The 55,890-nt window shown below is 65.3% G+C and carries 52 protein-coding genes (2 of these 52 running past the window's edge); 28 read left to right on the top strand and 24 right to left on the bottom strand.

What is annotated here, in order from left to right:
- On the top strand, positions 1–362 hold the 3' portion of the coding sequence (locus AC6H0N_RS14690) for a DNA-3-methyladenine glycosylase I (RefSeq protein WP_497574873.1). The gene continues 223 nt to the left of window position 1, outside the view; 362 of the gene's 585 nt are visible here — the last part of the coding sequence; the start codon falls outside the window, past its left edge; its stop codon occupies positions 360–362.
- Positions 359–949: an acyl carrier protein phosphodiesterase gene (locus AC6H0N_RS14685; RefSeq protein WP_497574872.1), complete on the top strand. Its 591-nt coding sequence runs from the start codon at positions 359–361 to the stop codon at positions 947–949. The genes AC6H0N_RS14690 and AC6H0N_RS14685 overlap by 4 nt, the downstream gene beginning before the upstream one ends.
- Here AC6H0N_RS14685 and AC6H0N_RS14680 read toward each other — a convergent pair.
- The gene (locus AC6H0N_RS14680; protein WP_497574871.1) at positions 942–1,274 is read right to left on the bottom strand and encodes a hypothetical protein; all 333 of its coding nucleotides are present in this window, start codon (positions 1,272–1,274) and stop codon (positions 942–944) included. The genes AC6H0N_RS14685 and AC6H0N_RS14680 overlap by 8 nt on opposite strands.
- Positions 1,275–1,515: 241 nt before the next feature.
- Here AC6H0N_RS14680 and AC6H0N_RS14675 point away from each other — a divergent pair, with 241 nt between their 5' ends.
- From AC6H0N_RS14675 to AC6H0N_RS14660, 4 genes are read left to right on the top strand one after another with little or no spacing between them, the layout of a single operon-like run.
- On the top strand, positions 1,516–2,280 hold the full coding sequence (locus tag AC6H0N_RS14675) for a helix-turn-helix domain-containing protein (RefSeq protein ID WP_497574870.1): 765 nt from the start codon (positions 1,516–1,518) through the stop codon (positions 2,278–2,280).
- A gap of 30 nt (positions 2,281–2,310) precedes the next feature.
- Positions 2,311–4,467: a bifunctional acyl-ACP--phospholipid O-acyltransferase/long-chain-fatty-acid--ACP ligase gene (gene aas / locus AC6H0N_RS14670; protein WP_497574869.1), complete on the top strand. Its 2,157-nt coding sequence runs from the start codon at positions 2,311–2,313 to the stop codon at positions 4,465–4,467.
- Positions 4,464–5,723, top strand: coding sequence for an amidohydrolase family protein (locus AC6H0N_RS14665; RefSeq protein WP_497574868.1), 1,260 nt, complete (start codon positions 4,464–4,466; stop codon positions 5,721–5,723). Before aas ends, AC6H0N_RS14665 begins: the two co-directional genes overlap by 4 nt.
- Positions 5,720–7,597 carry an MFS transporter gene (locus AC6H0N_RS14660; RefSeq protein WP_497574867.1) on the top strand — a complete coding sequence of 626 codons (1,878 nt, stop codon included), beginning with the start codon at positions 5,720–5,722 and terminating at the stop codon, positions 7,595–7,597. Before AC6H0N_RS14665 ends, AC6H0N_RS14660 begins: the two co-directional genes overlap by 4 nt.
- A gap of 64 nt (positions 7,598–7,661) precedes the next feature.
- On the opposite strand, the gene AC6H0N_RS14655 is transcribed toward AC6H0N_RS14660, so the two are convergent.
- From AC6H0N_RS14655 to AC6H0N_RS14645, 3 genes are all read right to left on the bottom strand, one after another.
- Positions 7,662–7,796, bottom strand: a complete 135-nt coding sequence (locus AC6H0N_RS14655) for an entericidin A/B family lipoprotein (RefSeq protein ID WP_497574866.1) — start codon at positions 7,794–7,796, stop codon at positions 7,662–7,664.
- Between the two features lie 497 nt (positions 7,797–8,293).
- The gene (locus AC6H0N_RS14650; RefSeq protein ID WP_497574865.1) at positions 8,294–8,626 is read right to left on the bottom strand and encodes a hypothetical protein; all 333 of its coding nucleotides are present in this window, start codon (positions 8,624–8,626) and stop codon (positions 8,294–8,296) included.
- A gap of 371 nt (positions 8,627–8,997) precedes the next feature.
- Positions 8,998–9,132 (bottom strand): entericidin A/B family lipoprotein, encoded by a 135-nt coding sequence (locus AC6H0N_RS14645; RefSeq protein ID WP_497574864.1) that lies wholly within the window; start codon positions 9,130–9,132, stop codon positions 8,998–9,000.
- A gap of 316 nt (positions 9,133–9,448) precedes the next feature.
- Between AC6H0N_RS14645 and AC6H0N_RS14640 the strand changes: the two genes are divergently transcribed.
- On the top strand, positions 9,449–10,018 hold the full coding sequence (locus tag AC6H0N_RS14640) for an FkbM family methyltransferase (RefSeq protein WP_497574863.1): 570 nt from the start codon (positions 9,449–9,451) through the stop codon (positions 10,016–10,018).
- Between the two features lie 373 nt (positions 10,019–10,391).
- Positions 10,392–10,550 (top strand): DUF3309 family protein, encoded by a 159-nt coding sequence (locus AC6H0N_RS14635; protein WP_497574862.1) that lies wholly within the window; start codon positions 10,392–10,394, stop codon positions 10,548–10,550.
- Between the two features lie 59 nt (positions 10,551–10,609).
- Here AC6H0N_RS14635 and AC6H0N_RS14630 read toward each other — a convergent pair whose 3' ends face one another.
- The 5 genes from AC6H0N_RS14630 to AC6H0N_RS14610 form a co-directional block, all read right to left on the bottom strand.
- On the bottom strand, positions 10,610–10,993 hold the full coding sequence (locus AC6H0N_RS14630; RefSeq protein ID WP_497574861.1) for a hypothetical protein: 384 nt from the start codon (positions 10,991–10,993) through the stop codon (positions 10,610–10,612).
- A gap of 137 nt (positions 10,994–11,130) precedes the next feature.
- The gene (locus tag AC6H0N_RS14625) at positions 11,131–11,466 is read right to left on the bottom strand and encodes an antibiotic biosynthesis monooxygenase family protein (RefSeq protein WP_497574860.1); all 336 of its coding nucleotides are present in this window, start codon (positions 11,464–11,466) and stop codon (positions 11,131–11,133) included.
- Between the two features lie 67 nt (positions 11,467–11,533).
- Positions 11,534–12,160: a LutC/YkgG family protein gene (locus AC6H0N_RS14620; protein ID WP_497574859.1), complete on the bottom strand. Its 627-nt coding sequence runs from the start codon at positions 12,158–12,160 to the stop codon at positions 11,534–11,536.
- Positions 12,157–13,563 carry a LutB/LldF family L-lactate oxidation iron-sulfur protein gene (locus AC6H0N_RS14615; RefSeq protein ID WP_497574858.1) on the bottom strand — a complete coding sequence of 469 codons (1,407 nt, stop codon included), beginning with the start codon at positions 13,561–13,563 and terminating at the stop codon, positions 12,157–12,159. Before AC6H0N_RS14615 ends, AC6H0N_RS14620 begins: the two co-directional genes overlap by 4 nt.
- A complete protein-coding gene (locus AC6H0N_RS14610) occupies positions 13,563–14,351 on the bottom strand; it encodes a (Fe-S)-binding protein (RefSeq protein WP_497574857.1) in 789 nt (262 codons plus the stop codon). Before AC6H0N_RS14610 ends, AC6H0N_RS14615 begins: the two co-directional genes overlap by 1 nt.
- 279 nt (positions 14,352–14,630) lie before the next feature.
- Here AC6H0N_RS14610 and AC6H0N_RS14605 point away from each other — a divergent pair, with 279 nt between their 5' ends.
- On the top strand, positions 14,631–17,282 hold the full coding sequence (locus AC6H0N_RS14605) for a chemotaxis protein CheW (RefSeq protein WP_497574856.1): 2,652 nt from the start codon (positions 14,631–14,633) through the stop codon (positions 17,280–17,282).
- A gap of 3 nt (positions 17,283–17,285) precedes the next feature.
- Here the strand turns inward: AC6H0N_RS14605 and AC6H0N_RS14600 are convergent, their stop codons facing one another.
- From AC6H0N_RS14600 to AC6H0N_RS14585, 4 genes are all read right to left on the bottom strand, one after another.
- A complete protein-coding gene (locus tag AC6H0N_RS14600) occupies positions 17,286–18,914 on the bottom strand; it encodes a methyl-accepting chemotaxis protein (protein ID WP_497574855.1) in 1,629 nt (542 codons plus the stop codon).
- 75 nt (positions 18,915–18,989) lie between these two features.
- Entirely contained in the window at positions 18,990–19,505 is a 516-nt protein-coding gene (locus tag AC6H0N_RS14595; protein ID WP_497574854.1) for a thioesterase family protein, read from the bottom strand.
- On the bottom strand, positions 19,502–20,146 hold the full coding sequence (locus tag AC6H0N_RS14590; protein ID WP_497574853.1) for a DUF502 domain-containing protein: 645 nt from the start codon (positions 20,144–20,146) through the stop codon (positions 19,502–19,504). Before AC6H0N_RS14590 ends, AC6H0N_RS14595 begins: the two co-directional genes overlap by 4 nt.
- Positions 20,147–20,309: 163 nt before the next feature.
- A complete protein-coding gene (locus tag AC6H0N_RS14585; RefSeq protein WP_497574852.1) occupies positions 20,310–21,869 on the bottom strand; it encodes an Nramp family divalent metal transporter in 1,560 nt (519 codons plus the stop codon).
- 659 nt (positions 21,870–22,528) lie between these two features.
- Here AC6H0N_RS14585 and AC6H0N_RS14580 point away from each other — a divergent pair.
- The gene (locus AC6H0N_RS14580; protein ID WP_497574851.1) at positions 22,529–24,175 is read left to right on the top strand and encodes a methyl-accepting chemotaxis protein; all 1,647 of its coding nucleotides are present in this window, start codon (positions 22,529–22,531) and stop codon (positions 24,173–24,175) included.
- Between the two features lie 70 nt (positions 24,176–24,245).
- Here AC6H0N_RS14580 and AC6H0N_RS14575 read toward each other — a convergent pair whose 3' ends face one another.
- The 3 genes from AC6H0N_RS14575 to AC6H0N_RS14565 are packed head-to-tail and all read right to left on the bottom strand — an operon-like array spanning position 24,246 to position 29,715.
- The gene (locus AC6H0N_RS14575) at positions 24,246–27,464 is read right to left on the bottom strand and encodes a two-component system response regulator (RefSeq protein ID WP_497574850.1); all 3,219 of its coding nucleotides are present in this window, start codon (positions 27,462–27,464) and stop codon (positions 24,246–24,248) included.
- Between the two features lie 5 nt (positions 27,465–27,469).
- On the bottom strand, positions 27,470–27,874 hold the full coding sequence (locus AC6H0N_RS14570; protein WP_497574849.1) for a response regulator: 405 nt from the start codon (positions 27,872–27,874) through the stop codon (positions 27,470–27,472).
- A gap of 2 nt (positions 27,875–27,876) precedes the next feature.
- Entirely contained in the window at positions 27,877–29,715 is a 1,839-nt protein-coding gene (locus tag AC6H0N_RS14565; protein WP_497574848.1) for a PAS domain-containing sensor histidine kinase, read from the bottom strand.
- Between the two features lie 323 nt (positions 29,716–30,038).
- Between AC6H0N_RS14565 and AC6H0N_RS14560 the strand changes: the two genes are divergently transcribed.
- Positions 30,039–31,247, top strand: a complete 1,209-nt coding sequence (locus AC6H0N_RS14560; protein WP_497574847.1) for a TraB/GumN family protein — start codon at positions 30,039–30,041, stop codon at positions 31,245–31,247.
- A 70-nt stretch (positions 31,248–31,317) separates the two neighbouring features.
- Here the strand turns inward: AC6H0N_RS14560 and AC6H0N_RS14555 are convergent, their stop codons facing one another.
- Positions 31,318–32,973, bottom strand: a complete 1,656-nt coding sequence (locus AC6H0N_RS14555; protein WP_497574846.1) for a methyl-accepting chemotaxis protein — start codon at positions 32,971–32,973, stop codon at positions 31,318–31,320.
- A gap of 249 nt (positions 32,974–33,222) precedes the next feature.
- Here AC6H0N_RS14555 and AC6H0N_RS14550 point away from each other — a divergent pair, with 249 nt between their 5' ends.
- The 4 genes from AC6H0N_RS14550 to AC6H0N_RS14535 all read left to right on the top strand — a co-directional run bounded on the left by AC6H0N_RS14550 (position 33,223) and on the right by AC6H0N_RS14535 (position 40,770).
- On the top strand, positions 33,223–34,221 hold the full coding sequence (locus AC6H0N_RS14550) for an efflux RND transporter periplasmic adaptor subunit (RefSeq protein ID WP_497574845.1): 999 nt from the start codon (positions 33,223–33,225) through the stop codon (positions 34,219–34,221).
- Positions 34,218–37,316 (top strand): efflux RND transporter permease subunit, encoded by a 3,099-nt coding sequence (locus tag AC6H0N_RS14545; RefSeq protein WP_497574844.1) that lies wholly within the window; start codon positions 34,218–34,220, stop codon positions 37,314–37,316. The genes AC6H0N_RS14550 and AC6H0N_RS14545 overlap by 4 nt, the downstream gene beginning before the upstream one ends.
- Before the next feature lie 165 nt (positions 37,317–37,481).
- Complete coding sequence (locus AC6H0N_RS14540) at positions 37,482–39,611, top strand: YgiQ family radical SAM protein (protein WP_497575032.1); 2,130 nt, start codon at positions 37,482–37,484, stop codon at positions 39,609–39,611.
- Positions 39,612–39,708: 97 nt separating this feature from the next.
- Positions 39,709–40,770, top strand: coding sequence for a TlpA family protein disulfide reductase (locus AC6H0N_RS14535; RefSeq protein WP_497574843.1), 1,062 nt, complete (start codon positions 39,709–39,711; stop codon positions 40,768–40,770).
- Positions 40,771–40,943: 173 nt separating this feature from the next.
- Here the strand turns inward: AC6H0N_RS14535 and AC6H0N_RS14530 are convergent, their stop codons facing one another.
- Positions 40,944–41,099, bottom strand: coding sequence for an RSP_7527 family protein (locus AC6H0N_RS14530; RefSeq protein WP_497574842.1), 156 nt, complete (start codon positions 41,097–41,099; stop codon positions 40,944–40,946).
- Between the two features lie 123 nt (positions 41,100–41,222).
- On the opposite strand from AC6H0N_RS14530, the gene gcvA reads away from it, so the two are divergent.
- The 6 genes from gcvA to AC6H0N_RS14500 all read left to right on the top strand — a co-directional run bounded on the left by gcvA (position 41,223) and on the right by AC6H0N_RS14500 (position 46,823).
- A complete protein-coding gene (gene gcvA / locus AC6H0N_RS14525; RefSeq protein WP_497574841.1) occupies positions 41,223–42,182 on the top strand; it encodes a transcriptional regulator GcvA in 960 nt (319 codons plus the stop codon).
- A gap of 84 nt (positions 42,183–42,266) precedes the next feature.
- Complete coding sequence (locus AC6H0N_RS14520) at positions 42,267–42,947, top strand: protein-L-isoaspartate(D-aspartate) O-methyltransferase (protein ID WP_497574840.1); 681 nt, start codon at positions 42,267–42,269, stop codon at positions 42,945–42,947.
- Between the two features lie 177 nt (positions 42,948–43,124).
- A complete protein-coding gene (locus AC6H0N_RS14515) occupies positions 43,125–43,337 on the top strand; it encodes a heavy-metal-associated domain-containing protein (protein WP_497574839.1) in 213 nt (70 codons plus the stop codon).
- On the top strand, positions 43,334–45,784 hold the full coding sequence (locus tag AC6H0N_RS14510; protein ID WP_497574838.1) for a heavy metal translocating P-type ATPase: 2,451 nt from the start codon (positions 43,334–43,336) through the stop codon (positions 45,782–45,784). Before AC6H0N_RS14515 ends, AC6H0N_RS14510 begins: the two co-directional genes overlap by 4 nt.
- A complete protein-coding gene (gene cueR, locus AC6H0N_RS14505; protein WP_497574837.1) occupies positions 45,781–46,197 on the top strand; it encodes a Cu(I)-responsive transcriptional regulator in 417 nt (138 codons plus the stop codon). The genes AC6H0N_RS14510 and cueR overlap by 4 nt, the downstream gene beginning before the upstream one ends.
- Before the next feature lie 2 nt (positions 46,198–46,199).
- Positions 46,200–46,823, top strand: a complete 624-nt coding sequence (locus tag AC6H0N_RS14500; protein ID WP_497574836.1) for a cation efflux transmembrane domain-containing protein — start codon at positions 46,200–46,202, stop codon at positions 46,821–46,823.
- Here AC6H0N_RS14500 and AC6H0N_RS14495 read toward each other — a convergent pair.
- From AC6H0N_RS14495 to AC6H0N_RS14475, 5 genes are read right to left on the bottom strand one after another with little or no spacing between them, the layout of a single operon-like run.
- Positions 46,808–47,098, bottom strand: coding sequence for a copper-binding protein (locus tag AC6H0N_RS14495; protein WP_497574835.1), 291 nt, complete (start codon positions 47,096–47,098; stop codon positions 46,808–46,810). The genes AC6H0N_RS14500 and AC6H0N_RS14495 overlap by 16 nt on opposite strands.
- A 9-nt stretch (positions 47,099–47,107) precedes the next feature.
- Entirely contained in the window at positions 47,108–47,617 is a 510-nt protein-coding gene (locus AC6H0N_RS14490; RefSeq protein WP_497574834.1) for a cupredoxin domain-containing protein, read from the bottom strand.
- Between the two features lie 15 nt (positions 47,618–47,632).
- Positions 47,633–49,018 (bottom strand): multicopper oxidase family protein, encoded by a 1,386-nt coding sequence (locus AC6H0N_RS14485; protein ID WP_497574833.1) that lies wholly within the window; start codon positions 49,016–49,018, stop codon positions 47,633–47,635.
- Positions 49,018–50,304, bottom strand: coding sequence for a TolC family protein (locus tag AC6H0N_RS14480; RefSeq protein ID WP_497574832.1), 1,287 nt, complete (start codon positions 50,302–50,304; stop codon positions 49,018–49,020). Before AC6H0N_RS14480 ends, AC6H0N_RS14485 begins: the two co-directional genes overlap by 1 nt.
- An 18-nt stretch (positions 50,305–50,322) precedes the next feature.
- Entirely contained in the window at positions 50,323–50,778 is a 456-nt protein-coding gene (locus AC6H0N_RS14475; RefSeq protein WP_497574831.1) for a hypothetical protein, read from the bottom strand.
- On the opposite strand from AC6H0N_RS14475, the gene AC6H0N_RS14470 reads away from it, so the two are divergent.
- The 6 genes from AC6H0N_RS14470 to AC6H0N_RS14445 all read left to right on the top strand — a co-directional run bounded on the left by AC6H0N_RS14470 (position 50,777) and on the right by AC6H0N_RS14445 (position 54,878).
- A complete protein-coding gene (locus tag AC6H0N_RS14470; RefSeq protein WP_497574830.1) occupies positions 50,777–51,457 on the top strand; it encodes a heavy metal response regulator transcription factor in 681 nt (226 codons plus the stop codon). The two genes, AC6H0N_RS14475 and AC6H0N_RS14470, sit on opposite strands and share 2 nt — an antisense overlap.
- The gene (locus AC6H0N_RS14465; RefSeq protein ID WP_497574829.1) at positions 51,454–52,866 is read left to right on the top strand and encodes a heavy metal sensor histidine kinase; all 1,413 of its coding nucleotides are present in this window, start codon (positions 51,454–51,456) and stop codon (positions 52,864–52,866) included. The genes AC6H0N_RS14470 and AC6H0N_RS14465 overlap by 4 nt, the downstream gene beginning before the upstream one ends.
- Before the next feature lie 87 nt (positions 52,867–52,953).
- On the top strand, positions 52,954–53,400 hold the full coding sequence (locus AC6H0N_RS14460) for a DUF411 domain-containing protein (RefSeq protein WP_497574828.1): 447 nt from the start codon (positions 52,954–52,956) through the stop codon (positions 53,398–53,400).
- 30 nt (positions 53,401–53,430) lie between these two features.
- Complete coding sequence (locus tag AC6H0N_RS14455; RefSeq protein ID WP_497574827.1) at positions 53,431–53,889, top strand: c-type cytochrome; 459 nt, start codon at positions 53,431–53,433, stop codon at positions 53,887–53,889.
- Between the two features lie 117 nt (positions 53,890–54,006).
- A complete protein-coding gene (rpsD, locus tag AC6H0N_RS14450; RefSeq protein WP_497574826.1) occupies positions 54,007–54,618 on the top strand; it encodes a 30S ribosomal protein S4 in 612 nt (203 codons plus the stop codon).
- Positions 54,619–54,620: 2 nt separating this feature from the next.
- Entirely contained in the window at positions 54,621–54,878 is a 258-nt protein-coding gene (locus AC6H0N_RS14445) for a hypothetical protein (protein ID WP_497574825.1), read from the top strand.
- Positions 54,879–55,157: 279 nt separating this feature from the next.
- Here AC6H0N_RS14445 and AC6H0N_RS14440 read toward each other — a convergent pair whose 3' ends face one another.
- Positions 55,158–55,607, bottom strand: coding sequence for a DUF4168 domain-containing protein (locus AC6H0N_RS14440; protein ID WP_497574824.1), 450 nt, complete (start codon positions 55,605–55,607; stop codon positions 55,158–55,160).
- Between the two features lie 133 nt (positions 55,608–55,740).
- Between AC6H0N_RS14440 and AC6H0N_RS14435 the strand changes: the two genes are divergently transcribed.
- Positions 55,741–55,890, top strand: partial view of a sensor histidine kinase gene (locus tag AC6H0N_RS14435; protein ID WP_497574823.1) — the start only. 1,299 nt of this gene lie beyond the right edge of the window; the window shows 150 of its 1,449 coding nt (coding positions 1–150); its start codon is at positions 55,741–55,743; its stop codon lies off the right edge, out of view.

Here is a 55,890-nt window from a genome sequence, read left to right as displayed (position 1 = left end):
ATGACGACGCGAAGAAGGCCGCTCTGCTGGCCGATGCCGGCATCATCCGCAACCGCGCGAAGGTCGATGCCGCTATCGGCAACGCGCGCGCCTGGCTGGAGATGCGTGATGCCGGTATTGATCCGGTGGACTGGTTGTGGGGATTCGTCGGCGGACAGACCAAACAGAATGCCTGGACGGCCCTGTCCGAGATTCCCGCGTACACGGCGGAGTCCGACGCCATGTCCAAGGCGCTCAAGGCGCGCGGTTTCAAGTTTGTTGGTTCAACCATCTGCTACGCACACATGCAGGCCACCGGCATGGTGAATGACCACGTTGTGGGTTGCTACCGCCACGCCGAGGTCGCGCGACACGCCCCATGAATTTTCTGGCGCACGCCTGGCTGGCGGGAGATTCCGTGCCGGACCGTCTCGGCGGTCTGATCGGTGATTTCGTCAAAGGGCCGCTGCCGGCCGGTTTGCCGCCGGACATTGCTGCGGGGGTGCGGCTGCACCGCAGCATCGACAGCTTCGCCGACACGCACCCCGCTTTCCGCCGCGCCTGCGCCCGTGTGCCGACCGAGCGGCGTCGTGCCGCCGGAATCCTCGTCGACATGTTTTTCGATCACTTTCTGGCGCTCCGCTGGGAAGACTTCAGTGAGCAGCCACTGCCGCTCTTCACCGCCGACTCGTATCAGCTATTGGCGGCGCACCATGCACTGCTGCCACCGCGCCTGCAGCGCATCCTGCCGTGGATGCGCGAGGACGACTGGCTGGCTTCCTACCGCGAGCTTGAATCGGTGGCGCGTGCGCTCGATCGCATGTCCCAAAGGCTGAGCCGGCCCGGGCTGCTCGCCGGGGCCGGCTCGGTGCTGCGCGCAGACCGCGCTGCTTTTGAAGCGGATTTTCTCGCCTTCATGCCCGATGCACGGCAATTTGCCGACGCCCACCGGGCCTTGCGAATTATCTGATGTTGATCACGATCGGCGGGGTGCGCACGACCACGCCCGGCTCGTAGGAGTAATGCACGCGGGGCCGCGGCGAATACATCGGTGCTGGCGGGAAGTAATAGTGATGCACCACGCCGTACGTGTGATGCTTCTGGTACTCAACGTGATGCGACTTGCTGCGGTTGTAGTGGTGGTTGTGTTTGCGCTGGTCGTAATGCTTCTGGTGCTGACGCGGCGGATCGTAACGACGATGCTCGCGATCGGCCATGGCCGGCAGCGAAGCGGCAAACAAGGTGCCGCCAAGCAACAGCGGCAATATCCAGTGGCGGAGTTCAATGGCTTTCATGGGAGCCTCCCGAATCCGGTCTGAGCAGCGGAGTGCCGTCAGACCACGCTGCAAGAGTAGTGATCGACACGTGTCGTGGCTGTAATGCGTGGCTACGGGATGTTTCAGCGGCACCGAAGCCCACGTGCGGTGCGGCTAACACCACCATGGGTATCGCTACCCGATACTTCGCCCAAGCCCCTCGTCATCCGCCAGCGCTCGGCGTAGGCTGCGTCCCGTTCGTCATTTTTCGGGAAGTCGCATGAGCACTACCTCCGATCTGATCGCCGCGCTGAAGGCCGAACTGCGCGCCGCCAACATGAGCTACGCGAGCCTCGCGGCGCAGCTTGGGCTGGCCGAATCCAGCGTCAAGCGCATGTTCTCGCGCGCTGGTGACATGCCGCTGTCGCGCATCGACGAAATCTGCCGCGTGCTCGGCACCGACTTTGCCGAGCTCGCGCGGCGTGTTGCAGATGCGCAACCGCTGCTGCTTGAACTCACCGCCGAGCAGGAGGAAGCCGTAGTGGCCGACCGTCGCCTGCTGCTGGTGGCGACCTGCTGCCTGAGCCAATGGTCGGCCGAGCAGATCGTGGCCACCTACGCCATCGATGAGGCCGAATGCGTGGCCTGCCTCGCGCGGCTGGACCGCCTTGGCATCATCGAACTACGCCCGCTCAACCGTTACCGCCTGCGCGTTGCCAAGGGTTTTCGCTGGCGGCCGAACGGGTCGGTGATGGCCTTCTTCCGCGACGAGGTGGTCGACGACTACTTCGACGCCGGCTTCGACGACGAGAGCGAATTGCTGCTGATGGTGCATGGACAGATTGCGCCGGGCGCTGCCGCCGGCCTGCGCGATCGTCTCGCTCGCGTCGGGCAGGATTTCTCCGCTCAGCATCTGGCTGATCGCAAGCTGGCACCGCAGCAGCGCCGCCCCTACACGCTGGTCGTCGCGCTGCGTTCGTGGCTGATGGCGTCCTTTCGCGACATGTTGCGCGACCCGTCCGGCTGGCCCGGTCGTGCGCGCTGAACACCCGATCACCTTTCCGTGAGGTTTCTGATGCTGCGTTCCCTGATCCGCTCCGTGCTGCGCGTAGTCGCACGGCTGGTGTTCCGTGTGCGTGTTGCCGGCCGCATGCCGGTCGTGCCTTCGCGCCTGCTGGTCGTCGCAAACCACGAGTCCTTTCTCGACGGACTGCTGCTGGGCCTGTTCCTGCCGCTCGATCCGGTGTTCGTGGTGCATACCGGTGTCACCAAGAGCCGCTGGTTTCGACTGGTGTTGATGCTGGTCGACTACCTTTCGGTCGACCCCACCAGCCCGATGGCCATGAAGAAGGTCGTGCGCCTGATCGAATCCGGTCGCCCGGTGGTGATCTTCCCGGAAGGGCGCATCACTACCACCGGCAGCCTGATGAAAACCTATGATGGCCCGGCTTTCGTTGCTGCACGCACGGGCGCCACGGTGCTGCCGGTGCGCATCGACGGCGCCGCGCGCACCTGGTTCTCGCGCATGGGCGGGCGCTTTCCGCGCCATCTGTTCCCGCGCATCGGGCTGCACATCCAGCCTGTCACGCATATCGACATGCCCGAGGCCCCGACGTCGCGCGAGCGCCGTCGCAAGGCAGGGGAGGCCATGCGACGCCTCATGCAGGAGATGATCTTTGCCACCCGCCCCGAGCAGACGCTGTTCGAGGCCTTGCTCGATGCCGCCTCCATCCACGGCCGCTCGCGCCGTCTGGTCGAGGATCTCAAGCAGGAGGAATATTCCTACCGCGATCTGCTCAAGATGTCGCTCGCGCTCGGCCGTCTGGTGGCCCGCCAGACCACTCCGGGCGAAAACGTCGGCGTGCTGCTGCCTAATCTCGCTCCCACGCTGGGGCTGGTGTTCGGCCTCAGCGCGCAGCAGCGCGTGCCGGCCATGCTCAACTACACCGCCGGCACCGACGGCATGCAGGCGGCCTGCACCGCCGCGCAGGTGCGCACCATCCTCACCTCGCGCGCCTTCGTCGAGCAGGCGCGGCTGGCTGACAAACTGGCGGGACTGCAGGGCGTGCGCCTGCTCTACCTCGAAGACCTGCGCGCCGCCATGACGCTGGCCGACAAGCTGTGGCTGATGTTGTGGGCGCTGCCCTTCCCGAAACTCGCCACCCACATCGGCTCGGCTGAAGATCCGGCCGTGGTGCTGTTCACCTCCGGCTCCGAGGGCAAGCCCAAGGGCGTCGTGCTGTCGCACCGCGCGTTGCTCGCCAACATCGCGCAGATCCGTTCGGTGGTCGATTTCTCGGTCGAGGACAAGATCCTCAACGCGCTGCCGCTGTTTCACTCTTTCGGTCTGACTGCGGGGGGCCTGCTGCCCGTGCTGGCCGGTACCCATGTCTTTCTGTATCCGAGCCCGCTGCACTACCGAGTGATTCCCGAGCTGGCCTACGACCGCGGCTGCACCGTGCTGCTGGGTACCTCGACCTTCCTCGCCAACTACGCCAAACACGCTCACCCGTATGACTTCTACCGCCTGCGCTATGTCATCGCCGGTGCCGAAAAGCTCGCCGAGCCGGTGCGCGAGCTGTGGTTCGACAAGTTCGGCCTGCGCATCTTCGAAGGCTATGGCGCCACCGAAACTGCGCCGGTGATCGCAGTGAACACGCCCATGGCCTACCGCCGCGGCACGGTCGGGCAGGTGCTGCCGGGCCTGCATGCGCGGCTCGTGCCGGTGCCGGGAATCGACGACAAGGGCGGCCGCCAGGGCATGCTGCATGTCAGCGGGCCAAACCTCATGAGCGGCTACCTCAAGTTCGACCGGCCCGGCGTCATCCAGCCGCCGGCGTCCGAGCTGGGCGAGGGCTGGTACGAAACCGGTGACATTGTCGAACTCGATGACGACGGCTTCGTGCGCATTGCGGGACGCGTCAAACGCTTCGCCAAGATCGCTGGCGAGATGGTCAGCCTGGAAGTGGTCGAAAAGCTCGCCGCCGTCGCGGCGCCTGCCGCGCAGCACGCCGCCACGGCCGTGAGCGATGCGACCAAGGGCGAGGCGTTGGTGTTGTTCACGACCGACGCCAGCCTCAACCGCGACACACTGCTCGCCGCCGCCAAGACCCAGGGCGTGGCCGAACTCGCCGTACCGCGCCGCATCGAGGTCGTCGAGGCCTTGCCGCTGCTTGGCACCGGCAAGCTCGACTATGTCACGCTCAAGCAGATGGCTGAGGTGGCGGCATGAGCGCGCCGGCATCTCCCCTGCGTCGCCGGCTGCTGCGCGCCGCCCTTGGTGCCGGTGCGCTGGCCGGGGCAGGCGTTACCGTTGGCGTGCTGGCGAAGCCCCATCTGATCAACCCGTGCCTGGCTGGCCTGCCGCCCGAACTCATCGACCATCCATTGCTGACCGATGTGTGGGACGGCATCGACCCCGCCATGGTGTGGGACTGTCACGCCCATCTGGCCGGCACGGGTGATTCCGGCCGCGGCATCGAGATGTCGCCAAAGATGCTCAGCCCGCTCAACCCGATGTTGTTCGTGCAGCGCCTGTTCTACATGAATGCAGGCTGCGCGCACGACGCGCCGGGGCGGGTAGACGAGAGCTACGTCGAGCGCCTGCACAACCTCATGGAAGGCATGCCGCAGGGCTTCCGCATGATGTTGTACGCCTTCGACCGCGTGCATGACGCCGATGGCACGCCGCGCCCGGACCTGTCGGCTTTCCATGTGCCCGACGCCTACGCACGCGAAGTGGCGCAGGCCGAGCCGCAGTGGTTCGAGTGGGTGTGCTCGGTGCACCCGGCGCGACGTGATGCGCTTGCCGCGCTGGAGGCCGCTGCGGCCGGTGGAGCACGCGCGGTGAAGTGGTTGCCGCCCGCGATGGGCATCGATCCAGGGGCGCCTGAATGCGACGACTTCTACCGCACGCTGGCGCGGCTCGACATGCCTTTGATCACGCACGTCGGTGAGGAAAAGGCCGTGGCCGGCATCGCACGGCCGGAGTGGGGCAACCCGCTGCGCCTGCGCCGCGCGCTTGATCTGGGTGTGCGGGTGGTGATGGCGCATTGCGCCAGCCATGGCGAGGACGTCGATACCGACAGGGGGCCGAATGGCCCGCGCGTGCCGAGCTTCGAGTTGTTTGCCCGCATGATGGGTGAAGCGCGCTACGGCGAACTGCTGTTCGGCGACATCTCCGCCACCGTGCAGCGCAACCGCCACATCGACACCGTGCGGGCGCTGATCGAGCGGGAGGAATGGCACCCGCGATTGCTGTTCGGCACGGATTACCCCTTGCCCGGGGTGGTGCCGCTGATCTCTCCGTCAGCATTCGCGCGTGCCGGCATGCTCAACGCCGCCGCCGTGTCGGTGCTCGAATCGGTGCGCGAGCACAATCCGGTGCTGTTCACCTTTGCGCTCAAGCGCCTGCTCGTCAGCAACGGCCGCCGTTTTGCGCCGGCGGTGTTCGAAACACGCCGCTTCTTTGACCGGAGCCCAGCATGAGTTCCCAGTTCAAGCTGCTGCGCGAGCGGCGCTTCCTGCCGTTCTTCGTGACCCAGTTTCTGGGTGCCTTCAATGACAACTTCTACAAGAACGCGCTGGTGGTGCTGGTTACCTTCCAGGCCGCGACACTGAGCGCGCTGTCGGCCGGCGTGCTGGTGAACCTCGCGGCGGGTGTGTTCATCCTTCCGTTCTTTCTGTTCTCGGCCACCGCCGGGCAGTTTGCCGACAAGCTCGAGAAGAGTCGGCTGATCCGGCTTACCAAGCTGCTCGAAGTGGTGATCATGCTGCTTGCGGCGCTGGCCTTCGCCTTCAGTTCGCTGCCGCTGATGCTTGGTGTGCTGTTCCTGATGGGCACGCAATCGGCGCTGTTTGGGCCGGTCAAGTACGCCATCCTGCCGCAGCATCTGCGCGAGGACGAACTGGTCGGCGGCAACGCGCTGGTCGAGGCCGGTACCTTCATCTCGATCCTGATCGGCACAATTGCCGGCGGGCTGCTGATCGCGGTGCCGGGCGGCGCGCTGTGGGTGTCGCTTGGCGTGATCGCCATCGCGCTGGCGGGATATGCCGCCAGCCGGGGTATCCCTGCGGCTCCGGCTGCTGATCCGGGGCTGAAGATCGACTGGAACCCGGTGCGCCAGACTTGGCGCATGATCCGCTTCACGCGCGGCAACCGCGCGGTGTTCCTGTCCATCCTCGGCGTGTCGTGGTTCTGGTTCTACGGGGCGATGTTCTTGTCGCAGTTTCCGGCCTTTGCCTCCGAGCATCTCGGGGGCGACGCCATGGCGGTGACGCTGCTGCTGGCGGTGTTTTCGGTCGGCATCGGAGTTGGCTCGCTGGCCTGCGAGAAAATGTCGGCCGGCAAGGTCGAGATCGGGCTGGTGCCCTTCGGCGCCATCGGTCTCACGCTGTTCGCGCTCGATCTGTGGTGGGCCAGCCCGACGCTCGGCAGCGTGGGCGTCGGCCTGCCAATTGGTGAGGTGCTGGCGTCCGCCACCACCTGGCGAGTGCTGTTCGATCTGGTCATGATCGGGGTGTTCGGCGGCTTCTTCATCGTGCCGCTGTATGCGCTGATCCAGATCCGCTCCGAAGCCTCGCACCGCTCACGCATCATCGCCGGCAACAACATCCTCAACGCGCTGTTCATGGTGGTGGCCGCCGGACTCGGCGCCGGCTTGCTCGCAGCGGGGCTGAGCGTACCGCAACTGTTTCTGGTCACCGCGCTGCTCAACGCCGTCGTAGCGGTTTACATCTTCACGCTGGTGCCGGAATTCCTGCTGCGTTTCATCGTGTGGATGCTGGTGCACAGCGTCTATCGCCTGCATGGCAGGGGGCTGGAGAATGTGCCCGAGCGCGGCGCGGCGGTGCTGGTGGCGAACCACGTCAGCTTTGTCGATGCGCTGATCATCATGGCCGCATGCCGCCGCCCGATCCGCTTCGTGATGTACCACCGCTATTTCCGCTGGCCGGTGCTGTCCTTCGTGTTCCGCGTCGGTCGCGCCATTCCCATCGCCTCGGCGAAGGAAGACCCGGCACTGCTGGAGCGTGCGTATGACGAGATCGCCCGCGCGCTCGAAGCCGGCGAACTGGTCGGCATTTTCCCCGAGGGGCACATCACCGAAACCGGCGAATTGCAGCGCTTCCGCAGCGGCATCGCACGCATCGTCGAGCGCACGCCGGTGCCGGTGGTGCCGATGGCTTTGCGGGGTATGTGGGGTAGCTTCTTCAGCCGAAAACACGGGCCGGCGATGACCAAGCCGTTTTGCAGAAGGCCGTCGTCGCGGGTGGAACTGGTGGTGGGGTCGCCGTTGCCGGCGGAGGTCGCCACGCCCGAGGTGTTGCAGGCGCTTGTTGCTGAACTCAGAGGGGAGTTATAGGGCGTGGCGAGGAGGGGAAGGGCCGGCCACAAGCAGTGCAGCCGGCCCGTGTCTTGCAGATCGACTAGCGGGCAGCGTCCTGAATCTTTTCGCCGCCGCGCTCGATGTCCTTGCCGGCACCTTCCATGGTGTTGCAGCCACCAATCACAAAGGCTGCTGCCAGCAGGGTCAGAGTAAGTTTCCAGGCCATGTTCTTCATGCTTTCTCCTTTCGGGTTGAATGGTCCCGTCTGTCTGAAGCTTTGGGAAGAATCAGCAGGGCCGCAGCGCTAGCCGGGTTCCCGCTGCTGGCGCCGCTCCTGGAGCAACACCAGACGGGCAGACTATAGGAAGGTATTCATGATCTGACTACCCCCATGGGCCGTATCAGCCCTCACCGAGACTGCAGGATCCCAGTATCGGCAATGGATTTCAGGAAGGTCATCAAAATGTTCGGGGATGTAAGAACGCCGCTTGCGCCACGTCTGCCCTATCTCAGCGACTGTGCGAGCCTGAATACTGGGGGTACAGCTCCCGACCGCCATCCACGCCCGTGACAATCGTGCCGGCCTTGCTGCGGCCGGACTACCCGCAGCGACTGAGACAAAGACTGAGCCGGCCCGGGCTGCTTGCCGGGGCCGGCTCGAAAATGCGTGCGAAGTACGCCGCATGGGGATCAGGCTTTCGCAATTCTCCAAGCAGCCTCGGGCTGCGCGAATCAACGCAGGTTGATGACAATCGGCGGTACGCGGAACACCACTGCCGGTTCGTAGTAGTGACGCGGCGCATAACGGGGCGCCGGGGTGTAGTAATGGTGCTGATACACCACGTTGTGCGACGGGCGGTAGTAGTGCTTCTTCACGTGATGATGCGACTTGCCACGCTGGTAGTGATGACGATCCTTGCGGTCGTGATCGTAGTGTCGGTGCTCCTTGCGCGAATGGTCGTGGCGACGGTCGTCGCGATCAGCCATGGCCGGCAGGGAAGCAGCGAACAGCGTGCCGCCCAGCAGCAGCGGCAGGACAAGCTGATGAAGTTTGATGGCTTTCATGGGGACCTCCTCTCATTGGTCCGCACGGCGGGATGTCGTGCAACCACGATGCAAGACTAGAGAGCGGCAAGTATCCGGGCTGTAATGCCTCGCTACGGGATGTTGCCAATGTATCCGGGGTTTGTCGGCGCGGCCGGTAGATCAAGGCGTCGCCGGGGTTGTCTGGCGCGGTTCGGTCAGCTGCGCCCGTCGTCAAGCCGGAGGACGGCCGGGTTGGGCGTTATGGGCCGGAAGGAAGGGTGCCGTTGCCGGCGGAGGTCGCCACGCCCGACGTATTGCGGGCGCTTGTATTGAACCGAGAGGGGCGTCGGGCGTGGCGAAGAGGGAAGGGTCAGCAGCGCTGCTGCTGACCCTTATCGAGCAGAGTGCAATCAGCGAGCTTCTTTCTGAATCTTCTCGCCGCCGCGTTCGATGTCCTTGCCGGCGCCTTCCATGGTGTTGCAGCCACCAATCACAAAGGCTGCTGCCAGCAGGGTCAGAGTAAGTTTCCAGGTCATGTTCTTCATGCTTTCTCCTTTCGGGTTGAATGGTCCCGCTTGTCTGAAGCGTTGGGAAGAATCAGCAGGGCCACAGCGCGAGCCGGGCTCCCGCTGCCGGTGCCGCTCCTGGAGCGATGCCGGACGAGCAGACTATAGGAAGCGGTTTATGCTCTGACCACCCCCGAAAACCACGTCTGCTTGCACCGACACTGCAGAATCCCAATGTTCGCAAGGGCTTTCAGGAAGGTCGTCAAAGTGTTCGGGGATGTAATCACGGACGTATGCCATGCCCTTTCTCGTGGCGGTCGGCGTAATGACCATGACGTGATGAACGGCTTCTCTCTTGCTGAGTTTCGACCCAGATTTCTGTCCGAATATCGTCGTGTTCAATCATGGCCTGTCCGACAAGGAAGAGACCCTGCTGCTGTCCGAAGACATCGTGAACTATGGCGGGTCTTCGGCCGTGTTGCAGGTCGGTAGCGGTTCGCAGGTCAGCATTGAAGTCAAAACCTTGGACGGCGTTGCACAAAAAATGTGTGACGTGCGCTTGATCAAGATCGATGTAGAGGGAATGGAGCTCAATGTTCTCAAGGGCGCTGTTGCGACGATCCGATCAAATCAGCCGGTCATTGCCTTTGAGCAGCATGAAAGTGAATTCGTGGAGGGCGGCGAGACCGCGTCAATCGACTTCCTGAGGAGCCTCGGCTATGAGATGTGCGTTATCGAAACCGACCGCGACAGGCAGACCTGGCTTTCGCGAAGGCTCAGAAACGTATCCGAATTGCTTTTCGGCCGAAAGGACGTTCGAAGTATCGTGATGACGTCCGAAGTCGCCCGCGGAACGTACGACATGATCATTGCCTTGCCGCCGAAGTACGCCGTCAGGTTGAGTGCAGAGCACTCACTCGGCTGACCTTGCGGCGTAGCCTGCGATGCTCCAGACAGCCTCCGGGATAGGATTTTCGGCCAGCGGTGTGTGACTACGGAAGCCCAGCCCTATTGTTTCGCCAGATTTGAACAGCACAGCCTGTGCCAGACGCCGCCTGCACAGCAGTCGTCCGCGTATTTGCAGCTCCGCCCTTTGGTCGGGCCGCCAGCGCTGACATATCTGCATACGTCATTGGCGCGCCGGCGCACAGACTTCCGGTTTTGCATGTGTCATGGTGGGGCCGCACCATCAAGCTCTGATGGCCGTCTCCCGACGCCGCAGCAATGGGCGGCAACGACGGCTTTCGGAGACGCTCGCGGACCCCGGCCCGCGAAGATGTCCTCTCTGGAGACCCGCCATGTCCATAAGCACAATTCTTCTGATCATCCTGATACTGCTCCTCCTCGGCGCCCTTCCGGCCTGGCCGCACAGCCGCGGTTGGGGTTACGGCCCCAGCGGCGGCCTCGGCCTGGTCGTGGTCGTGCTTCTCGTGCTGTTGTTGCTTGGCAAGCTATAGAGGCGAGTTGGCAGTGAGTCAGATGCTGCGCCCAGCACCGGTGGCCCGGGCTGGGTGCGCTAGCGCGTCACACCGCGCTGGCGTTTGATGAACAGGATGATGGCCGCCGGGAAGTGGACCACGCCGAACGCGCCAATAAAGCCGAGCACGCTCTGGATGCCGGCATATTCCGCCGCCGACAGCAGTCCCAACCCCGTGCCGGCTGCCATCAACGTCAGTCGCAGGAATATCTGGTTCCATTCGCCCCGCGTGTGGAAGGGAATGCGGTATTGCGCGTAGGCAGTGACCGCGACTGCGACTGCTGCAAATACGCCAAGTACGACGGTTTCCATATAAGCCCCCTCGTTGCTGTGGGCGTCGGCCGCCGAGCCAAGGGCGGGCCGACTCTTCACGATGGAAGGGTCGGCGCCGCGATTGTTCCCGCGTGCTGTTTGCTGTTTCATTTTCAGTCGCCCGCCGCGGCGGAATCTCAGCCGATCGAGGTGTGTTGAACCGACTTCGTTTGTGGGAAGCCCAGCGGCGGATGCGGTGCGCTTATCCGCCCCACGCAACTGCGTGCAGCAACGCGGCGGCGGTGCGCTCAGCGCGCGGGAAACTGCCGCCCGTTGAGCGGATGGGTAATGGCGTCATCGCCGTAGGTGGCGACAACCTGTGCGACTACTACCCGGTAGCCGTTGAGCCATTGGGCCTGAAGGCGCTTGGCTTCGAGGTGTTTGGGATGTTGCATCAGGGCCTGCAGGGCTTCCATGGATTCCCAGTAATACACATTCGAGACGAGACCCGTTTCGCGGTTCTCCCACGCTTCTTCGCCGAGATAGCCCGGGGTGGATCGGGCGACTTCGGCAATCGCCTGATCCAGTGTGTGGAAGTCGGCGTCGAAGTTGCCGGGGGCAAAAGTGAAGGTCGATGTGTACATGCGGATTGGAAAGGGCCGCCGAATGCACACGGCGGCCCTCAGCCTTGATGAGGTGGGGTGCCGGCCGTCAGCCGACGAGGATGACGTGCACGCGCCGTGGCCCATGCGCGCCGAGCTGAATGGTCTGCTCGACGTCTGCCGTGCGTGACGGCCCGGACACGATATTGGTGGCGCGCGGCATGCCGCGTTCGCGCAGCAGCGTCCAGGCGTCCTCGAAGTGCTCGACGATCTGGCTGCGTTCGAGCACGACGATGTGGTCGTCGGGCACGAAGTTGTGGGTGGTCGGGTTGTCCGGGCCGGACGCGAAGATCAGGCTGCCGGATTCGGCCACGGCCACGAAGCAGGTGGTCACCGACAGGGCTTCTTCGATGCCGGCAGCTTCGTGATGCACCTTCCAGCCGCGCGGCCATTTGAGTTCGCGCAGGGCGCCGCCGACGGCAGCTTTCTTCTTGATGTCGTGGGTGGCGCGGTAGGCCTCGATGGCGGCGACGATCCCTTCGCGGCTGTCGATGCGCATCACGGTGCCGGCGCGACTTTCGAACTTGCGCACGAAGCGCTCGACCGGGTCTTCATCCTGCGCAGGGCGAGTGTGGCTGGGGACGCGGGCGTCGAGTGCGGCGCGGCTGGCGGCACTCAGCGTGCTGCGGTTGAGCGCGTTGCGGATCGAGCCGAGGATGGACTGACGAGCGTTCATTTTTGCCCCCTGCGGGCTTTCCACTGATCGATGAAGGTTTTGCCCGATGGGGCTGGCAGATCGCGCGAGTCGGTCCATCCGCCGGCCAGCGGCAGGCTGTGGATGCGACTGTGCTTGCCGGCCAGTGCCAGCAGCCGCGTGGCGATGCGTTCGCCGAAGCGGTACAGGCCGGGCCGCGTGGCGGCGAAACGCCACAGCTTCAGCGCATGGCGCTGCATGGGCGGTGAGATCTTGCGCTCGTGCTGCATGTGGCGCAGCTCGCGCAGCAGCTCGGGCAGCGGAATCTTGACCGGGCAGACCGAGCCGCAGCGGCCGTTGAGCGTGCACGCGTTGGGCAGGTCGTAGCTGTTGTCGAGGCCCTTGATGAGCGGCGTGAGCACCGAGCCCATCGGGCCGGGGTACACCCAGCCATAGGCGTGGCCGCCGACCGAGCCGTATACCGGGCAGTGGTTCATGCAGGCGCCGCAGCGGATGCAGCGCAGCATCTCGCGGAACTTGCCGGCCAGCATCTTGGAGCGGCCGTTGTCCACCAGTACCACGTGGTATTCCTCGGGGCCGTCGATGTCATCACTACGGCGCGGGCCGGTGGACAGCGTGGTGTAGCTTTCGGTCTCCTGGCCGGTGGCGCTGCGCGCCAGCAGGCGCAGCAATAGCGTGGCGTCGTCAAGCGTGGGGACGACCTTCTCGATGCCGGTGGTGACGATGTGCACCTTGCCCAGCGTTTGCGTGAGATCGCCGTTGCCCTCATTAGTGACGATCAGCGACGAGCCGGTTTCGGCAATGATGAAATTGCCACCGGTGATGCCGATGTCGGCCTGGAAGAACTTGCTGCGCAGCACCTCGCGCGCCTCGTTGACGAGGTCGGGCACGGTGGTCTTGGGCGGAAGCTGGTGCGATGCGGCGAACAGCTCGGTGATCTGCTTTTTGGTCTTGTGCACGGCCGGCGCAATGATGTGTGACGGCGGCTCGCCGGCGAGCTGGATGATGTATTCGCCCAGGTCGGTCTCGACCACTTCCATGCCGTTGTCGATCAGGGCGTCGTTGAGCCCGATCTCTTCCGACACCATCGACTTGCCCTTGCACACCGTCTTGGCTTCGCGACGCTTGCAGATGTCGAGGATGATGCGGCGCGCTTCGGCCGCGTCACGCGCCCAGTGCACATGGCCGCCTGCGGCGGTGACCGCGGCCTCGTACTTTTCGAGGTAGTGGTCGAGGTTTTCGAGAATGTGGTTCTTGAGGTTCTTGGCCTCTTCGCGCAGCTGCTCGAACTCGGGCAGCTCGGCGGCGCGCGCTGCGCGGGTGCCGATGAAACCGTCGCGTGCGCGGTTCATCGCCTGCTGCAGATTGGCATCGTGGATGGCGAAGACGGCGCGTTTGGAGAATTCGCGGGAACGGATTTCCATCAGTCGATCTCCTTCCCGTCGCCGGCGATGCCGGTGCCGTTGGCCACGCCGGCCAGCACCTCGACGGTATGGAAAACGCGCATCGGTGCGTTGATGCGGCGCAGGCGGCCGGCGATGTTCATCAGACAGCCCAGGTCGCCGCCGATCAACACTTCGGCGCCGGTGTCGAGGGCGTTGCGGATCTTGTCGTCGACCATCTTGGTCGAGATCTCCGGGTACTTCACACAGAAGGTGCCGCCGAAACCGCAGCACACCTCGGTGTCGGCCATCTCGCGCAGCGCCAGGCCCTCGACCTTGGCGAGCAGTGCGCGCGGCTGGCCCTTGATGCCCAGGCTGCGCATGCCCGAACAGGAGTCGTGGTAGGTGGCGCTGTGCGGAAAGCGCACGCCGTCGGGTATCGACGCACCGAGCACGTCGTGCAGGAAGGACATGAGCTCGAAGCTCTTGGCTGCGAGGCGCTCGGCGCGAGCCTTCCACGCGGGATCGTCTTCGAACAGCACCGGGTAGTCGTGGCGGATGGTCGCCATGCACGAGCCGGACGGGCCAACCACGTAGTCGTACTGCTCGAAGGTGGTGATGACCTGTTGCGCCAGGGCGCGCGCGGCGTCGAAATCGCCGCTGTTGTAGCCGGGCTGGCCGCAACAGGTCTGTGTGTCAGGCACTTCGACCATACAGCCGGCCTCTTCCAGCAGCTTGGTCGAGGCAAAGCCGATGCTGGGGCGGAAGACATTCATCAGACAGGTAGCGAACAGCCCTACGCGCGGGCGCGGAGCAGAGGGGGCGGACATGGAGAGTCTCCGGTGATGCGGTTTGCGTGACGGCCAGTTTAGCAAGGCGCGTGAATCGGGGAATCCGTGATATTCCGCACCTGAGGCGAAGGCGGTCGGTATGCGCCGAAATGGTGCATGGCAGTTCTTCCAATGCACGCAAACCGGTCGCGCAGCAGCGCTGAAAGCCGCATTCAGGCTGGTTTTGGTAGGCATGGCACTTGCTGAACGTTTGCTTACAACGACGGACACCGTGGTTCGTCGGCGCACCGGGCGACGCCGCCCGCAGGGAGCATCATCATGAAAAGACGCCAGTCTGAGCGTTCCGTGGCCGACCTGGCCTACCTCACCCGCTTCATGAGCGGCCTGCACGAAGATCAGCGCAAACTGCGCGAAATCCAGAGCGTGTACGACAACCTCACGCTGCTCGGCCAATTGCTGTGCGCTGGTACCGACATCACCGGCATGCGCTCCGATTTCAACGACCTGGCAGCCGAGCTGCTCGACCAGCTCGCGCGCGAACTGCGCAAGAAGGCCGTGCGCAGCCTCGGCTCGGACGCGCGTGTGGCCATCGATATCCTGGTGCGCAACCTGTTCGAGCGCACCGCCGACATCGGCTTTCTGGCCACCGACGAAGACGTCTGCGCCTTTGCCGAAGACGTCGGGCGCGACGCCCATGTGGCACGCGACCGCAGCCGCGTCGCGGCGCTGGTCGAGCGCTTTGACGAGTACGTGAAGAAGTACTCCGTCTATCACAACATCATCCTGCTCTCGCCCGACGGCAAGGTGCTGGCACAACTCGACCGCGACAATCCGGTCGGTGCGTCTTCCGATCGTTTGATCCGCGAGGCGCTGAGCACCTCCGAGCCCTACGTCGAGGTGTTCCGCAAGACCGACCTGCTGCCCGACGAGGACTCGCCGCTGATCTACGCCTACCGCGTGATGTCGGCGGACGGCTCGCGGCCGGTCGGCGTGCTGTGTCTGTGCTTCCGCTTCCACGACGAATGCGCGCGCATCTTCGACGGTCTGCTGGCCGAGGACGACTGGACCGTCATCACGCTGCTCGACCGTGACGGTCGGGTGATCTCCAGCAGCGACCCGTACCAGTTTCCGGTCGGTGCGCAGCTTGAATGCTGCGACGGCGACGAGGCGCGCATCGTGCGCTTTGCCGGGCGCGAGTATCTGGCCACCACGCGTGAGTCGCAGGGTTATCAGGGCTACATGGGGCCGGGTTGGGTGGGCCATGCGCTGGCGCCGCTCAACCACGCTTTCGAGATGGCCGTGGCGCACGAGCTTGAAGCCGTGCCGGCCAAGCTGCGCCAGGGCGTGCTCGAAACCACCACGCTGTTCTCGCAGGCGCTGCGTGACATTCCTCTGCGCGCCACGCGCATCCAGCACGAACTCAACCGCGCGGTGTGGAACGGCACGCTGTGGCTCACCCGCGACGCGCATGCGCTCAACGGCTCGTTCGCCAAGGTGCTGCTGTGGGAGATCGGCAGCACCGGCGTGCGCACGCGCAACGTGTTCAGCGAATCGACCACCAACCTGTATGAAACGGTTGTGTCGTCAGTGCTCTACGACTGCGCGTCGCAGGCTTCGCTGGCCATGGACATCATGGATCGCAACCTGTACGAGCGCGCCAATGACTGCCGCTGGTGGGCGCTGACCAGCGCCTTCCGCGAATCGCTGGCAGCCGGGCGTGCCTTCGAGCCGGCCGAGCGCGAGCGCCTGACCGGCATCCTCAAGACCATCAACGGCTTGTACACGGTGTATTCCAACCTGCTGGTGTTCGACGCTCAGGCGCGCATCGTCTCGGTATCCAACCCGGCCTATGCCGACATGGTGGGCGAGACCCTGCACGCCGACTGGGTGCGCGAGACGCTGGCGCTGCCGGATACCCAGAGCTACTGCGTGTCGGACTTCGTGCCGTCGGCGCTGTACGGCGGGCAATCAACCTATGTGTATTCGGCCGCGATCCGCGCGCCGGATGCGGAGGCGCAGGCCGTGGGTGGCATTGCCATCGTGTTCGATTCCACGCCGCAGTTCATTGCCATGCTGCGCGACGCGCTGCCGCGCACCGAGGACGGGCACATCGTCGACGGCGCCATCGCGGTGTTTGCCGAGCGCGACGGGCGCATTGTCGCCAGCACCGACGAGGTGCTGCCGATCGGTTCCAAGCTCGATATCGGGCGTGCCTTCTTCGACCTCCCTGCGGGCGAGGCCTGCGCCAACGTGGTGTCGCATCAGGGGCGCTACTACGCGGTGGGTTCGCGCACGTCGGCCGGCTATCGCGAGTACAAGAGCGCCGAGGATGCGTATCGCAATGACGTTGTCGCGCTGGTGCTGGTGCCGCTGTCCGACCGCGTGGTGTCGGCCGGCAGCCTGGAAAGTGATCGCAGCGCAACGGGGCAGTACATGACGCGCCCGGCCGGCGCTGAAGATGCGCTGGAAATCGCCACCTTCTACATCGGCAGCAGCTGGTACGGCGTGCGCGCCGCACATGTGATCGAGGCGGCGGATCGTTGCAACATCACGCCCGTGCCGGGCATGCCGCCGTGGGTGCGTGGCTGCACCATGTATCAGGGGCGGCCGATAAGCGTGTTCGACCTCACGCCGCTGCTGCCGGGCAAGCCAGGGCTGAAGGGCAAAGGGCAACTGGTGGTGCTGGGCATGCCGGAACAGGATCTGCGTTTCGGCATTCTGGTGGACGAACTGGGGGATATTCCGGAAATTCCGGTCGGGCGCATCGACCCGGTGCCGGCCATGCTTGGCCAATCCGGCGCGTCGATGACCGAGAGCCTGGTGCGCCCCGACCCGGCTGCGCCGGGGCGGGACATCCTGGTGGTGCTGTCGCTCGAAGCCATCATGCGGCGGCTGGCCACCGCCACGGCTTCGCCGCGCGGCAACGGCGACGTGTCCATCCTGCCGCCGCTGCCGTTGGAAGCGGCGTAGAACTCAGACGCGGAAGCGCTGCACCACGCCGATCATGCGATCGGCGGTAGCGTCCAGCTCTTCCGCGCTGGCGGCCGAGGCTTCCATGGTGCTGTTGGTTTCCTCGGCTTGCTGGGCGATTTCCTCGATGCGGCGGGCCACTTCGGCCGAGGCCATGGACTGCTCGCGCAGCGCGGAATCGAGTTCCGACACGATCACGGCGACTTCCTGCGAAATGCCCTGGAGTTTGCCGATGATGTCGCTGGCCTGACCGGCCTCTTCGCTGCTGGCCTGCACGGCAGACACGCCGCGCTCGATGCCGGCCACCGCTTCACGCGTGGAGCCCTGCACTTCGGACACCATGGCGGCGATTTCCTGCGTGGACTGCGCGGTGCGCTCGGACAGCTTGCGCACCTCGTCGGCCACCACGGCAAAGCCACGACCCGCTTCGCCAGCACGTGCGGCTTCGATGGCGGCGTTGAGCGCCAGCAGGTTGGTCTGTTCGGCGATATCGCGGATCACCGCGACGATGCGCGAGATCTTCTCGGACTGCGCTTCGAGGCTGGCGATCTGGCGAGCAGCCTGGCCGACGACGTTATCCACCTGCTTCATGTTGGCCACGAGTCGGCCCATGGTCTCGCGCCCGTCGCGCGCCTGACGGTCGGAGTCGGCCGCCAGCTCGCTGGCGTCGCCAGTGCGTTCGGCGACATGCGAGATCGACACCGTCAGTTCTTCGACGTTGGCGGCAATCGCCGCTGCCGCACCGCTTTGCGCCGACGTGCTGGCCTGCACTTCGGACGCGCTGCGCTTGAGCTCACGCGCCGAGGTGGCAACCTGGTTGGCGGAATCGCGGGTCAGCGAGATGGCCTGACGCAGCGATTTCTGCATGGCCGCGACAGCGTGGATCAGCGCGCCGATCTCGTCGTCGCTGCCGGACGGCAGCGGGGCTTGCAGGTCGCCGTTGGCGATGTGCTCGACGGCTTCAACGGTCTCGCGCAGGCGCCCACCAAGGCGCGAAGCCATGATCAGGGTCAGCACGATGGTCATCAGCACTGCAAGCGCTGCGGCGCCGACACCCCAGGTGAGGGTGCTGACGACTTCGGCTTCGGCGCGCGCTGCGGCAGCATCCGCGTCTTTCTTGTTGAAGGCCACCAGTCCGTCGATGGCGTCGCGCACGCCGTTGGCTTCCTGCACCCACACCGTGCGGCGCAGGTTCTGTGCGCCGTCCATGTCGCCAGCGCGCATGCGCTCACGGGCCTGACCGACGGCTGCGTGATAGGCCTTGGCGCGGGCAACGGCATTGTCGAGCATGGTCTGCTCTTCCGGATCCGATACATGCGAGCGGTACTCGGCGAAGGCCTTGACCAGCTGGTCGTTGAGCGATTCGAGCGAGGCCTCGATCTTGGCTGCGTTTTCGGGCGGATCGGGCAGCAGGTACTCGAGACTGCGTACGCGATAGCGCAGGCGCAGCTGACTGAGCTCGGAGGCGGCCTCGATGCCTGGCAGCGAGTGTTCGGCAATGGCGCGCGTCTCGTCGCTGATGCGCTGTACCTGGAACAGCGTGAAGGCGATGGCAATCGCCAGTACGCCGCCGGTCAGGCCTGCGAACCAGAACAGCTTGGCGCGCATGCCGAGGTTGTCGAATGCATTCATGTCAGTGCTCTCTGAGGTGGCGGTGGAGTCGCCGGTTACTGAGTATCGGCCTGAACGGCGCAGGCTTTAGTGGCTTTAGCGGCGGATTCCCACGCGTCGGCCGACGTATTCGTCCGCAGGCAGGTCGGCGTGTGCCGTGGTCAGACGTTCCAGGCGCGTGGTGATTTCGGCGGGGAAGGGCGTGGAGCGGCGTGCGCTCAGGTCGATGTGCATGCTGATCGACTCGTTGGTGGCAGCCAGCCAGCCTTGCTCGCCGTGCACCATGCGGTGCACCAGGTGGATGCGCTTGTGGTCGTGGTCGACGAGCCGCGTGAGCACCTTGTAGGGCGCATGCGGCAGCAGTTCGCGCTGGTAGGTGAGATGCATCTCGAGCGCGAAGGTCGAGCACTGCGTGCGCGCGATGTAATCGGCGTTCTTGCCCAGCAGGGCGTGAAAGCGATCGGTCGCGCGGTCGAAGATCAGCAGGTAGTAGGCCACGTTCATGTGGCCGTTGTGATCGAGCCACTCGTCGAGCACCTGCCCCTGCGCGGTGAGCAGCGCTTGGGGTGGGAAGTCGTCGAGCGGGGTGATGTCGGCGGCGTGGTCGGTCACTGTTCTGCTTTGGCTGGGGGCGCAACCGCCGGGACGGGCGGCTTCTTGCGCGGGCCGATGCCGGTTACGCCGGCGGTGAGGATGAAGCGCATGGCCTCGTCCATGGTGATATCGAGTGCGCGCACGTTGTCGCGCGGCACCACCACCGTGTAGCCGCCGATCATGTAGCTCATCGGCAGGTACACCAGCACGCTGTCTTCGGCTTCGCCGAAGTTCTTGGGCATGCGGCTGCGGTCGGTCTGCGTGACCAGGCCGACCACTTCCAGGCCGTTCTCCGGCAGTTTTACGGCGACGACCTGACGGAAGTCCTTCTTGCGCATCGGCGAGAAGTATTCGAAGAAGTCGCGGATGGTCGGGTACACGCTGCGAATGATCGGCAGGCGCAGGAACAGTGCCTCGCTCCACGCGAACAGGCGCTGCATGACGTAGGTGTGCATCAGCATGCCGACCACAAAGCACAGCGCGAGCCCGACGGCCACGCCGAGGCCGGGGCGGTAGATGCCTGCGGGCAGCAGCACCTGCAGTTGTTCGCCGAGCAGTTGCTCGGTCGAGGTGGTCAGCCAGTACAGCAGGTAGACGGTCAGCGTGATCGGCAGGAGCGTGATCAGGCCGGTCAGGATGTTCTTGGTGATGACGCCCATTGGGGTCCTCTTCGGAGTCGGGGCCGCGCGTGCGGAACTGCTTACGATTGTGCAACAAATAGCCGCCTTTTCGCGGCCTTGCACGGGTGTCTGCGAAACAAAAAAGCCCCGGAGCAAGCTCCGGGGCCGAATCACGCTGCAGGGCACGAGGCCCGCGGCGGAATTACTTCAGGAACTTGCCGAGCTGCGAGTAGATCGCCAGGCCGGTGGCCAGCGTGAACAGCACCAGCGTGATCCACGAGACGGCACGAACGAGCGCGCTCGGGTAGTAGACCTTGTCGGTCTTCTTGATCACGTTCAGGCAGAACGAATACACGTAATAGAAGATCACCGGCGAGAACAGCAGCGTCATCGCCGAGGCGATCAGCACCAGCATGACCGGACGCTCGAAGCCGTAGATGATGGCCGACGAACCAACCAGCGAGTACATCATGGTCATGCGCCAGATGTTGTACTCGGAGGCCAGCGACTTCTTGGCTTCCGGGCTCGGGTCTTCGATGCCGGACAGGTCCGCGGTCTTGCGGAACAGGTTACGGCAGCAAGCACCGACGACACGCGGCCAGCCGTCGAAGTAGTTGATGGCGGTCGAGTAGCAAGCAGCGAAGGCACCGATGATGAAGACGTACATCATGCCGGGGCCGATGGACTCGGTGAACATGCGTGCCAGCGTGCCCATGACGGCGGCACCCTTGACGTCGGCCGGGTACAGGTACATCGCGGCCAGCATCATGAAGATCGAGGCAATGGCGAACGACACCCAGTGACCGACGGCGAAGTCGATGTTGCCGATCTTGAACCAGCGACGGCAGTACTCCTGCGCGTGCGGCGACAGGCGGTCCATGTGCACCGTCAGGTCTTCCTTGCGCGGGTTGAACGAGTCGAACTTGCCGGCAACACCGTTCTCTTCAAGCGTCTTGCGCAGCATCGGCAGGCCGGCTTTCTTGGCCTTGCCCCACTCGGACGACTGCAGCGCGACGTCCATACCGGTCGGCAGCAGGCCCAGGAAGGCGGCCAGGAACAGCAGCGAGCCCGGCGGCATGTAGCCGAATTCCGGATGCGGTGCGATGAAGAACTTGTAGACCTCAAGGCTCGGCGGGTTCCAGAAGAACACCACCAGCGTGGTCACGACCAGCGCGATGACGAGGAACTTGGTCGCCGTTTCAAGCGCCTTGTACTGGCCCGACAGCACCAGCGCGCAGCTCGAAAGGCCGACAAAGATGCCGTATTGCCACAGGGCGAAGCCCCAGCCCAGGTGCTCGGTGAACAGGAAGTACATCACCGCGGCTGCAGCCACGACACGCGAGGCTTGACCGATCGCACACTGCGCGATGGTGATGAACAGCACGTACCAGATGGCCCATTTGCCCTTGGTGGTGCACATGGCGTCCATCACCGACTTGCCGGTGGCGTTGGTGAAGCGGAACGACATCTGGAAGCCGTAGTACTTGATGATGAAGGCCAGCAGCACCGACCACATCAGCGCATAGCTGAAGGTGGCGCCGGCAACCGGTGCGGTCACCAGGTGACTGGTGCCGATGCCGGTCATCATCAACAGCATGCCGGGACCGAAGTGCTTGAACATGCTCAGAGGGGACATATCCGGCAGTTCGAGTTTCTCGACTTCCGGAATGTGGACGGCTTTGCCGCCGGATTGGCCGGGTGCGGCACTGCCGCCCTGGACGACACCCGCGTCGAGGGTGCCCGTTTGGTTGCTCGATGACATTGGATGACTCTCCTTGCGTCAATGCGACGACCGGTCGCCCGGCCGGGCATTGAATCTGGCGGCCGCATAGGCGCGCCGTTGGTTAACTCTTCCGCGTGCTTCCCGCGTGACGTGACGCGGGAAATCATTTTTTATGTGTTGTTTGGCCCCGGACTCTGGCCGCAAAAGCCGCGTGCCCCGCGCGATTGCGGGTAAGTGGCGGTTGCGGTCGAGGACAGTAGCCGAGCCGGGAGGCCCCGGTTCGCTGTCGCCTCCCGGCGATGTGCAGGCGGGTTCGCCGTCTGCAAGCGGATGCGTGGTCGCCGGGTAGGCGGCACGAATCATCTTTTGCTGGGTGACAGGAGCGAGGCGCCCTGTTCACCGGCGTACCTTGGGCTGTTGTAAGGAACCCGTAAGGCTTAGTGGGCCGAATTGAAACATAAAAGTTCCTTCTGTGTGTATGAAAGTCTTTGTTTACAAAGGAGTGGTTATCCGCCCATAAGCCATGTTTATAAACAATCGACGTTGCGCTGTGCACGAATCCTCAGCACTGAAGCGGGACCGGGCCTTAATTCTGGTTAAAGTTCCTGACATGTCTGCCGTAAGCGATGTTCACGAAGCGTCTGCCCGGCCACATCCGTGAACGAACCGCCGCTTGCAACAACGATTGGGAGAGGATCATGAACGTCGTAAACAACGCTCCGGTGCGCGTAAAGCTGTTGGTGCCGCTTGCGCTGATCACCTTGATGCTGATTGCGATCAGCGTGATTGGTGTGACGCGCCTGGCAACGCTCAACGATCGCGTCGATGCGCTGTCGCAGCGCTACTTGCTGGCGCAGGACAACCTGCTGAACTCGGATCGCGACCTGCAACAGGCGCTGGTGGCAGAACGCAGCATCCTGTCAGTCGAGGCTGACTCGGACTTCTTCGCCAACTTCGAGAAGGACTACGTCGAGAACATTGCCCAGACCGACGAAGGAGTCGCGAAATACGCTGAGCTGATGGCCGACGCCGAGGCCGCTGCGGCCCTGGCCGAGTTCAAGCAGCTGGCGGCAGTCTGGAAAGACACCTCGCAAGGCGTCATCGATACCATGCGCACGGGCACGCAGGCGGACGCCATCGCTGCCATGGCAATGTCGGTATACAAAGGCGAACCCGAGTTCAACGCCATGCGCGAAGTGCTCAACCGGGAGCAGGAGCGCCTTGAGGCACGAATGGGCAAATACCGTGAAGAGGCAGCCACTTCCTATGCAGCGGCGCGCGCCATGCTGATTGGCGTCTCGTTGGCGGGCATCGCCCTGTGTGTGGTGGTCGGTGTGTTCCTGCCCGGCACCATTGCCAATCCCCTGCGCGAAGTCAGCAGCACGCTGTCGGAACTGGCCAGTGGCAACGGCGACCTCACCAAGCGTCTGCCCGACGGGCGTCAGGACGAGATCGGTGAGTTGGCGCGCTACTTCAACCACTTCATGGACAACCTGCAAAAGCTGATCCGGCAGGTGTCGGAGTGCTCCGACCAGGTGTCGTCGGCCTCCACAGAGCTGTCCGCCACGGCCGCTGGCGTAGCCAGCAGCTCGCAGGCGCAAAGCGAGTCGGCTGCTTCCACGGCCGCCGCGGTGGAAGAGATCACGGTGTCGATCTCCTCGGTCGCGCAGGGTGCCGAGGAAGTGCTGGTCCTTTCCCGCGAGAGCATGAAGCTGACGTCGAACAGCAACCGCGGACTCAACGAGCTGCTGACCGAGGTCAATCGCGTCGAGAGCGCGGTCAAGGAAATCGCCAGCTCGGTGGACGAATTCGTGCGCAGCAGCCAGGCCATTACCAGCATGACCAAGCAGGTCAAGGACATGGCCGACCAGACCAACCTGCTCGCGCTCAACGCCGCCATCGAGGCCGCCCGCGCCGGCGAACATGGTCGCGGCTTTGCGGTGGTGGCCGACGAAGTGCGCAAGCTGGCCGAAAAATCCGGCGCCGCGGCGAGCGAGATCGACGTGGTCACGCGCACGCTGGGCGAGCAATCCGAGGGTGTCGAGAAGAGCATCGAACTCGGTCTGAACTCGCTCGCGACCAGTCAGGAACGCGTTGCCCAGGTCGTGGCCTTGCTGGCCGAAGCCACCAGTTCGGTCGAGCGCGCCTCCGACGGTGTCGGCGAGATCACCTCGTCGGTGAAGGAGCAGACCGCGGCCAGCAACGACATCGCGCGCAACGTCGAGAGCATTGCGCAGATGGCCGAGCAGAACAACGAAGCGGTGCGGGAGACTTCCGAGGCCGCGCACCACCTCGAAAACCTCGCGGCTACGCTGCGTACGCTGGTCGGCCGCTTCCGCGTCTGACCGCTGCTCGAAGGTGACAGGCCCGGTATGCGCCGCGTTGCGGGCGCATACCGGGCCTTTTCTTTTGGGGTCAGCCGGGGCGTTCGGTGTCGGCCAGCAGGCGGGTGAAGTCCTCGGCCGGTATCGGTCGGCTGAAGTGGAAGCCCTGCATTTCGTCACAGCCATGCAGGCGCAAGGTGTCCGCCTGCGCTGCGGTTTCAACGCCTTCGGCGATGACGGTGAGGCCGAGGCTGTGTCCCAGCGAAATCACCATTAGCGGAATAGCCGTGCCGTTTGCGCTGGTGATGTCTTCGATGAAGGAGCGGTCGATCTTGATGCTGCCGATCGGGAAGCGCTTCAGGTAGGTCAGGTTGGAGTATCCGGTGCCGAAGTCGTCGAGCGAGACGCCGACGCCCAGCTTTGCCAGCGCATCGAGAATGTGGATCGTGCGCTCCGGGTCTTCCATCATCGCGCTTTCGGTGACCTCCACCTCCAGGGCCTGCGGCCTGATGTCGTACTGTGCGAGCGATTCGGCGAGCGTTCGGTGCAAGGTCCCGTCGGTGAATTGTCGGGCCGAGACGTTGACCGCAATGCGGATGTCGGTGTGTCCCAGTGCGCGCCAGGCGCCAAGCTGGCGGCAAGCCGTGCGAATGACCCAGTCGCCGATCGGCACGATCAGCCCGGTTTCTTCGGCCAGCGGAATGAAGGCGTCCGGGGGGACCAGCCCGCGGTCCGGACAGCGCCAGCGGACCAGCGCTTCTGCGCCGGTGATACGCCCGCTGCGCAGATCTACCTTGGGCTGGTAGTGGAGTTCCAGCTCGTCCTGCTCAAGCGCCCGGCGCAGGCCGTTTTCAAGCTCGATGCGCTCGACTACCTGAGTGTTGAGCTCAGGTGCGTAGAACTGAAAACTGCCGCGCTGCAGCTCTTTTGCGCGGTACATCGCCAGGTCGGCGTTCTTCAACAATTGCTCGACACTCCCGCCATCGCGCGGATAGAGGGTGATGCCGAGACTGGCGGTGACGCGCAATTCGTGCCCGGACAATTTGATCAGTTGCGACAGTGCGTCGAGGATATTGCGGGCAAGCATGACTGCATCGTGCTCCGACGAAATCGACGGCGCGACGATGACGAACTCGTCGCCGCCAAGCCGCGCCACGGTGTCGTCGCAGCGCACGGTGCGGCGCAGTCGCAGCGCCATTTCCTGCAGCAGCTGGTCGCCGTCGGCGTGCCCGAGGCCGTCGTTGACGCGCTTGAAGCGGTCGAGGTCGAGCATCAATACGGCCACATTCGAATGCGTGCGCTCGGCGTGCAGCAGGGCCTGCCCGATGCGGTCGCCGAGCAGGTTGCGGTTGGCCAGGCCCGTCAGTGCGTCGTGGTTGGCATGGCGTTCGAGTTCGGCTTCGTAGGATTTGCTTTCGGTGCAGTCGTTGAACACCGAAATGTAGTGGGTGACCCGCCCAACGGCGTCGCGGACCGAAGACAGCGCAATGTCACTCCAGAACATTGATCCGTCCTTGCGGTAGTTGCGCAGCGTGACCCGCGCCTCATGACCGAGCCGGATCGCGTCGCGCAGTCGGCCGATGCCGGGCTGGTCGACGTCCTCGCCGAGCAGCAAGCGCAGGTTGCGACCGAGGACCTCGCTCGCCGAATAGCCGGACATCTTCTCGAAACCGGCATTGGCATAAATCACGGGGTGGTCGTTTGCCGGATCGCTGCGGCTGATCACGATCGCGTTGATGCTCGATTCGATGGCCCGTTCGCGCAGACGCAGGGTTTCTTCGGCCTGTCTGTGCAGCTCGCGCGTGCGCAGGGATTCCACGCCATAGGCGATGTCGTCGGCCAGTTCCAACAGTAGGTCGATGTCTTCGCTGTCGAAGGCGCCGGGCTCTTCGCTGGCGAGGCACAGCACGCCGATCTTGTGCCTGCCGGCCAGCAGCGGGATCGCGGCAGTGTGCCGGCCTGAGCCGTCGACAGCGCTCGGGTCGGCCTGGGCGCGCAGCAGTTTCGGCAGTCGCGCGTGCATCGCCTGCAGGGCCAGGCGGTCGGCCGGCGCCTCGGAGTCGGTGCGGCAGAGCCGGCCGATGGTTTCAGGCTGCCCTGCGCAGGCGACGATCTCGACGTCGTGGCTGCCGGGCCGGGTCAGCGCCGTCCACGCCTGCAGATAGTGACCATGCTCGACGATGAGACGACACATCTCCTGCAGCAGGCGGACTTCTTCGGAGGCGCGCACCAGAGTCCGGTTGCACTCGGCCATGACGCGCCGCGCACGCAAGACGCGGCGCAATTGTTGTTCGATCTGCATGCGGCTGTGCACTTCCACGCCGAGGTCGGCGGCGCGCGCTTCGAGCCGGTTGTTCAGGTCGCGGTTTTCGTAGATATGCGCAGCCTGGCTGGCCAGCGCATTGACCACCCATTCGTCGTCGTGTGTGAATTCCTGTGCGCCGATCTTGTTCAGCAGGCACACCCAGCCGAACACCGACAGTGCGGACGCAATCGGCGCGACCATGCAGGATTCGATCGGGGGGAAGTCCGCGGGCAGTTCGATGCCCTCGTGCACACCGTCCTGGCCGCGGCTGCGCATCGAGCGCCGCTGTGTCATCACCTGAGTAAAGGCCTGGCCGGTGAGTGTGCGCGATTCCGTATGGTCGGCCGTGGACGGCGCAAACCCTGCCCGCCACTGATTGCGATTGCGGTCACCATGGGGCTCGATGCAGACGATGGCATAGCCTGCACCAAGCAGTTCGCGCACGCCGCGGCAGGTGCTGTCCATGGCCGTTGCCACGTCGCGTTCCGCTGCGAGTTTGAGGTTCAGTTCGGTCAGTGCCGCCAGGCGCTGGTTGGCACGTTCGAGTTCGGCGGCCTTGGCGGCAAGCTTGTCGGTCAGCACGCGCTGGTGGGTGACGTCAAAGGAGCCGTTGCTGGTCTCTGACGGTGCCGGCGCGGTCTGCTCCAGCTCTGCGTCAATGGCGGCAATGACGTCGGTCGGCACGCAGGGCTTGGTGATGATGCGCTGGACGCCGAGCTTGCGTGCCAGTTCGCGCGCCTCGCGCTCGTGGTAATTCGCGGTGTAGAAAATCACCCGGGTATTTGCGATCTCCGGTTCGGCCCGCAATTGGTGCACGAACTGATAGCCGTCCATGGTCGGCATCAGGATGTCGCACACGATCAGGTCCGGCCGTTCGGCGCGCGCCAGCGTCAATGCCTCGGCGCCGTCGCCGGCTTGCAGGGCCTCGTGTCCGTCGTAGCCGACCAGGGTCACGATCAGCTCGCGGTTGGCGGCGTTGTCATCGACGATCAGGATCTTTGCCATGGGACTCAGTGCTCGGGCGTTGCGTTGTTTGCCGGTCGGCGCGGTGTGCGCAGATACGTTTCGACTTCGTCGACGAAGGTTTCGGGGGTGATCGGCTTGGAAACGTAGCCGTCGAAACCCGCCTGCATGACCCGGCGACGGTCGTCGGGCATGGACGAGGCGGTGACGGCGATGACCGGGATATCTCGCAGTTCTGGCTGCGCGCGCAGCCCCCGAAGGAACTCGAAGCCGTTCATGACCGGCATCTCGAGATCGCAGATCACCAGATCGGGGCGTTGTCGGGCGACAGCGGACAGCCCTTCCTCGCCGTTCGCGGCGGTGGACACCGCGTGGTCACGCGACTGCAGCAGATACACGACGAGTTCCATGTTGACCGGGTTGTCTTCGACGACCAGGAAATGTGCGCTCATCTTCATGCCTCCGGCAGGACGAGGGTGAAGGTGCTGCCCTCGCCGACGGTGCTGTGAACGTCGATGCGCCCGCCCAGCTGCTCGGCGAGTTTGCGGCTCAGGTGCAGGCCGAGGCCGGTGCCTTCGGGCGACGTGCCGCGCGTACCTTCAATGCGCGAGAAGGCCGCGAACAGCCGCGCAAGGTCTTCGGGGCGAATGCCGGGGCCGGTGTCTTCGACGTGAATCGACGTCTGACGTCCGTCATCGCTTGTGCTCAGCGTGACCCGTACGCTGCCGTGCTCGGTGAACTTGATGGCGTTCTGCGTCAGGTTGATGACGATCTGGCTGACCACCCTGCGGTCCGTGTCGAGCATGCAGGCCTCGGCGGGCACGCTGACCTGCAGGCTCAGCCCCTTGCCCTCGGCCTGCGGTTCCAGTGTGCCGGCGACTTCGTGGATCACTTCGCTCAGGTCGGTGGGTTCGCAGGCGTGCTCGAACTTGCCGGCCTCGATCTTGGCGAGATCAAGCAGGTCGTTGATCAGCGACAGCAGGTGCTGCCCGCTTCTCGCCACGGTGCGCAGCTGTTTCTCCTGCTCGGCGTTGAGCGGGCCAGGCAGCTTCATCAGCAAGGTGCCGGTAAAGCCGATGATGGCATTGAGCGGCGTGCGCAGTTCGTGGCTCATGGTCGCGAGGAAGTGATCCTTGGCGGCGTTGGCGCGGGCCAGTTCGACATTCTTGTCCTGCAGGGCCTGCTCGAAGCGCTTGCGATCGGTGATGTCGCGAATGGCGCTCGATACCAGCGTGCCTTCCTCGGTTTCGAGCGGGCTCAGACTGATCTCGATCGGGAACTCCGTGCCGTCCTTCTTGCGACCGTATAGCTCCAGGCCAACGCCCATCGGGCGTACGCGCGGGTCGCGGAAGAAACCGTTGCGGTGGCTCGGGTGGTGCTTGCGGTAGCGTTCGGGCAGCAGCATTTCGATCGGGTTGCCGATCATCTCGCTGCGGGCATAGCCGAACAGCTGCACGGCCTGCGAGTTGACCAGCGAAATACTGCCGTTCTGGTCGACGATGATGATCGCGTCCGGCGCGGATTCGAGCAGGCCGCGGAATTTCGCCTCGGCCTTCTTGCGGCCGGAGGTGTCACGGATGGCGCTGAGTACCAGCGCACCTTCGTCCGTCGACAACGGACTCAGGCTGATCTCGAGCGGGAACTCGCTACCGTCGCGACGCAGCCCGAACAGGTCCAGATCCATGCCCATGGCCCGCGTGCGCGGCTGGCCGAAATAGTGCGAGCGGTGGCCGACGTGGGGTTCGCGAAAGCGGGCCGGCATCAGCTCTTCCACCGGCACGCCGCGCAGTTCGTCCTTGTCGTAGCCGAACAGCATCTCCGCCTGGTGGTTGGAGAACACGATGCGCCCGGTCATGTTCACGATGACGATGGCGTCCGGCATCGAGTCGAGCAGGTCGTGATAACGCGCGTCGACCAGTTGCGCGTCGCGCCGCACCTTGAGTTGCGTGATGTCCTGCATGCTGACCAGCACGTAGGGCGTGCCGTCCGGCGCGTCGTGCACAAGCTTGCTGGAGATGGATACATAGACCAGCGAATGGTCCTTGCGTCGGCGGATGGACTCGAAGGTGACGTGTTGGCCGTCCAGTACGTCGCGCAGCAGGCGTTGCTCTTCATCGATCTGGGCAGGCGGCACGACAAGCGCGACCAGGGGCTGGCCGAGGGCTTCTTCGGCCGGGTAGCCGAAAATCGTTTCGGCGCCAACGTTCCAGTGCGCGACCACGCCGTCGGGCGCCAGCACGACCAGAGCGTCCGGAGAATGCTCGAGCAACAGCCTCGATGCTCTGGCCAGCATGCCTTCCTCCAAGTGGGGCTCCGTCGCATGCCGCCGAACCCATTGCGGGAGGCTGCGCGTACGGGAGAAATTGTGGGCCGCGGAGCAGCCCGATATGCGGCAATCCGCGGCTTGCTGCTGCTGTCGATTCGTTCCGGCAGCAGCGCGTGCGAGATCACCTTTTGTTGTTCAGCCAGTATAGGCCCCATGCCGTTCAGGTAAAGCCCGGATTCGGCCACAGCAAAGGATTTGCCACACTTTGGTGGATTCCTTCCGCGCGTGGCTGCGGTAGCGTGCTTCGGCTCTGATAGCATGGCGCGCTGGACCTCATGGCAGCGCACTCCATGCAAGAACTCCTCGCTTCAGAGCCTCACCGCATCGTCCGCCTTGGTGAGGTGGAAATCGTGCTGCTTGGCACGGCCCACGTCTCCCCGGCCAGCGTCCAGGCGGTGCGCGATCTGCTCGCTACCGAATCCTTCGACGCCGTGGCGGTCGAGCTGTGCGAGAGCCGCCAGCGCGCAATGTTCGACCCGGATGCGATGGGTCGGCTCGATCTGTTCAGCGTGGTCAAGAATCGCCAGGTCGCGATGGTTGCCGCCAGCCTCGCGCTGGGCGCCTACCAGATGCGCATTGCCGAGCAGTACGGCATCGAGCCTGGCGCCGAACTGCGCGCGGCCATCGACGGCGCGCTCGAGCGTGGTTTGCCGCTGGCGCTGATCGACCGCGACATCGGCCTGACCTTGCGCCGCACCTATGCTTCGATTCCGTGGTGGCGCCGCACCGAGCTGGTCGGCGGCCTGCTCTCCAGCGTGCTCACCCGCGAGAAGATCGAAGAGGCCGAGATCGAGCGCCTGAAGCAGGGCGACATGCTCGAGTCGACCTTCAGCGAGTTTGCCGAGCAGTCTGAATCGCTATACCGCCCGGTCATCCAGGAGCGCGATCGCTACATGGCGGCGCATCTGCGCCGTCTGGCCGCGGAACGTGGCAGCGGGCGCGTGCTGGCGGTAGTCGGCGCGGGCCATCTGGCCGGCATCGAAAAGCATCTGGCCGAGACCGAGCCGGCACCCGAAGCCATCATCACCGAACTGGAGCAGGCGCCGCCGCGTGCGCGCTGGCCCAAGGTGCTGCCGTGGGTCATCGTGGCGGTGATCCTGGTCGGCTTCATCATCGGCTTCTCGCGCAATACCGAAATCGGCATGCAGATGGTGGTCGAGTGGGTGCTCATCAACGGCGGCCTGGCGGCGCTGGGCGGCATCATTGCGCTGGGCCACCCGCTGACCATTCTGGCCGCGGCGGTCGGTGCGCCGCTGACCTCGCTCAACCCCACCATCGGCATCGGCTTTGTCACGGCCGCCACCGAGATCTTCCTGCGCAAGCCGCAGGTCAGTGATTTCGCCACGCTGCGCCGCGACGTCATGCAGTGGCGCGGCTGGTGGAGCAACCGCGTATCGCGCGTGTTGCTGGTCTTCCTGTTCACCACGCTGGGCTCGGCCATCGGCACCTATGTCGGTGGCGCGCGCATATTCGGGCACCTGGTCGGGGACGGCGGCTAGGCCTCGCAGTACGGGCGCCCGCTGCGCCTGCCTTCGGTGCAGAAGCGCAACGGGTGAAGGCTGACGCGCCCTAAACCCGCACGCGCGCCAGCGTCTCGTTCAAGCCGGTCGCTACGTCGGCCAACGAGCCTGCCGCATTGGAGATATCCAGTGCTGCGTTGGCGCTGTCTTCCGAGCGCTGGGCGATCTGTTCTACGTTGGTAGCGATCTCGTTGGCGGCGATGGATTGCTCCTTCGTGGCCAGTTCGATGCCGTCGATCAATCCCAGCGTGTGCTCGGCCGAAGCCTTGATCTCGGCCAGCGCCTGAGCGGTCGCCATGACTTCCTCGACACTGAGTTCGACCTGCTGCTGGCCGCGGTCGACGGCCGCGACTGCGGTGTCGGTTTCTTCGGTCAAGGCGTCGATGATCGTGGTGATCTCGGTGGTGGATTGGCTGGTGCGTTCAGCCAGCTTGCGCACCTCGTCTGCCACCACGGCGAAACCACGGCCGGATTCGCCGGCGCGTGCCGCCTCGATAGCCGCGTTGAGCGCGAGCAGGTTGGTCTGCGCCGCGATGTCCGAAATCACCGCCACGATCTTGCCGATCTCGGCCGAAGACTTCGACAGTTGCCCCATGGTCTGGGTCGTGTCCTGCACATTGCTGGCCAGTTCGCGGATCTGAGCTGCCGCGCGCTCGGCGGTGGTAATGCCCTGTTGCGCATCATCAGCGCTCTTGCGCGCCGAGGTCGATGCTTCCTGGACGTTGTTGGCGACTTCGTTGATGGCCACCGTTACCTGCTGCACCGCGGCCGCAGTGGACGAAGCGGCCTCACTCGCGAGATTCGCGCTCTTGGACATGTCGTCGATGGAATGCGAGACCGCTTCGGACTGATTCTGCGTGTTGGTGGCGGCGCCCTGCACGTTGATCAGGATGGCCTGCAGGTTGGCCATCATCGCGTTGTAGGCATCGGCAATGCGGCCGATCTCGTCACGACGGCTCAGGCGCACGACGCGCCGCAAGTCGCCGTCGCGTTGCGTGGCCGACATCGCATCGCTCAGTGCGCCAAGGTCACGCATGGTGCGTGGAATCAGGATTACAGCCAGATAGATCTGGATGATCAGCATTGCGCTGAAGGTGGCCACCAGGCCAATGAGCTTGATGTCGCGATCGTCTGCCTGGCTGTCGAGAAGGCCGGTCAGCCCCTGGCCGAAGATCAGCAGCGCGAACAGGGCCACCACACCGAGTGCCGTCTGCAGCTTTGCTGCCAGAGACATGCCGCCAATCGTGCCGAACAGACCTTTGCGCACCACGCGCCCGCGCTCGACGGTTAGCCCGGCGCCGTTGCGCATGCGGCGGTAGGCGGGCTCGACGGCGGCGACGATGTCTTTCGGCGCGCGCCGACGCACGGATTCATAGGCCACGATTTCGCCGTTTTCGCGCACCGGCGAGGTGAAGGCGTGCACCCAGTAAAAGCCGCCGTCCTTGCGGCGGTTCTTGACGTAGCCGCTCCACGGATTTCCGGCCTTGAGGCTGCCCCACAGGTCGCCAAAGGCATCTGTCGGCATGTCGGGGTGGCGCACCAGGTTGTGCGGCTGGCCGATCAGTTCCTCGCGGCTGAAGCCCGACAGTTCGACGAACAGGTCGTTGGCCTGGTCGATCATGCCTTTGGTGTCGGTGCGGCTGTAGATGAAACGTCCGTCGGGGACTTCCGTTTCGACAGTGGTACAGGGTTGATTGATTCGCATGCGAGGCTCCGTAGGGTGTCCGTCCGGATTATTGAATTGAATTGTTATGCAGGCTCTTTCGGCCGCTCGCGGCAATGCTTTAGCGCTCCAGTTGCTTCTGGTGGTATGGACCATGAATCAGTCATGACGCAAGTCCGCCCGCGTGCGGCAACCGGTCACAAAGCTGCTGTGGACGCCACGTCCCGGCCGACGGACAATCGCGTCATTCCATTTGCGTGAGCCAGGTCCCCCGCTCCGGGGGCGTTGCCGATGCTGAAGCCTTTGCTCTATCTCCTGCTGTTCATGCTGTCGCCCGCAGTGGGTGCGGCCGACTGGACTACGCGCGTGCTGGCGGACGTGTCGGTGCATCCCGAATTTCGCGCGCCGGCTGAAGTCGTGGCGGCCGACGAGGCGCGTATCTCGGCCGAGGTGTCTGCGCGTGTCGAGGCCATGCCGGCACGGGTCGGCGAGCGAGTGGCGCGGGGCGCCGAACTGGTGCGGCTGGACCCGGCCAGCTACCGCGTCGAGGTCGAGCGCACGCGGGCGCAGGTCGATCTGGTGGCCAACCGCCTCAAGCTCGCCGAGGCGCAGCTCGCCCAGTCGGAGACGCTGGCCGCGCGCGGCTTCATCAGCCAGGACGGCCTGCGCGTGCGTCGCACCGAGCTGGCCGTGCTCAAGAGCGAACTCACTGCCACGCGGCAGGGCCTGGAAGCTGCGCGGTTGGCGCTTGCGCGCACGGTGATCCGCGCGCCTTTCGACGGCACGGTGCGCGAGCGCATTGCCAGCGTTGGTGATCTCGCCGCACCCGGCACGCCGCTGCTGGTGTTTGCAGCGGACGACGGTGTCGAGGTGCACGCCCGTGTGCCGGCCGGGCAGGTGGAGGGGCTGCGGGCGGCAAAGAGCTGGCGTCTGGTGGCCGGCGAAGCCGAGGCGGAGCTGCGGCTGGTGCGCGTGTCACCGCTGGTGTCCGCGGCCGGGCAGGCGCGCGAGGTGGTGTTCTCGTCCCCCGCCGAACTGTCACCCGGGCTGGCCGGAGAGCTGCGTTGGGCCAGCCCGCAAGCGCATCTGCCGCCGACCTGGGTGCAGCAGCGCAACGGCACACTCGGCGTATGGCTGGCGCGCGACGGCAAGCCGGTGTTCCAGCCGCTGCCCCAGGCCGAACTGGGCCGGCCGGTGGCGGTGGACCTGCCGGCGGATACGCTGCTGGTCGATGAAGGCCGCTTCAGTCTCGATCTGCCGCCGCGTAATGGCAACGGGGGCGGGAAGTGAGGGCTGTGTTCGAGCGCCTGATCACCAATCATCCGCTCGCCAATATCGCCTTTGCGCTGGTCATCTTCGGCGGCATCTTCAGCTATGTGACGATGCCGCGCGCGCAGGACCCGGAGATCAACTTCAACTGGGTCAACATCACCACCGCGCTGCCCGGAGCCTCGGCTGAGGACATCGAGCGCGAACTGACCGGTCCGCTCGAAGATTCGCTGGCGCAGGTGAAGGACATCAAGTTCGTGTCCTCATCGAGCCGCGAGGGCGTGTCGTCGATCCTGGTGCGCTTCGAGGACATCAGCGAGCGTCTGTTCGACCGCCGCATCAACGACCTGCGCCGCGAGATCCAGAACAAGGCCTCGGCCGAACTGCCGTTTGACGCCACCGATCCGGTGGTACTCGAGATCACCTCATCCAACGGTTTCCCCACCGCGATGATGGCGGTGTACGCGCCGGCCGGCGGCGAGACGCTGCGCCGCGCGGCCTTCACACTGAAGAAGGACATCGAACAACTCGCCGGCGTCGACCAGGTGATGGCGCTGGGGCTGGACGAGCCCGAGCTGCACGTCGATTTCGATCCCGAGCGCGTCGCCGCCACCGGCTTGTCGCCGATCCAGATTGCCGACGGCGTGAGCGGCTGGTTCCGCAACACGCTGGGTGGGCGGGTGCGCGTGCAGGATGGCGAGTGGCTGGTGCGCATGGAGGGCAAGACGGCCGATCCGCAGGTGCTGGCGGGCGCAGCCATCGTCACGCCGGAAGGGCGCGTCGCGCTGGGCGAGGTCGGGCGCGTGGCGCGCGGCCACGAGCGCACCACCCAGCTGGTCGCCTACAACGGCCAGCCGGCCATCCTGCTGTCGATCACCAAGCAGCCCGATGCCAACACGCTGGAACTGGTCGGCCGGCTCGAAGCCTTCGCGACCGAGCGCAATCCGCTGCTGCACGGGCAGGGCGTGCAGCTGGTCACCGTAGACGACCAGACCTACCAGACGCGCAGCGCCATCGGCATCATGGAATCGAACGCGCTGCTGGGCCTGATTGCGGTGCTCGGCATGTGCTGGCTGTTCCTCGGCAGTCGCATCGCCTTGCTGGTGGCCATCGGCATTCCGTTCTCGCTGGCAGGGGCGTTTCTGGTGGTCGACGGCATCGGCTCCACGCTCAACCTCACCGTGCTGCTGGGCGTCGTCATCGTGCTCGGCATGGTGGTGGACGACGCGGTGGTGGTGGTCGAGGCCATCTACTACCGGCTGCAGCGTGACGAGGCGCCACTCGACGCGGTGATCGGCGGCGTTGCCGAGGTTGGCGCGCCGGTGCTTTCGTCGGTGCTGACCACCATTGCGGCCTTTCTGCCGCTGATGTTGCTGCCCGGCATCCTCGGCGACTTCATGTTCGTCGTGCCTTTCGTGGTCACCGTGGCGCTGCTGATCAGCCTGTTCGAGGCCTTCTGGATATTGCCCTCGCACGTGCTGGCGGTGCGCCCGGACTTCACGCGCAAACCCAGTCGCGCCCAACGCCTGCGCGAGCGCTTCACGCACAAGGTGCGCGTCAAATATTCGCGCCTGCTGGTGGCGGTGATGCGCCGGCCCAAGACCGCGCTGGCGGTGGTGCTGGTCACCATCGTCGCCGCCGTCGGCGCGGTCGGTAGCGGCGTCGTGAAGATGCAGTTCTTCGCCTTCGACTCGGTGCGGCTGTTCTACATCAACGTCGACATGCCGCCGGGCGTGGCGCTGGAGCGCACGCTGGCCCAGGCAGAGCGCGCCGCCGAGATCGTGCGGGGGCGGGTCAGCGACGAAGACATGCGCGGGCTGGTGGCCTCGGCCGGCACCAAGTTCACCGAAACCGAGCCGCTGTATGGCGACCAGTACGGCCAGGTCATCGTCTCGCTCGCGCCGCGTTACGGCGACATGGCCGAAACCGGCGAGATCATCGAGCGCCTGCGCCCCGAAATCGAAGCCTTGAACGGCGAGGGGCGCTTTGCCTTCCTCGAACTCAAGGGCGGCCCGCCGACCTCCAAGCCGATCAGCGTCAAGATCAAGGGCGACGACTACGCCGAGTTGCGCGCCGCGGCCGACGCGCTGATCGGCGCCGTGCGCGACATCCCCGGCACGCGCGACGTCACTGACGACGACGTGGCCGGGCGCAACGAACTGCGGCTCATCCCCAACCGCGAGAAGCTCGCGCGCGCCGGCGTGCCGGCCGGCGAGGTGGCGCGCCTGCTGCGCCTGTACGGCGAGGGCGAGGTGGTGGGCGTCACGCGCGACCAGGGCGAGAAGATGGAAGTCATCGTGCGCGCCCGCCCCGAATCGCTGATCGACGTCACCGAAATCCTGCAGCGCCCGGTGCCGCTGCCCGACGGGCGCAGCGTGCAGTTGGGTGATCTGGTCGACGCGCAGACGCGCGTCTCCAAGGGCTACATCCGTCACTATCAGTTCAAGCGCGCGATCACCGTCGAGGCCGATCTGGATCGCGAGCAGATCGACACGCTGGCCGCCAACAACCAGCTCAAGGCGCGCTGGGCCGAGCTGCAGGCGAGCTTCCCGAATGTCACGCTGGATTTCTCCGGCGAGCTCGACGACATCCAGGAAAGCCTGGACTCCATGGCGCGGTTGTTCGCCTTCGGCGTGGGCCTGATCTACCTGATCCTCGCGACCCAGTTCCGCAGCTACTGGCAGCCGATGATGATTCTCGCCACCGTGCCGCTGGCTTTCACCGGCGTGATCCTCGGGCTGCTGATCTCGAACAATCCGCTGTCGCTGTACACGCTGTATGGCGTGATCGCGCTGACCGGCATCGCGGTGAATTCGGCCATCGTGTTGATCGACGCCGCCAATGAGCGCGTCCGCCTCGGCATGAGCGTGCAGCACGCCGCCATCTACGCCGCACGCCGTCGCGTCGTGCCGATTCTGATCACCTCGATCACCACCATCGGCGGCCTCTTCTCGCTGGCGGTCGGGCTGGGCGGAAAATCGCTGATGTGGGGTCCGGTGGCGGCCAGCATCGTGTGGGGCTTGGGCTTCTCGACGGTGCTCACGCTGTTCGCGGTTCCGCTGATCTACCGGCTGGCGATGGGGCGTAAGCGGACGGCGCCCGCAGGCGCCGCGTAGCGCAGGCCGGCACCAGCATTGCATCGCCCGCGCCGCTAACAAAAACCGCGTAGAATCACGGCCTTGAACCCCGCAGCAGGTCTTCCCGTGTTAGCCGAAAGCAGTGCCCCCGCGTCGATCCAGTCGCGCGCCCGTCCGCCTTCCCGCCCCGCCCCTTTCCTGCCGATGTCGCGCCAGGAGATGGATGCGCTTGGCTGGGATCAGTGCGATGTGATCGTGGTGACCGGCGACGCCTACCTCGACCACCCCAGCTTCGGCATGGCGCTGGTCGGGCGCATGCTCGAAGCGCACGGTTTTCGCGTCGGCATCATCAGCCAGCCGGACTGGACCAGCGCCGAGCCTTTCCGCGCGCTCGGCAAGCCGCGTCTGTTCTTCGGGCTGACGGCTGGCAACATGGATTCGATGGTCAACCGCTACACGGCCGACCGCAAGATCCGCTCCGACGACGCCTATACGCCCAACGCCGAGGCCGGCAAGCGGCCTGACCGCGCCGTCACGGTGTACGCCCAGCGCGCTCGCGAAGCCTTTCCGGACGCCAATGTAGTGGTCGGCAGCATCGAGGCGAGCCTGCGCCGTATCGCGCATTACGATTACTGGTCGGACAAGGTGCGCCGCTCGGTGCTGCCCGATTCCAAGGCCGATCTGCTGATCTTCGGCAACGCCGAGCGCGCGCTGGTTGATCTGGCACACCGGCTCGACGCCGGTGAGGACATCAAGGAAATTCGCGACCTGCGCGGCACGGCCTTCATGGTCAAGCCGGGCTGGCTGCCGGGCGACGACTGGGCCGAGGTGGATTCACTCGCACTCGATCGCCCGGGGCGGATTGAGCCGCATGCCGATCCCTACGCGATGGAGCCGGAGCCCAAGAGTGGCGCCTCCTGTAGCACTGACGGCGCAAACACCGGCGTGGTTCAGGCCGTGCGTATCGTGCCGCTGGCCGAGCGCGTGGCCACGCGCCGTGCCGCCCGCGCGAAGACCGCCATCCGCCTGCCGTCGTACGAGCAGGTCAGCGCCGATCCGGTGATGTACGCCCACGCCTCGCGCGTGTTCCACCTCGAATCCAACCCCGGCAACGCCCGTGCCATGGTGCAGGCGCATGGCGAGGGGCCGGGCCGGCGCGACGTGTGGCTTAACCCGCCGCCGATTCCGCTCACCACGCCCGAGATGGATTTCGTCTACGGCTTGCCGTATGCCCGCGCTCCGCACCCTGCTTACGGCGACGCGCGTATCCCGGCCTGGGACATGATCAAGTTCTCGATCAACATCATGCGCGGCTGCTTTGGCGGCTGTACCTTCTGCTCGATCACCGAGCACGAGGGGCGCATCATCCAGAGCCGCTCGGAAGAGTCCATCCTCAACGAGATCAAGGACATCCGCGACAAGATCCCCGACTTCAAGGGCCACATCAGCGACATGGGCGGCCCCACCGCCAACATGTACCGCATGGCCTGCAAGGACGAGAAGATCGAGCAGTCGTGTCGCCGTCTGTCCTGCGTGTATCCGGGCATCTGCGAAAACCTCAACACCGACCACGCGCCTCTGATCTCGCTGTACCGCAAGGCGCGCGCGATTCCGGGCGTTAAACGCGTGACCATCGGTTCCGGCCTGCGCTACGACCTGGCCGTGCGCTCGCCCGAGTACGTCAAGGAGCTGGTCACCCACCACGTCAGCGGCCTGCTCAAGATCGCGCCCGAGCACACCGAGGAGGCCACGCTCTCCAAGATGATGAAGCCGGGCATCGGCAGCTACGACGCCTTCCGCAAGATGTTCGACAAGTACTCGGCCGAAGCGGGCAAGAAGCAGCATCTCGTGCCGTACTTCATCGCGGCCCACCCGGGCAGTACCGACGAGGACATGCTCAATCTGGCGCTGTGGCTCAAGAGCAATGGCTTCCGCCCCGATCAGGTGCAGACTTTCATGCCCACGCCGATGGCCATGGCGACCACCATGTACCACTCGCGCAAGAACCCGCTGCGCAAGGTCACGGCTGACTCCGAAACCGTCGAGACGGCGCGCTCCGGCAAGACGCGCAAGTTCCACAAGGCCTTGCTGCGCTGGCACGACTCCGACAACTGGCCGCTGATCCGCGAGGGCCTCAAGGCCATGGGCCGCGCCGACCTGATCGGCAACCGGCCGGATCAGCTGGTGCCGCATCACCAACCGGTCGGCGCACGTCCGTTGCCGCTGCCGACGCCGCGCAAGACGCACGAGAAAAGCTCAGCCCGGCCGTCGCACGGCAAGCCTGCCTCGCGTGCGAACGGTACGCGCAGCGGCGGCTCGCGCCGCCAGGGCTGAAGTGTTTCCGGTTTCCGGCGTGGCCGTGGCGGCCCGCGGAGGCCGCATCATCCACCCCTCGTACAGGCTCCGCTGTACACCCTTCGGAGGTTTCGCCATGAGTGTTCTGCTGCGTCTGTTGCTTGCCGGGTTGGTTGCACTGACTTTGAGTGCGGCCATGGCAGCCGATCAGGGCGAGCCGGACTATTCCGAAGAGGGCGAGCGCCGGGCCGCCATCGCGGGTGCCGGCTTGATTGGCCAACGCCTGCCGGCGCTGGAGCTCAAGACGATCGATGGCAAGCGCATCGACATCAGCGCCTTTCGCGGCAAGCGGCCGGTATATCTGAAGTTCTGGGCAACATGGTGCGCCCCGTGCTTGGCCCAGATGCCTGATTTCAACGCCATCCACGCCGGGCTCGGCGACGAGTTGGAGGTGATTGCGCTAAACACCGGGTTCAATGACGACCTCGCGGCCGTCCAGCGCTATCGCGAAAAGCTGGATATGCGCATGCCCATCGTGATTGATGACGGTCGGCTCGCACGTGCGCTGAACCTGCGCGTCACGCCGCAGCATCTGGTCGTGGGGCGCGACGGCCGCATCATGCACGTCGGCCACCGCGACGACGAGAAGCTGCATGCCGCACTCCGCCAGGCCATCGCCCAGTCCGCTGCGGTTTCGGCCGGTGAGGTGCCGGAGCTGCCGAAACTCAAGGCATTCAAACCCGGCGACGACGTGACCGGCGTTGTGTTGCGGACGCTGGACGGCCAAGCCGTGCAGTGGCCGGGCGCCCGCAATGGCAAGCCGCGCGGGCTGGTATTCACGGCGGCGTGGTGCGAGTGGTATGTGGCAGAGCGGCGTCCGCAGACTGCCGAGGCGTGCAAGCGCGTACGTACCCAGGTGGATGCGCTGGCTGGTCGCGGTGACATCGAGTGGCTAACGGTGGCGTCGGATCTGTGGACCACAGCGGAAGAGCTGCGCGAGTATGGAGCCACCAACCAGATCCGTACGCCGCTCGTGCTGGACGAGGGCGGGGCGGCGTTTGCAGCTTTTGGTGTGCGCAGCGTGCCGAGCGTGGCCCTGATCGACGCCCGCGGGCGCTTGCTGCGTGTGTTGGGGCCGGACGATGTTGATCTGGCGGGTGCGCTGAAAGCCGTGGGTGCTTCGGCCGAGGCTCGCTGAGTTGCGGGTGCCGCAGGCTTGAGCATAAAAAAATACCCCGGCTGGCGCGAGGCGCGCGGCCGGGGTCAGGGGAGGACAACCGCACAGGTTGAGCAAAACCTGTGACTCAACAAGTCGTCGCCCGACGGAGGAGGGAGAATCGGGCGCCGACGGAGTTCTAAAAACCGCGCCGCTCAGGCAGCGTGGTGGTGTTTCAGGCCGGGAGCAGCGTTGCGAACGGCGTCACGAACGCGCTGGACGGCAGTGCGGAGCAAGTCCGCGATGATCTGGTTGCGCATTTGGTGCGCGGCGACAATGATGTGGGTCACGTCGATGTTTTCGTCGTACATGTCTTTCTCTCCTTTGAGCTCATCGTGTAAGCACGGGATGAAATGTACAAAGCATGACGCGGCGCAACAAACGATGTATTGTCACTCGACGGATGAGCTGAACTCATCCATGAGCGAACATACATGACCGACCGCCTGCCACCCCTGAATGCCCTGCGTACCTTTGAGGTCGCCGCCCGCCACCTGAGTTTCAAGGACGCTGCCGAAGAGCTGTCCGTCACGCCGACGGCTGTCAGCCACCAGATTCGCGGCCTCGAAGAGTTTCTCGGCGTCGAACTCTTTCGCCGCCTGACCCGCGCGCTCGAACTCACCACCGAAGGCGAAGCCATGCTGCCCAAGGTGCGCGAAGGCATGGATTGCTTCGCCTCCGCCGTTGCTGACGTGCGCAGCATGAAACCCGGCGCTCGCCTGCGTGTGGTGGCCCCGCCATCCTTCGCGCAGCGCTGGATGATGCCCCGCCTGTGGCGCTACAACGAGCGCGAACCCAACATCGAGCTGTATCTGCGCGGCTCGATCAAGGCCATCGATTCGTCGGCGCAGCAAAGCACCCACAACAGCGACGACGCCGACCAGCGGCGTGGCCGCAACCGCGACGTACCGCAGGTGTGGGTGCGCTACGGTCGGGGCAACTATGTCGGCGTGCGCACCGATCAGTTGTTCGAGCCCGAATACACCGCCGTGTGCAGCCCTGCGCTGCTGCAGCGACGCATCCCGCTCAACAAGCCCGAAGACCTGCGCCACTTCGCGCTGATCCACGACGAAACCATCCCCGATCGGGCGCTCCGCCCGCGCTGGGAATCGTGGCTGGCCGCGGCCGGTGTGCACGGCGTGCGGGTTGCCGGCCCGCACTTCTCCAACTCCGGACTGGCGATTTCGGCCGCCATCGACGGCCTCGGCGTCGCGCTGCTGGCCAAACAGATCGTCGAAGGCGAGATCGCCACCGGGCGGCTGGTGGCGCCGTTTGACATCAGCATTCGTTGCGGCTTCTCGTATTACATCGTGTCGCCAGAGAACGTTGCGGATACGCCGCAGGTGGTGAGCTTCCGCGACTGGCTGATCGAAGAGGCCGCTGCCGAGGGCTGATGCGCTTTGAGCGGGGGAGGCGGGTTGCAGTGATCTCCTCGCGTGAAATAATCGAAGCGTGTCGCGAAGAGCCCGGTTGAACTGATGAGCAATTTCCACGCAGTCCTGAACGAAGCCATGCTCACCGAGATTTCCCTCGGTGCGCTCCTGATGTCCGAACAACTCGGCCACGACGAATTTGATGAGCGCGTGCTCAATGCCATGCGCGCCACGCCGCGGCATGAATTCGTGCCGCAGGAGTTGCAGCACTACGCCTACGAGGTGCGGCCGCTGTCGATCGGCTTCGAGAAGACCATTTCCAACCCGCTCATCATCGCGACGATGACCGATCTGCTGCAGGTCGAGCCGTATCACACGGTGTTGGAAGTCGGTACCGGTCTGGGCTATCACGCGGCGATCCTGTCGAAGCTCGCGCGCAAGGTGTATTCGATGGAATTCGTCGATGAGCTGGCGGCGCAGGCGGCCGAGCGGCTGGCGCACCACGGTTGTGCCAACGTCGTGGTGCTTGGCGGCAATGGCGCCAACGGCTTGTCGGCGCATGCGCCGTACGACCGCATTCTGGTCACCTGTGCGCCCGAGATGATTCCGCACATGCTGCTCAACCAGTTGAAGCCGGGTGGCCGCATGGTCGTCCCGGCCGGGCTGGAGGGCGACCAGATGCTGATGTTGGTGTGCAAGGACACCATCGGTCGCAGTCGGGTCGAGCACATCCTGCCGGTTGGCTTCGGGCCGATGGAGGGGGTTGAGGCGGTGCTGCATTCGTAAGCTGCAGTTCGGATAGGCGCCGCCTGCTCTTTGAAGAAGAAGGGACGAGCAGGCCCGGTGTGGTGGAGCATTGAAATTTCAGCAGAGCCGCCTACGGGCGGCTCTTGCTTTTTGTGCTTGACCTTCCCATGGTGGTAAGGAAGAGACTGGGTTTGTCACCAATCGCCGGAGTGCGAAATGCAAAGTTTCAAGGTTACGGGAATCGGTTGCGGCAGCTGCGTGCGCAAGATCGTGGCGGCGATCACCAATGTCGATGACGAAGCCAAGGTCGAGATCGATCAGAGCGCCGGGATCGTGCGCGTGCAGGCTGATCTGGAGGCGCGCGAGGTGGTACGCGCCATTGAAGACGCCGGCTACACCGCCGAGCCGGTATCCGAGGCGCAGCGATGAATACGCGCAGTCTGCACGTGGGCGGCATGACTTGCGCCTCGTGTGTCGCTCACGTCGAGAAGGCCTTGCTGAAGGTGCCGGGTGTGGAGGCCGCGAGCGTGAATCTCGCTACCGAGACGGCGACGGTCACCGCCGCGCCGGAGGTCGCGTTCGATGCGCTGGTGCAGGCTGTGGAGAAGGCCGGTTACGAAGTTGTGCGCGATGAAACCGTGCTCGACATCGAAGGCATGAGTTGCGCGGCCTGCGTCGGGCGCGTCGAGAAGGTGCTGCTGCGTGTGCCGGGCGTGGTCGCGGCCAATGTGAATCTGGCGGCGCGCAATGCGCGCGTCGAGTCCGCCGGAGAGGTGCCGATGGCCGCGCTGGTGGCGGCCGTGAAGAAGGCCGGCTTCGAGGCAAAGCCGGCAGCCGAAGCTGCCGAGGGCGCACGCGAGGCCGCGGCAGCCACCGAGGAGCGCGATCTGCGCCGCGATGTGTGGATCGCTGTTGCACTGACGCTGCCGGTATTCGTGCTGGAGATGGGCTCGCACCTCATTCCGGGCATGCACGAGTGGGTGATGGCCACACTGGGCCGTACCGCCAACGGCTGGATCCAGGCCGTGCTGACTACCGCCGTGATGTTCGGCCCCGGTCTGCGCTTTTTCCGCAAGGGCGTGCCGGCACTGCTGCGCGCAGCACCGGACATGAACGCGCTGGTGTCACTCGGCACGGGCGCGGCGTGGGCCTATTCGCTGGTGGCGCTGATCGCGCCGGGGCTGTTGCCGGAGGGTACGGCCAACGTCTATTTCGAGGCGGCGGCGGTGATCGTCACGCTGATCCTGGTCGGCCGCTTGCTGGAGGCGCGCGCCCGGGGCCGCACCTCGGAAGCCATCCGCCGCCTGATGAAGATTGCACCACGCACCGCGCGCGTGCGGCGTGACGGCGCCGCGGTGGAGCTGTCGATCGGCGAGGTCGTGGTCGGTGACATCGTCGAGGTGCGCCCCGGCGAGAAGATCGCGGTGGACGGCGAGGTGGTCGAGGGTGCGTCCTTCGTGGATGAATCCATGATCACCGGCGAGCCGGTGCCGGTCGAGAAGGCGATCGGCGCGCAGGTGGTCGGCGGCACGCTCAACACGCGTGGCGCGCTGGCCTTTCGCACCACGCGGGTCGGCGCCGACACGGTGCTGGCGCAGATCATCCGCATGGTCGAACACGCGCAAGGCGCCAAGTTGCCCATCCAGGCGCTGGTCGACAAGGTGACGATGGTGTTCGTGCCCATCGTCATGGGTGTGGCCCTGCTGACCTTTGTGGCGTGGATGATCTTCGGTGCGTCCCCCGCGCTGAGCTTTGCGTTGGTGTGCGCCGTGGCGGTGCTGATCGTCGCCTGCCCGTGCGCGATGGGGCTCGCCACGCCGACCTCGATCACGGTGGCCACCGGCCGCGCCGCAGCGATGGGCGTGCTGTTCCGCAAGGGCGACGCGCTGCAGGAGCTGTCGCGCGTCGACGTCGTGGCTTTCGACAAGACCGGCACGCTGACGCTGGGCCGGCCGCAACTGACCGATCTGGACGCGGCGCAGGGTTTCGCGCGCGACGAGGTGCTGGCACTGGTTGCTGCGGTGGAGCGGCGTTCCGAGCACCCGATTGCCGAGGCCATTGTTGCGGCCGCGCGTGAGGCAGCCCTCGACATCCCCGAGGCTGAAGATTTCGAGGCCACCGCCGGGCATGGCGTGCGGGCGCAGGTTGCCGGACGCTGCGTGGAAGTCGGCGCCGATCGCATGATGCGCGGGCTGGAGCTCGACGTTTCCGCCTTTGCAGAGACAGCGGCACGCCTCGGCGACGAGGGCAAGAGCCCGCTATATGCCGCCATCGACGGCCAGCTCGCCGCCATCGTTGCGGTGGCCGATCCGCTCAAGGACACCACGGTCGAGGCCATCCGCGCGCTGCACGCGATGGGCCTGAAGGTGGCGATGGTGACCGGCGACAACACCCGCACCGCGCAGGCCATCGCACGCCTGGCCGGCATCGACGATGTGGCCGCCGAGGTGCTGCCCGACGGCAAGGTCGAGGCGCTGGGACGGCTGCGTGGCGAGGGCCGGCGAATCGTCTTCGTTGGGGATGGCATCAACGATGCACCGGCGTTGGCCTCGGCCGACGTGGGCATGGCCGTCGGCTCGGGCACCGACATCGCCATCGAGAGCGCCGACGTGGTGCTGATGTCGGGCGATCTGGCTGGCGTGCCGCGCGCCATCGCACTGTCGCGCGCGACCATGCGCAATATCCGCCAGAACCTGTTCTGGGCTTTCGCCTACAACGCCGCGCTGATTCCGCTCGCGGCTGGCGTGTTCTACCCGGCTTTCGGGCTGTTGTTGTCACCGGTGTTCGCGGCAGCGGCGATGTCGCTGTCGAGCGTCTTCGTGCTGAGCAATGCCTTGCGTCTGCGCTGGTTTGATACGGGGAGGACCCCGGCATGAACATCGGCAAGGCCGCCGCCGCTTCGGGCGTATCGGCAAAGATGATCCGCTACTACGAGTCGGTCGGGCTGATTCCACCGGCGCGGCGTACCGACACCGCCTACCGCGTGTATTCGGAGGACGACGTGCACGTGCTGCGCTTCGTGCGCCGGGCACGCGACCTCGGCTTCAGTGTTGATGCGATCCGCGAACTGCTCGCGCTGTGGCACGACAGATCGCGTGCCAGCGCCGATGTGAAGCGCATCGCGCTGGAACATGTGGGCGAGCTCGAAGCGCGCATCGCCGCGCTGCAGGACATGGCCGGAACGCTGCGTCAGCTCGCGGGAAGCTGTCACGGCGATGACCGCCCTGATTGCCCGATCCTCGGTGATCTGGGCGGCGGTTGTGGCACGACAAACCAGAGAAAGGAGTGAGCATGGCAGGATGCTGCGAATCAGGTTGCGCATCGCCGCGCGCGGCGGTCAGCCCGCGCTATCGTCGCGCGTTGTGGATCGCGCTGGTGGTCAATGCGCTGATGTTCGGGGTCGAGATTGTCGGTGGGCTGACGGCCGGTTCGGTGTCGCTGCTGGCCGACGCGGTGGACTTCGCCGGGGATGCCGCCAACTACGGGCTGTCCTTGACGGTGCTGTCGATGGGCCTGGTGTGGCGCTCGCGCGCGGCCTTCGTGAAGGGCGCGACGATGGCGGTTTTCGGTGCCTTCGTGATCGCCAAGACGCTTTGGGCAGCCTATGCCGGCGTGCCGCCGGAGGCCTTCACGATGGGTGTCATCGCCGTGCTGGCGCTGGCCGCCAACGCCGGCGTGGCAGCGCTGCTGTATGCCTTCCGCGATGGCGATGCCGACATGCGCTCGGTGTGGCTGTGCAGCCGTAACGATGCCATCGGCAATGTTGCCGTGCTGCTGGCAGCGCTGGGCGTGTTCGGCACCGGCAGTCGCTGGCCGGATCTGCTGGTGGCGGCGCTGATTGCCGGCCTGGCGATCAGCGCCGGCCGGGCGGTGATGCGGCAGGCGCGGGGCGAACTGGCTCAGTCCGCCGGCTGAACCGACAGCACGGTGTAGGTGCCGTCGATCTGGTCGATGGTCACGCGCACCTTGTCGCCAGCCTTCAGGCCTTCGAGCAGGTTCGGGTCGGCGACCTGGAAGACCATGCTCATAGGCGGCATGTCGAGGTTGGGAATCTGCTGGTGGCGCAGCGACAGCTTGTTGGCCTGCGCGTCGACGCGGCGTACTTCGGCATCGACCAGCGGCAATTGCGCTTCGGCCGCGGCCAGCCCCGGCAGCAGTGCCAGCGCCAGCAAGGGGATCAATCGCTTCATCGGGCTTCCTCAGTGCTTGTGGTGGGCGTCTACTGGGTCGGCAACCTCGACTGCTGCGAGCATGCCGGCCTGATAGTGGCCGGGAATCAGGCACGCAAACTCGAAGTTGCCGCTGCGGTTGAAGGTCCACACGATCTCGGCGGTCTTGCCAGGCGGCACGTGAGCCATGTAGGGCTCGTCGTGCTCCATGTTCGGAAACCTGACCATCATCCGGGCGTGCTCCGCCAGCGAGGCCCGGTCGCCGATGACCAGCTCGTGCATTACTTGCCCGGCGTTCTTCACGACGATGCGCAGGGTTTCGCCGGCCTTTACGGCGACCTTGTCCGGCGTGAAGCGCATGTCGTCGCTCATGACGACTTCCAGTGTGCGCGTGGCCTCATCGGCTTCGGCGGCGATGCCCCAGCCGGTCTGTTCCTTCAGCCGCGGCTCGACGTCACCGGCATGGCGCTCACCGTGCGCTTGGGCTGTACCGGACAGTGCCAGCGCAGCGGCCAGCGCGATCATGTATTTCCTGTGCATGAGTCTCTCCGTTGCTCAGTGTTGGTGGCCGTGGCCGCCCTGTGGTTTGCGCACTTCCATCTCGACCTTGGGTGCGTCCGGGCGTTCCGCCGCGAAGCGCTCCGGCTCGGGCAGCGGGCCATTCCACTCGAAGGCCTGCGTGCCGGCGGGCTGCGCGTACCAGCCCGGATCGGAGTAGTCCCCATGCGGCTGGTCGCGCCGCACCTTCAGCGTCGTGAACATGCCGCCCATGCCGATGGGGCCATGCGGGCCGTGGCCGGTCATCATCGGCAGCGTCTGTTCGGGGATCAGCATCTCCATGTCCTTCATGTCGGCCATGCCGCGCTCGCCCATCACCATGTAGTCGGGTGAGAGCTTCTGCAGCCGGCCGACCAAGCCGCGGTGGTCGACGCCGATCATGGTCGGCACGTCATGGCCCATCGGGTTCATGGTGTGGTGGCTCTTGTGGCAGTGGAATGCCCAGTCACCTTCCTCGTCGGCGATGAACTCGACCTGACGCATCTGGCCCACGGCGATGTCGGTGGTGACTTCGGGCCAGCGTGAAGCCGGCGGCGTCGGGCCGCCGTCGGTGCCGGTGACCTCGAACTCGTGGCCGTGCAGGTGGATCGGGTGGTTGGTCATGGTCAGGTTGCCGACGCGAATGCGCACGCGATCCCCGTGGCGCACGTTCATCGAGTCGAGGCCTGGGAAGGCGCGACTGTTGAAGGTCCACAGGTTGAAGTCGGTCATGGTGTTGATCTTCGGCACGATGCTGCCCGGATCAATGTCGTAGGCGTTGAGCAGGAAGCAGAAGTCGCGGTCGACGGTATTGATAGCGGGGTGCGCCTCGCGCGGATGCGTGACCCAGAAGCCCATCATGCCCATCGCCATCTGCACCATCTCATCGGCGTGCGGGTGGTACATGAAGGTGCCGGGGCGGCGCGCGATGAATTCGTAAACATAGGTCTTGCCGACCGGAATCGCGCGCTGGTTCAGCCCCACCACGCCGTCCATGCCGTTGGGCAGGCGCTGGCCGTGCCAGTGGATCGACGTGGCCTCGGGCAGCTTGTTGGTGACGAAGATGCGCACGCGGTCGCCTTCCACGACCTCAATGGTCGGGCCGGGGCTCTGGCCGTTGTAGCCCCACAGCCGCGCCACCATGCCGGGCGCGATCTCGCGTTCGACCGGCTCGGCGACCAGATGGAATTCCTTGACGCCGGCGTTCATGCGCCACGGCGCGGTCCAGCCATTGAGTGTGACCACCGGTTTGTAGTCCGGGCCGCTTTGCGGGATCAGCGGCGCCGCGGTGTCGGGCGTGTTGCGGATCACCGGCTCGGGCAGGCCGGCCAGTGCCGCCTTGCTGACGCTGCCGGCAGCCAGCGCGCCAAAGGCGGCATGGCCAAAGAATGTTCTGCGATCCATCAGTGACCTCCTGCGGCGACGCCGCGAGCGCTGCGCGCGACCTCGCCGCCGGTGCCGATGTGCTCGGCGCCGGCCAGCACGGCCTGCAGGTTGATGTGGGCGAGCCAGAAATCGCGCTCGGCGGCGAGCGCAGCGGATTCGGTGGTAATGCGTTCGCGCGTGGCGTCGATCAGGTCCCAGGTGCTCTTGAGCATGCCGCTGTAGCGCAGCACCATGTCGTCTTCGCGTTCGACGGCGAGCGGCAGGCTGCGCGCTCGCAGCAACGTGGCAAGCTCGTGCGCCGTGGCGTAGCCATGCCAGGCTTCGCGCGCTTGCGAGCGCACGCGCACGGCCAGCGTGGTGGCTTCGGCGCGGGTACGCAGCGTGCGCTGCAGGTCATGCGAGAGCGGCGTGCGGCGCAGGTCGATGTAAGGGGCGGCGGTCGGTAAGGTGGCGTCAGCCGCGTCCGGCAGGCCGGTTGTGGAGGCGGCCTGCCACATGGCACGGTCGCCTTGCGACAGGGCCATGTCGGCGCGCTCGGCCTCGGCGGCGGCGATGGTCAGCAATGGGTGCGCACGCAAAGCTTCGGTTTCGACGCCGTCGGCGGCCTGCACAAGCTGTGGCAGCGGTGGCAGCCCGGATGGCAGTGAGAACTGCGCCGCCTCGCCGGACAAGCCGACTGCGCGGATCAGCGCCTCACGCGCAGCAAAGGCCGCATGCCGCGCCTGAGTCTGGACAATGCTCGCGTCGACCAGATCAAGGCGTTTGCCGACCAGCCGGTCCCTCCCCCAATTGCCGGCGGCGGTCATGCGTGCAGCCAGTTCGTCGGCCACGCTGGCAGCCTCGAGCGCGCGTTCGGCGCTGCGCAGTTCAGCCTGCGCTGCGACCGCGCCGATCCACGCCTGCTGCACTTCGCGCGCCAGTTCCACGGCCGATACGTCAGCCACGGCGCGCTCCTGCGCGTTCATGTCACTCGTGGTGAACAGCGCCGGGCGTTGCGCAAATGCCATGCGAACGGCCGCACTCGGCGTGAGCAGTGGGCGGCCGTCCGCGGCGTCTGCCGTCTTGGGTAGATTGGCGGCTTCCCAGCGCAGCAGGTCAATGTGCCCGCGCTCGAAGCGGCCGACTGTTGCGTTGGCATCACGCCAGTTGCGTTCGCCGAGAGCTGGATCGTGCTCGGGCCAGACGACGGGCGAGTTAGCCAGCGTAGTGACGGACGCCTCGGGAGCATATGGCGGGGCTGCCTGTGCGGCGCCGGTGGCAAGCGCTGCGATCAGCAGCAAGAGTGGTGCGCGCTTGATGGGCACGATGCGTTCTCCTGTGCTTCAGCGGCCGGGCATGCCGCCTTTCATCTGCATCTGCAGCATCGTGTGCAGCATGTCGACGCGCTTCTCCAGCGCGTCGATGCGTGTCTGCATCATCTGCTGCATGGGCATCCCCTCGTGCATGCCCATGCCGCCCGACATCATCGGGCAGCCCTTTTCCGCGGCGGCTTGCATGGCAGGCGCGTCGGTGGCGGGCGCGGGATGATGGGCAGAGTGGTTCTGAGTGTCGTGCGAAGACGCCAGCACGCCGCCCGACAGCACGGCGCTAGCAAGAACGATCAGCGGCAAAGCAAAGCGGCGAATGGCATTCATGGTCAGTCTCCAGGGCGCATGGGGACGACCGTTCGTCCGCAGCAGTCCGATAATGGCCAGCGGCTGCGGTCTACAGCCTGACGCGCGCATTACAAGTTCGTAATCTTCGCGACCGGCGCGGGCGCGCTGGCAGAATGACTGCATGAAGATCCTGATCGTCGAAGACGAACCGAAGACCGGTGATTACCTGCGCCAGGGGCTGGCGGAGGCGGGCTTTATCGTCGATCTGGCGCGCGACGGGCTCGACGGCCTGCATCTGGCTCAGAGCAGCGAGTACGACCTGATCGTGCTCGACGTGATGTTGCCGCGGCTTGACGGCTGGGGTGTGCTCGAGACCTTGCGGCGTGGCGGGCAGCAGACCCCGGTGCTGTTCCTGACGGCGCGAGATCGGGTGGAAGACCGCGTGCGCGGACTGGAGCTTGGCGCCGACGATTACCTCGTCAAACCCTTTGCTTTCTCCGAACTTTTGGCGCGTGTGCGCACACTGCTGCGGCGCGGTCGTAGCAAAGAGCCCGAGGTGCTGCGCGCGGCTGATCTTGAGCTCGACCTGTTGCGCCGCCGCGTGCTGCGCGCCGGTCAGCGTATCGATCTCACCGCCAAGGAGTTCGCGCTGCTCGAACTGCTGCTGCGCCGCCAGGGCGAGGTGCTGCCGCGCTCGCTGATTGCCTCGCAGGTGTGGGACATGAATTTCGACAGTGACACCAACGTCATCGAGGTTGCGGTGCGGCGTCTGCGCGCCAAGGTTGATGAACCGTTCGAACCCAGGCTGATCCGCACCGTGCGCGGCATGGGCTATGTGCTGGAGGCGGACGAAACGACATGAGCGTGCGCCGCCCCTTGTCGCTGACGGCGCGTTTCGCGCTGATCTTCGCCGCCTTCGCGGCCAGCGTGCTACTGGTGGCAGGCATGATCATCGAGCGTGCGGTGGCGACGCACTTTGACGAGCTCGACGAGCACGATCTGGGCGCCCAGATTTCGGTCGTCAGCAATCTGCTCGCGCACACCGCGTCGGAAGCGCAGTTCGGTGCCATGGGCTCGCGGCTTGATGACATGTTGGGCGGACATTCGATGGTGGCGGCCGTCGTGACCGACTCCGCCGGCCGCGTGCTCCATGCCGTGCGTGGCGACGTCTTCCCGCCTGATACCCAGGTTGCCGTCAACGGCTCGCCGCATAAATGGACGCGCGACGGGCGAGAGTTCATCGGTCGCGCCGCAACGCTGGAGCTACCGCTCGATCCGCCGCGCCGCATCCACCTGCGCGTTGCGCTCGACATCTCGCACCACAGCCATTTTCTTGATGCCGTGCGGTTGCGCCTGTGGCTGGGCATCTCTCTGGTGGCGCTGCTTGCGGCAGGGCTGGCATGGTTCGCCGCCAGGCGTGGGCTGGCGCCGCTGCGCCGGGTGAGCGCGACGGCGCGCCGCCTCTCCGCCGAAGGCCTGGGGGAACGGCTCACGCTGCGTGATGCGCCGGCCGAGATGCAGGAGCTGGTGGAAGCGTTCAACGGCATGCTCGAGCGGCTCGAGGCCGCTTTTCGCCGGCTCGATGCTTATTCGGCCGATATTGCCCACGAGCTGCGTACACCGGTGTCCAACCTGATGACGGCTACCGAGGTGGCTTTGTCGCGCGCCCGCAGCGCCGAGGAATACCGCGATACGCTGCACTCGAACCTCGAAGAGTTCGAGCGTATGGCGCGCATGATTTCGGACATGTTGTTCCTGGCCAAGGCCGACCAGCGCCGTCTGCCCCGCGCCGCCGAGGCGGTGGCGCTGCAGGACGAGGCCGCCGCGCTGGCGGAGTTCTATGAGGCGTTGGCCGAGGAGCATGGCGTGGCGATCCGGGTGGCCGGCGCCGCGACCGTTACCGGCGACCGCTTGATGCTGCGCCGCGCGCTGTCCAATCTGTTGTCGAACGCCGTGCGCCACGCCCGGGCCGGAAGCAGCGTGGACATCGTCATCGAGTCGGACACGGCTGAAGTGCGGGTGTCGGTGAGCAATGCCGGTGACGATATTCCACCCGAACGCGCGGCCGGGCTGTTCGAGCGCTTCCACCGTATCGAAGACGAACGCCCGCGCCGCGGTGAGGGTGCTGGCTTGGGCCTGGCGATTACGCGCTCGATCGTCGAGACGCACGGCGGCGGCGTATCGCTGCTCTCGAGCGACGGGACGACCCGTTTTACATTGCACTTGCCGTGTCGGCGTGCGGAACCTGTCGACATGATTTCGACTCCATGACCAATCAGGGCGAGGCCTCACAGCCGCTCGCGATCCGCCACCCCGACTGCCATGGTCACCGTGAATACGCCCCAAGGGAGAAACAGGATGCTTTCCAGGAATGCTTTCGGCATTATTGCGCTGTGCGCGGGCTTGCTCGGCTCGTCGGTCGGTTTTGCCGCCGGCGAGGAAGTCGTGGTCTATAAAGATCCGAATTGCAGTTGCTGCGGCAAGTGGGCCGACCACTTGCGCGAAAACGGATTCGAGGTGCGCGAAGTCGCCGCGCGCGACATGCAGCTGGTCAAGCGCGAAGCTGGCGTGCCGCGTGCACTGGGGTCGTGCCATACGGCGCAGGTGGGCGGTTACGTTGTCGAAGGCCATGTGCCGGCGTCGGATGTTCGCCGGCTGCTGACCGAAAAGCCGAAGCTGGTGGGTGTCTCGGCGCCCGGCATGCCGCTCGGTTCGCCGGGCATGGAAGGCCCGTATCCGGCCGAGCGTTACAATGTTGTGGGTTTTGACGCGCAGGGCAATACCACGGTGTTCTCGCGTCACTGATTCGGGTTTGCTGAACTCGTAGGGGACGCGATGCGCCGATTGCCCGTTCCGCTGTACGCATTGGCCGCCACCGGCGCGCTGTTGCTCGTCGGTTGTGGTGAGCCATGGCCGGAACGTGGCATCGACCCGACCAACCCCGCCAAGCTCGCCATCGGCCAGGAGGTCTATGCGGACCATTGCGCCGCGTGCCACGGCGAGAAGCTCGAAGGCCAGGCCGACTGGCGCATACGTCGTGCCGACGGCCGTTTGCCGGCGCCCCCGCACGACGCCAACGGCCATACCTGGCACCACTCCGACGAGATGCTTTTTGCGATGGTGCACGACGGCCTGGTGCCGCCGCTGGCGCCCGAGGGCTATCTGAGCGACATGCCGGCCTACGGCGACGTTCTGTCCGACGACGAGATCCGAGCGGTGCTGGCCTACATCCAGAGCACATGGCCGCAGGAGATCCTGCAGGCGCGGCGCCAGATGGCGCAAAGCGGGCGCTGACAGCCCGGCGTTAAGAGAATGATTTGCAATTACAAATGAGAGTAACTATCATCTTCTTCTGATTTCTGCATTCATGGCCGGTATCTCAAGAGCGGCCAGCACGCACAGGAGAAGCAAGTGTCTCGTCTCACCGGTCCCCGCCTCAAAGTCATGCGCGCGCTGGGCACAGCCCTGCCGGGGCTGTCGCGCAAATCCATGGAAAACCGCGATTACCCGCCGGGTCAGCACGGCCAGAAGAACCGTCGCCGTTCGGACTTTGCGCTGCGCCTGATGGAGAAGCAGAAGCTGCGCTTCAACTACGGACTGACCGAGGGTCAGATCCGCAAGCTGTTCCGCGAAGCCAAGAATTCAAAGGCGCCGACTGGCGAGAAGCTGCTCGAACTGCTCGAGCGTCGTCTCGACAATGCCGTGTTCCGCGCCGGTTTTGCGCCGACCGGCATCGCTGCCCGCCAACTCGTCAGCCACCGGCATGTGCTGCTCAACGGCAAGTCGGTGAACATTCCGTCGATCCGCATCAAGCCGGGTGACGTGATCACGCTGACCGACAAGGGGCGCCGTATCCCCGCGACGGTGGAGTGCATTGAGAAGCCCGAGCTGGAGCGTCCGGAGTGGATCAGCTTTGATGCTACGACGGTCACTGCCAGCGTCACGCGCGTGCCGCACCACGACGAAGTTCCGTTCCCGGTGGAAGTCCAGCACGTCGTCGAATACTACGCAGTGAGGATGTAATCATGAGCGACGCCCTGCGCTACGAGGCCCGCCCCGAGCTTGCGCTGGCGGCCGTCATGCAGTTGATGTCGCGCTTCCCGGCACGCCGTTCGCCGGTGGTGGCGGACGCTGTTGTGAAGCATCTGGAAGTCATTGCGGCCGACCCCCGGCTGGCGGACGAAGTGCGCACATGCGCCCGCGAGATGTGCGCCGAATGGGATGGATACCGTTCGCTGTGCGCCGACATGCCGTGTCTGCCCAAAGGCGCATTGGCGTCCTGACCTGGCTGCGCCGAAGCAATATGAAACGCCCCATGCGGTTGCCGCATGGGGCGTTGTCTTTTCCGAGGCCGCGTGGGGATCATGCGCTCCGCAGCCTGCTCCAGCGCCTGATCGGCCATCTGCTCCGGGAAGTGGCCAGTGCGGCCAGCAGATGGTTCTCGGTGAGCCGATCCACAAAAAAGCCGGACGGTGGGCATGGCGCGTATTGCGCCGTGTCCACCGTCCGCAAGGTGGGCGGGAGGAGGCCGCCCAGGGGTGAGTCGATGATGTTAAGGAGGATCAGTTCATCATCGACTCGACACGCATGCGCAAATCAGTGTCCGACTGAAGTGCGACGGCAATGCCGTTGTAGGTTTCAACCTCAAGACCCGCTTCGGTGACTGTTTCCACCATCTGCTCGACGGCCTCGGTTTGCAGGTTGGCGGCCTTTTCGGGGTCATTCACGTCGAGCAGGCGCTGCGAGTAGTCAGCGCGGATGGTCTCGATCGTGGGCTGGACCTCGGCAAACTTTTCCAATTCCTCGTCGCTGAAATCCGCCGAACGCGGTGCCGACTGGGCGGCCGGGGCGCCTTGCTGCGGCGGCGGAGCCGACTGCGCAAGAGCTGCGGTGGAAGCGCCGAAAGCGAGCATGAGGCTGGCGAGAAGCGGAGTGAGCTTGTTCATGTGTAGTACCTCCATTTTGTAGGTGATGCAGGGGAGGTAATGCGAACTTCGTGCCAGTTTTGCCATTTCGACAAAAAATCCAGTTGAAACAGGTGGGTATGAGCCTCCTCTGTGCGCGGTGCGGCGTCGGATGGATTGACCGCGCCCGTCTGAGTGTGTCATTTTGGCGCATGTGTCATCCATTCGCTGGAGTCAAACCATGCGTGCCCCCGCTGTTTTAGGCAGTCTGCGTAGCGTGCTTGCGCTGCAGGTCGTCGCTCCCGTGCTGGCCGTGCTGGCGCTCGTTCTGATCGTGTTGCTGGCGGTGCTCGGGCAGTTTGTCGAAGGCCGCATGCAGCGCGATCTGCAA

It is taken from the genome of Pseudazoarcus sp. NS34 (assembly GCF_059703725.1).
This window is presented reverse-complemented; position numbering and strand designations above follow the sequence as displayed.

Coding starts and splice junctions, on each gene's coding strand:
- AC6H0N_RS14620 (WP_497574859.1), bottom strand. CDS start 12,160: ATGAACGCTCGTCAGTCCATCCTCGGCTCGATCCGCAACGCGCTCAAC.
- AC6H0N_RS14665 (WP_497574868.1), top strand. CDS start 4,464: ATGAGCGCGCCGGCATCTCCCCTGCGTCGCCGGCTGCTGCGCGCCGCC.
- AC6H0N_RS14445 (WP_497574825.1), top strand. CDS start 54,621: ATGAGCGACGCCCTGCGCTACGAGGCCCGCCCCGAGCTTGCGCTGGCG.
- gcvA (WP_497574841.1), top strand. CDS start 41,223: ATGACCGACCGCCTGCCACCCCTGAATGCCCTGCGTACCTTTGAGGTC.
- AC6H0N_RS14560 (WP_497574847.1), top strand. CDS start 30,039: ATGCAAGAACTCCTCGCTTCAGAGCCTCACCGCATCGTCCGCCTTGGT.
- AC6H0N_RS14550 (WP_497574845.1), top strand. CDS start 33,223: ATGCTGAAGCCTTTGCTCTATCTCCTGCTGTTCATGCTGTCGCCCGCA.
- AC6H0N_RS14575 (WP_497574850.1), bottom strand. CDS start 27,464: ATGGCAAAGATCCTGATCGTCGATGACAACGCCGCCAACCGCGAGCTG.
- AC6H0N_RS14630 (WP_497574861.1), bottom strand. CDS start 10,993: ATGAAACAGCAAACAGCACGCGGGAACAATCGCGGCGCCGACCCTTCC.
- AC6H0N_RS14675 (WP_497574870.1), top strand. CDS start 1,516: ATGAGCACTACCTCCGATCTGATCGCCGCGCTGAAGGCCGAACTGCGC.
- AC6H0N_RS14530 (WP_497574842.1), bottom strand. CDS start 41,099: ATGTACGACGAAAACATCGACGTGACCCACATCATTGTCGCCGCGCAC.
- AC6H0N_RS14570 (WP_497574849.1), bottom strand. CDS start 27,874: ATGAGCGCACATTTCCTGGTCGTCGAAGACAACCCGGTCAACATGGAA.
- AC6H0N_RS14610 (WP_497574857.1), bottom strand. CDS start 14,351: ATGTCCGCCCCCTCTGCTCCGCGCCCGCGCGTAGGGCTGTTCGCTACC.
- AC6H0N_RS14515 (WP_497574839.1), top strand. CDS start 43,125: ATGCAAAGTTTCAAGGTTACGGGAATCGGTTGCGGCAGCTGCGTGCGC.
- AC6H0N_RS14580 (WP_497574851.1), top strand. CDS start 22,529: ATGAACGTCGTAAACAACGCTCCGGTGCGCGTAAAGCTGTTGGTGCCG.
- AC6H0N_RS14605 (WP_497574856.1), top strand. CDS start 14,631: ATGAAAAGACGCCAGTCTGAGCGTTCCGTGGCCGACCTGGCCTACCTC.
- AC6H0N_RS14490 (WP_497574834.1), bottom strand. CDS start 47,617: ATGCACAGGAAATACATGATCGCGCTGGCCGCTGCGCTGGCACTGTCC.
- AC6H0N_RS14645 (WP_497574864.1), bottom strand. CDS start 9,132: ATGAAGAACATGACCTGGAAACTTACTCTGACCCTGCTGGCAGCAGCC.
- AC6H0N_RS14585 (WP_497574852.1), bottom strand. CDS start 21,869: ATGTCATCGAGCAACCAAACGGGCACCCTCGACGCGGGTGTCGTCCAG.
- AC6H0N_RS14655 (WP_497574866.1), bottom strand. CDS start 7,796: ATGAAGAACATGGCCTGGAAACTTACTCTGACCCTGCTGGCAGCAGCC.
- AC6H0N_RS14650 (WP_497574865.1), bottom strand. CDS start 8,626: ATGAAAGCCATCAAACTTCATCAGCTTGTCCTGCCGCTGCTGCTGGGC.
- AC6H0N_RS14590 (WP_497574853.1), bottom strand. CDS start 20,146: ATGGGCGTCATCACCAAGAACATCCTGACCGGCCTGATCACGCTCCTG.
- AC6H0N_RS14510 (WP_497574838.1), top strand. CDS start 43,334: ATGAATACGCGCAGTCTGCACGTGGGCGGCATGACTTGCGCCTCGTGT.
- AC6H0N_RS14520 (WP_497574840.1), top strand. CDS start 42,267: ATGAGCAATTTCCACGCAGTCCTGAACGAAGCCATGCTCACCGAGATT.
- AC6H0N_RS14535 (WP_497574843.1), top strand. CDS start 39,709: ATGAGTGTTCTGCTGCGTCTGTTGCTTGCCGGGTTGGTTGCACTGACT.
- AC6H0N_RS14495 (WP_497574835.1), bottom strand. CDS start 47,098: ATGAAGCGATTGATCCCCTTGCTGGCGCTGGCACTGCTGCCGGGGCTG.
- AC6H0N_RS14685 (WP_497574872.1), top strand. CDS start 359: ATGAATTTTCTGGCGCACGCCTGGCTGGCGGGAGATTCCGTGCCGGAC.
- AC6H0N_RS14470 (WP_497574830.1), top strand. CDS start 50,777: ATGAAGATCCTGATCGTCGAAGACGAACCGAAGACCGGTGATTACCTG.
- cueR (WP_497574837.1), top strand. CDS start 45,781: ATGAACATCGGCAAGGCCGCCGCCGCTTCGGGCGTATCGGCAAAGATG.
- AC6H0N_RS14485 (WP_497574833.1), bottom strand. CDS start 49,018: ATGGATCGCAGAACATTCTTTGGCCATGCCGCCTTTGGCGCGCTGGCT.
- AC6H0N_RS14565 (WP_497574848.1), bottom strand. CDS start 29,715: ATGCTGGCCAGAGCATCGAGGCTGTTGCTCGAGCATTCTCCGGACGCT.
- AC6H0N_RS14600 (WP_497574855.1), bottom strand. CDS start 18,914: ATGAATGCATTCGACAACCTCGGCATGCGCGCCAAGCTGTTCTGGTTC.
- AC6H0N_RS14635 (WP_497574862.1), top strand. CDS start 10,392: ATGTCCATAAGCACAATTCTTCTGATCATCCTGATACTGCTCCTCCTC.
- AC6H0N_RS14465 (WP_497574829.1), top strand. CDS start 51,454: ATGAGCGTGCGCCGCCCCTTGTCGCTGACGGCGCGTTTCGCGCTGATC.
- AC6H0N_RS14625 (WP_497574860.1), bottom strand. CDS start 11,466: ATGTACACATCGACCTTCACTTTTGCCCCCGGCAACTTCGACGCCGAC.
- AC6H0N_RS14540 (WP_497575032.1), top strand. CDS start 37,482: ATGTCGCGCCAGGAGATGGATGCGCTTGGCTGGGATCAGTGCGATGTG.
- aas (WP_497574869.1), top strand. CDS start 2,311: ATGCTGCGTTCCCTGATCCGCTCCGTGCTGCGCGTAGTCGCACGGCTG.
- AC6H0N_RS14440 (WP_497574824.1), bottom strand. CDS start 55,607: ATGGCAAAACTGGCACGAAGTTCGCATTACCTCCCCTGCATCACCTAC.
- AC6H0N_RS14460 (WP_497574828.1), top strand. CDS start 52,954: ATGCTTTCCAGGAATGCTTTCGGCATTATTGCGCTGTGCGCGGGCTTG.
- AC6H0N_RS14455 (WP_497574827.1), top strand. CDS start 53,431: ATGCGCCGATTGCCCGTTCCGCTGTACGCATTGGCCGCCACCGGCGCG.
- AC6H0N_RS14615 (WP_497574858.1), bottom strand. CDS start 13,563: ATGGAAATCCGTTCCCGCGAATTCTCCAAACGCGCCGTCTTCGCCATC.
- AC6H0N_RS14680 (WP_497574871.1), bottom strand. CDS start 1,274: ATGAAAGCCATTGAACTCCGCCACTGGATATTGCCGCTGTTGCTTGGC.
- AC6H0N_RS14555 (WP_497574846.1), bottom strand. CDS start 32,973: ATGCGAATCAATCAACCCTGTACCACTGTCGAAACGGAAGTCCCCGAC.
- AC6H0N_RS14500 (WP_497574836.1), top strand. CDS start 46,200: ATGGCAGGATGCTGCGAATCAGGTTGCGCATCGCCGCGCGCGGCGGTC.
- AC6H0N_RS14660 (WP_497574867.1), top strand. CDS start 5,720: ATGAGTTCCCAGTTCAAGCTGCTGCGCGAGCGGCGCTTCCTGCCGTTC.
- AC6H0N_RS14475 (WP_497574831.1), bottom strand. CDS start 50,778: ATGCAGTCATTCTGCCAGCGCGCCCGCGCCGGTCGCGAAGATTACGAA.